The organism is Dermacoccus barathri, assembly GCF_015070805.1.
Classification (GTDB): domain Bacteria; phylum Actinomycetota; class Actinomycetes; order Actinomycetales; family Dermatophilaceae; genus Dermacoccus; species Dermacoccus abyssi.
In genome coordinates this window covers 169310-226554 of the sequence record NZ_JADCTK010000005.1, presented here as the reverse complement: position 1 = coordinate 226554, position 57245 = coordinate 169310, and the positions used below count along the sequence as shown (strand labels likewise).

Sequence of the window (57245 nt, the reverse complement as noted above, 5' to 3'; positions counted from 1 at the left end):
GCGTCCAGTAGGCCTGGTGCTCGGCGAACGTCGTGACCGTCAGTTTCGTCACCCACTTCGTCGAGCCGATCATGCCGTAGAGGCCGGGCACGACGAGTCGCGCCGGGAAACCATGGCGCCGCGGGAGCGGCTCGCCGTTCATACCGATGGCGAGCAGCGCGTCGCGGTCATCGAGCATCGCCGCCAACGGGGTGCCCGCCGTGAACCCGTCGGTGGACGTGCTGAGCACCTGCGCGTCCGCGCGATGAGGTTCCTTGATGCCCGCTTCGGCAAGCAGCCGGCGGACCGGGACGCCCAGCCACGTCGCGCCGCCGACGTACTCGCCGCCGACCTCGTTGCTCACGCACGTCATCGTGATGTTCTTCTCGACGAGCTTCATGGCAGCGACGTCGTCGTACGTGAACGTGACGCGGCGGTGCACGTCGCCGTCGATCGTAAGGGTCCAGCTCTCACGCTCGACCTGCGGCACCGTCAGTGCCGTGTCGACGCGGTAGAACGATTCGTTCGGTGTGCGCAGCGGCGTGATGGCGGGGTTTCGCCGCTCGAACCCCGCGGGAATCGGTGTGGCGCGACGCCACGCGCGCGGCAGTGACAGTTTCGCCGTGCTCGCCGCCTGCAGCAGCGTCTGCCCCGCCGCGACGGCGAGCCCACTGAGCGCCAGGCTTCCGAGCACGCCCCCGACGAAAACCCTCCGCCCGGGCTCGGTCATATCCGCCTCCTCGCTCGGCGTGGGCGAGGGACTGAGCCGCAACAGCAACAGCATCACGCCGATACCGACGACGAAGGCCACGAGCGTCGGCCCGAGATCGACGATCCGCGCGCTCGGCCGCGTCATGACGGCCCAGGCTGGCACCGCGGCCAGTGCGGCGAGGCCGACCGCACCCCACGCTTTGCGCCGCCCCGCGAGCAGCCCGATGAGCGCCGTGGCCACGACGACGACGAGCGCCACCGTGCCGAGGAGCAGTGGCTTGTCCTTGGTGCCGAAGTGGGCGATGGCCCAGTCCTTCACCGCCGTCGGCGTGTGATCGATGACCGCGTACCCGACCGCGAGCACCGGTGAGGACGACGCGTTCGAGGCAGCAGCGAGCAGATGGGCCACCGACAAACCGGCGGCTCCGCCTGCCACACCGGCCAGAGCGTGACGGCTGCGTCGGGCCAGGGCTGGGCGAGGTGTCATGCCCGGTGTTCGTAGCCACCGAGCCCGGGGATGGGAACGGGGCCGAGGTTCACGACCCCGGCCCCGCTCGTGTCACTCAGTCACGAGCTCGAACGAGTGGCCTCCTCGCGCTCGGCGCGACGCGTCACGACGAGGCTCGAGATCGTCACGGCGAGCAGCGACACGACGATGACCGACAACGAGACGGCCGTCGACGGCGTCCACACCCAGTGCCACACGTCGTGCGCCCAGTGCGCGATGAGCTTGTAGCCGATGAACGCGAGGATGACGGCGAGGCCGTACCCGAGGTGCACGAGCTTGCTCAGCACGCCCTCGACGAGGAAGTACAGCGCGCGCAGACCGAGCAGCGCGAACGCGTTCGTCACGAAGACGAGGTAGGGGTCGCCGGTGATGCCGTAGACGGCGGGCACCGAGTCGAGCGCGAACATCGCGTCGGCCGCGAGCACCGCCACCGTGACGACGGCCAGCGGCGTCAGTATGCGGCGCTTCTTGCCCGTCTCGTCGGCCTCGACGACGCTCATGCTCGTGCCGCGGTAGTCGTCGGTCACCGGGTAGAAGCGGCGCAGGAACTTCACCGAACCGAGCTCGCTCGGGTCGATCTCCTCCTCCTCGTCGCTGCGCGTGTCACGCCAGACCTTGACGGCCGTCCACAGCAGGAACAGGCCGAAGATGACGAACATCCATGAGAACTTGGTGAGCAGCGATGCACCGATAGCGATCATGATGGCGCGCATGACGAGCGCGCCCGCCACACCGATGAGCAGCACCCGCTGCTGATAGGCCTTCGGCACCGCGAACGCCGCGAGCAGCAGCATGAAGATGAACAGGTTGTCGACCGACAGCGACTTCTCGACGATGTAACCCGTGTAGTACTCGGTGCCGATCTGGCTGCCGTGCTGCGACCAGAGCCACCCACCGAACGCCACCGGCAGACCGATGTAGAACAGCGACCACCCGGTCGCTTCCTTCATCGAGACCTCGTGCGGCTTGCGCGTGACGATGAAGTCGAGGACGAACAGAACAAGAACACCGACGATCGTGGTCGTCCAGAGCGCCGGTGTGGCAATGGTTTCCATGATGAGCACACCTCAGTTCGCATACGTGTTGAACTGAGGTCTCCTTCACGACGACGCTGTCGCCGCTTCCGCACGGGAGCGCGGCTGGGCGCGCTCGTACTGACCGAAATCGGAACGTGGGAAGTACTCCCCTCGCAGATAACCCTAACAGCGGTCGGCGACGATCGCATCCGAGCGCCTCGCCCACGGCCTGCGCCCGGGGCATCGGCCGGCGACATCGCACCGCCCCCTCGGGCCTGCCATCCGCGCGCCCGCGCAGGGCACCGTCGTCAGGGGCGAGCCGGGTCGCGCGTCGCGACGGGATCGAAGAAGTTCGAGAGCACCGAGGACTCCCCGTCCCGCGCCGCGTCGAGTGCGATGCCGTCGATGTTGATACGCCCCTGCCGCATCGACCCTTGCGAGAACTGGATCCAACTCGAGCGCGAGCCGTCGACGTTCGCGAAGTAGTCGAACCCCTCGACGTTGTGGAGGAACGCGTACTTCGGGTTGCGCATCGAGTACGGCGTGGTGTCCGAGATGTCCGCACCGAACGCGAAGATGATCTCCTTCGTCGGCCCGACGATCGGCTTGACGTCGGCATCCCAGCGCGCCGCGTCCGCCTTGATCGTCGCCAGCGACGCCTTGGTGATGTTGATGTGACCGTACGAGTGCGACGCGAAGTTCCACCCCGTGGCCTTCATCGCGTTCGCCACCGTCTTGGCCTTGGCGCGCTCGGCGTCGGTCTTCGCACTGTGGCCGTACGCGGCGTACGACGAGCGGTAACCCAGCACCCCGTTGTAGCCCGTGAGCGCGATCGTGCCCTTGTCCCCGCGGTAGGAGAAATCCGGGTGATCGCGCACGAAGTCGTCGACGATCGGCACGACGTCATCGGCCCCCTTGCGCACCTTTCCACCCTTCTCCGGGTAGGTGGTGCGCACGCCCTTCGAGCCGTCAACGACGAGGCTCGTCGCGAACCCGTCGCCGGCCATGTACTCGTAGTAGCTGACGTCGTCAACCGAAAGGACGAGCGGTTTCTTGCCCGCCGGCAGCACGATCGGCACCGGGTGCATCTGCCCGTCCGCGCCCCGCTTGGCAACCCGCTGTGGATGGACGAGCACGTACCCCTTGGCGTACATCGAGTTCAGCTGCGCCACGAACTCGCGCTTGGTGACCATGTAGTCCTTGTACCCCTGCGCCTTGCCCTGCCCGGCGTGGAACGCGAGCGCCGGGTCGACGACGAGCGAGTGGTAGAAGACGTGCGAGATCTGCGTGTTGTCGGCGAACGGTTTCGCCTTCGCCTTGGCGTCGTCGATGGCGCGACGCTCGGCGTCGGCTTCCTTCGAGGTCTGACCCTTCAGCGCGGCCGTCGCCGCGGCGTAGTCGTACATGCGACGCAACTCGCGGGCTCGTGCCACGGGGTCGTCGGCGCGAGGTGACGACGTCTTCGTCGACGCCGACGCAGACGACGAGGCGCCGGGAGACACTGGCCGAGAGGATCTGCTCGCCCCGCCATCACCGTCACCCGAGGAGCAGCCACCCGAAGCGGTGACGATGACGAGGGCCGCGACGGCGGTGCGTGCGGCGGACGTGAACATGCGCGAATGCGGCATCAAGGCTGTCATCTCTGCTCGGCCCCCTCCGGGCGCTGGGGTAACAATCTCTGCTGAGACCAACTATGCCCCCTCCACCTCAGCCGGCGGGCAGCGGGACGCCGCAGGTTCGCGCGCGTTGGCACACAGCACGCCCGCGGCGCGGGAACGCGGCGGGAGCACCCACGCCGTACGCGAGAATGTGTCCATGCCACTTCCTGTGTCGGTGATCCAGCGCGCCTCCTCCGTCCTCACGCCGGCCTCCCCCTGGCAGAGCGACGTCTTCACCGCCCGCCTGCGCGCCCAGTGGCCCGCCCTGCGTGACGGCCTGAACGTCGTCCACCCCGACCGCGTCGAGGAGATCGCCGGTGACCTCGTCGAGATCGCGGCGCGCCGCTTCCTCGAGCGCCCCGAGGAACTCCACGACCTCGACCGTCGTCGCGAAGCCGACCCGCACTGGCTCTCGTCGCCGCGCATGATCGGCTACGCCGCCTACACCGAACGCTTCGGCGGCACCCTCGCCGGCGTCGCCGAACGCACCGCCTACCTCGACGAACTCGGTGTCACCTACCTGCACCTCATGCCGTTGCTGCGCACCCGCGCCGGTGACAGCGACGGTGGCTACGCCGTCGTCGACTACCGCGAGGTCCGCGACGACCTCGGCACGATGATCGACCTCGAAGCCCTCGCGACGACGCTGCGCCACCGCGGCATCAGCCTCGTGCTCGACTTCGTCCTCAACCACGTCGCCGAGGAGCACGAGTGGGCGACGAAGGCGCGCGCCGGCATCCCGAAGTACCGCGACTACTTCCACATGTTCCCCGACCGCTCCGTGCCCGACGCCTACGAGCGCACGCTGCCCGAGGTCTTCCCCGACTTCGCGCCGGGCAACTTCACCTGGGACGAGAAGGCCCAGGCGTGGGTGTGGACGACGTTCAACGCATTCCAGTGGGATCTCAACTGGTCCAACCCCGACGTGCTGGCCGAGTTCACCGACATCATGCTGTTCCTCGCGAACAAGGGCGTCGAGGTGCTGCGTCTGGACGCCATCGCGTTCATGTGGAAGCGCATGGGCACGAACTGCCAGAACCAGCCCGAGGTGCACGCGCTGACGTCGATCCTGCGTGCCGTCGCGCGGATGGCGGCACCCGGCCTCGCATTCAAGGCCGAGGCCATCGTCGGGCCGCACGACCTCGTGCAGTACCTCGGCCTCGGCGAGTACGAGGAGCGCCTGTCGGATCTGGCGTACCACAACACCTGGATGGTGCAGCTGTGGTCGATGATCGCCGCCCAGGACACGCGTCTCGCGGTGCACACGCTCCGCGGACTGCCGCCGACGCCCGAGGGCGCCACCTGGATCTCCTACATCCGCTGCCACGACGACATCGGCTGGGCCATCGACGACGGCGACGCCGCCGCCGTCGGCCTCTCCGGCCCGCTGCACCGCGCGTTCCTCTCCGACTTCTACGCGGGCGAATCGTTCGATTCGTTCTCGGACGGCCTTGTCTTCCAGGCGAATCCGCAGACAGGCGACCGACGCATCTCCGGCACGACGGCGTCGCTGACCGGCGCGAGCGAGTCGTACAACCCCCACCTGACGGCAACCGGCATGGCGCGGATGAAGCTTCTCGTCGCCGCCACGTACGGCACCGACGGCCTGCCCGTCATCTGGTCGGGCGACGAACTCGCCCTGCCCAACGACCCCGAGTGGGCAAGCGACCCGACCCACGCCGACGACAACCGCTGGGCTCACCGCCCGGCTCTGCCCGACACTGCGCTCGCCCAGCGTCACGATCACGGCAGCGTCACCGGCGCGATCTTCGAATGGCACTGCTCCGTCGGGCAGGTGCGCGCGCGGCTGCCTCAGCTCGACGGGCAGATCGCCTCCGAGGTGCTGCCTGTCGCGAATCCGGGCGTGCTGGCCGTCGGGCGCCGCCACACCGCGGGCGACATGGTCCAGCTCTACAACGTGACCGACGAGGAGCAGACGTGGCCCGCGCAGTGGTTGGGCAGCTTCACCCTCGGCGCAGTGCACGACGCTGCGAAGGTCGCCTCGGCAGGGGAACGGACGAAGCCGGCCGTCGGGCTCGTCGACGCCCTCACCGCGCGACCCGTGCACTCAGATGCGGACGGCGACATCCACCTTCTGCCGTGGGGTGTGCTGTGGCTCGTCGCGGGTGACTAGTTGACATTGGTCCGGCGCTTATCTTGATTCATTCCAGAAAGAGCGTCACCATAGAGGCATGACCACGACCCAGACCTCGCCGCCGGACCCGCGCACCATGCTGCGCGAGGCCAACCTGCGCGTCACGGGTCCGCGCCTGGCCATCCTCGAAGCGCTCGAGAACCGGCCGCACTCCGACGCCGACACCGTCCTCAAGGCGGTGCGCGAGGGGTACGGCGCCGTCTCGATGCAGACGGTCTACGACGCGCTGCACGCCATGACGGCTCACGGCATCATCCGCCGTATCGAACCGGCGGGGCAGTCCGCGCTGTACGAACGCCGCATCGGCGACAACCACCACCACCTCGTGTGTCGCCGTTGCGCGACGATCGTCGACATCCCGTGCGCCGTGGGCGAAACCCCCTGCCTCACAGCGGCACACGAGAGCGATCTGAGCGCCGGTTTCGAGATCGACGAAGCCGAGGTCACCTACTGGGGCGTCTGCGCCGAATGCCGCGCGAAGACTCCGCCGGGCTGACGTCCGGACGAACCCGCTTCACCCTGTCCGTTGTCAGTGGCAGCGCCTAGGGTGAGAACCGAAGCACCTCCCTCCTGACCGATCACACCCGACCAACCGAAGGAGCACCTCATGGTCGACAACGAGCAGGGCCGCAACCAGGAGCACCCCCCGCTGACGACGGCTGCGGGAGCGCCCGTCGCCAACAACCAGGACTCGATGACGGCCGGCCCGCGTGGCCCGATCCTTCTTCAGGACCTGTGGCTCATCGAGAAGCTCGCCCACTTCGACCGTGAGGTCATCCCGGAGCGTCGTATGCACGCCAAGGGTTCGGGCGCGCACGGCACGTTCACGGTGACGAGCCCCGAGATCCAGAAGTACTCGAAGGCCAAGATCTTCTCCGAGGTCGGCAAGCAGACGCCGATGATGGCCCGCTTCTCCACCGTCGCCGGTGAGCGCGGTGCGGCCGACGCCGAGCGCGACATCCGCGGTTTCTCCCTGAAGTTCTATACCGAAGAGGGAAACTGGGACATGGTCGGCAACAACACGCCGGTCTTCTTCTTCCGCGACCCGATGAAGTTCCCCGACCTCAACCACGCCGTCAAGCGTGACCCGCGCACCAACCTGCGCAGCCCGGAGAACAACTGGGATTTCTGGTCGTCGCTGCCCGAGGCGCTGCACCAGGTCACCATCGTCATGAGTGACCGCGGCATCCCCAAGACGTTCCGCCACATGCACGGCTTCAGCTCGCACACCTACTCGTTCATCAACGAGGCCGGCGAGCGCTTCTGGTGCAAGATGCACTTCCGCACCCAGCAGGGCATCGAGAACCTCTCGGACGCCGAGGCGGCCGAGGTCATCTCCGGCGACCGCGAGTCGAGTGGCCGCGACCTGTACGAGGCCATCGAGCGCGGTGACTTCCCCAAGTGGACGATGTACGTGCAGATCATGCCGGAGGAAGACGCGAAGACGTACCGCTTCCACCCGTTCGACCTGACAAAGGTGTGGAGCAAGAAGGACTACCCGCTCATCGAGGTCGGCGAGTTCGAGCTCAACCGCAACGCGGACAACTTCTTCGCCGACATCGAGCAGGCCGCGTTCGCGCCGTCGCACCTCGTGCCGGGCATCTCCGTCTCGCCCGACCGCATGCTGCAGGCCCGCCTGTTCAGCTACACGGACGCGCAGCGCTACCGCCTCGGCGTCAACCACCACCAGATCCCGGTCAACGCGCCGAAGTGCCCCGTGCACACCTTCCACCGCGACGGCCAGATGCGCGTTGACGGCAACAAGGGCAGCGAGACGCACTACGAGCCGAACAGCTACGGCGCGATGCAGGAGCAGCCCTCCTACGCAGAGCCGGCGTCCGACATGGCGAAGTACCAGGAGATGGCGCACGTCGCCGACCACTGGGACTACCGCGCGGACGACGACAACTACTACGAGCAGCCGGGCAACCTGTTCCGCCTCATGTCGCCCGAGCAGCAGCACGCGCTGTTCGCCAACACGGCCGCCGCCATCAAGGGCGCGACCGCGCAGACGATCGAGCGTCACATCGAGAACTGCACGAAGGCCGACCCGGCCTACGGCGAGGGCGTCCGCAAGGCGTGCATCGCCAACGGCGCGCTCGAGGTCTGACCCTCAGGCCACCAGCACGAAAGGGGCCGGGCCCGAAACCACATCTCGTGGTTTCGGGCCCGGCCCCTTTGCGACCTCCGCGAGCGTCTTGCCGCCCCGCGTGACGGCGGACGTGTCAGCCGCCGCTCACCATGTGCAGCACGTCCGGTGAGGCGCTCTCGCAGCTGTCGAAGTGGTTACCCGAACCACGTGCCTTCTGCTTGGAGCTGTCACGGATCTCCAGCATGCCGTTGTAGGCGTTGACGCCGTACGAGCTCGGCGATCCACCGCTCGGCGACATGCTGCCGCTCGAGCTACCCACGTACGCCTGGTAGCCCGAACCGTCGTAGCCGTACGCAGCCGACCCGCTCGCGCTCGCTGCGTTCCACGCGACGACCGGCGCGCTGCAGCCGGGCAGGTTGATGAAGTCCAGTCCGTTGCTTCCTCCGCCGCCACGCAGGGTGAAGGAGCCGATTCGGCTGGCGCCGCCGCTTCCGGCCCGCCAGACCGTGACCGTGTTGCCCTCACGGGTCATCGCGTAGTCCGAACCGCCCATGCTCGTCGTCTTGACGAGGCCGGGAAGCTCGCTGACACCCGTCGTGCTCGGGCTCGGTGCAGGGGCAGGTTCCTCGGTGTTCTGCGACGGTGCAGGCGCTGGCGCTCCCCCGCCGCCGTTGTTGCCACCGTTCGAGTTGCCCTGTGTCGTGGAGGGGTCAGGGCTGCTCGTCGAACTCTGTGTCGTGCTCGACGACGTCGAGGACGACGTCGAGGACGACGTGCTCTTCGTCGGTGCGCTGGTGGAGGAGTCGCTCACCAGCGGCGGATCGGCCTTGTCGTCTCCGCGACCGTTCGTGAAGAGGTAGCCGAGCATTCCGACGACGGCGAGCGCGACAACGGCGATGAGCGCCACGAGCATCTGGTTCGTCTTGGCGGGCCGGGCGGACGACGTCGCCGCGGGCTCCACCGGGGGCACGCCGCCCCCGTACTCGTCCGCGTCGTCGGAGGCGTAACCGTTGTACGGCTGATCCGCGGCGCGGTCAGCACCGAGACGGGTGGGTTCCTCGTCGAAGAACGCCCCGCTCGTGTTCGCGCCGGCCGTGGCCCCCACGGCCGTGCGCGTGCCGCAGTTGCTGCAGAACGGCCCCGAGACCTGCTCCCCACATTCGGCGCAGTGCCGCTTGTCGTGCTGCATTCCGCTCCCCTCGTTGCTCGTGTCGAGCGAACTCACATCGACTCTGCCATGTCTGACGCACGAAGGAGGCACGTGGTTCACACGTGAGAACACGATTCGACAACAATGCTTTTTCGCCGAGGGTTCCCAGTGGTGACACAGGTCGGGATGACACGGTGGCCCGGTGAACAACGATCCCGTCGGCGTCGTCGTCATGGCAGCGCTGTTCGGTGCCGTGTGCGGGCTCCTGCTCGTGGGAGTCATCGCCCTGACGCTCCGCCTCGACCGCTCGCGGCACGCGAAGGTGCAACAGGCCCGCGAGGCGCGTTATCCGTCATCCGAGTAGGCCACGCGGCTCTCGCGCGGCGCATGAGAGTCTGGACGCCGTGACCAGCACGACCACCCCCACCCCCGGCGTCGACGCAGCAGCAGTAGACGCCGCCGCAGCGCGCCTCGAGGGCCTGCTCGCTCCGACGCCCGTCACCGAGAGCGGCCGCCTGAGCGCGAAGTACGGCGCCACCGTCGTCCTCAAGCGTGAGGACCAGCAGCCGGTGCGCTCCTACAAGATTCGCGGTGCGAGCAACCTCATCGCGCAGCTCGACGAGGACGCCCGCGCGGCCGGTGTCGTGTGCGCCTCCGCCGGCAACCACGCCCAGGGCGTCGCCTATGCGTGTGCGCGCCTCGGGGTGAAGGCGACGATCTTCCTGCCGCGCACGACGCCACGTCAGAAGCGTGAGCGCGTGCGCGTGCTCGGCGGCCCGTGGGTGACAACGGTCGTCGAGGGCGACACCTATGACGTGGCGGCCGCAGCCGCCGGTGAGTTCGCCACCACGACCGGGGCAACGCTCGTGCCCGCTTTCGACGACGTGCGCACGATCGCCGGTCAAGGCACGGTGGCGCGCGAGGCGTTCGCCCAGTGCGAGATCCAGCACGGCCGGGTGCCCGACGTCGTCGTCGTGCCCGTCGGAGGTGGCGGGTTGCTCGCCGGCACCACGGCGTGGGTGCGTGAACGCCACCCGAACACGCGCATCGTCGGTGTCGAGCCGGTGGGCGCCCCCTCCCTGCAGGCCGCGCTCGCGGCGGGTCGCCCCGTCTCGGTGCCGGTCACCGACCCCTTCGTCGACGGCGCCACCGTCGGCCTCCTCGGCGCGCACACCTACCCGGTCATCGCGGCGGGTGGGGTGCCCTGCTTCAGCGTCGCCGAGGGGCGCATCTGCACCGAGATGCTCGACCTGTACCAGAGCGACGGCATCATCGCCGAGCCTGCGGGCGCGCTCGCGTCAGCAGCCCTCGACGACGTCGAGATCGCCCACGGCGACCTCGTCCTCGCCATCCTCTCGGGCGGCAACAACGACGTGTCGCGGTACGCGGAGGTCGTCGAGCGTTCGCTCGTGTACGAAGGGCGCAAGCACTACTTCCTCGTCGAGTTCCCGCAGGAACCCGGTCAGCTGCGCCGGTTCCTCGACGAGATCCTCGGCCCCGACGACGACATCACCCTCTTCGAGTACACGAAGCGCTCCAACCGCGAGACGGGCCCGGCCCTCGTCGGCCTCGAACTCGGCGAGCCCGCCGGTCTCGAGCCGCTGCTCGAGCGCATGGCGGAGTCGGCGATGCGCACCGAGCGCGTCGACCCGGACTCGCCGCTTTTCCGCATGGTTTTGTGACTGTTCAGGGCTCCGACCGGGCAGGATGGCGGTAGTTCAGCCACCCGCCTCGAGGAGAACCCGTGCAGCCCCAGCCCTTCGACCTCACTGCCCCTGACGGCACGACGCTGCGCGGCCGCCGCTGGGTGGCCGACGAAACGTCGACGCGCGCGGTCGTCGTCATCGCGCACGGCATGGCCGAGCACGGCGAGAGGTACGCCCGCTTCGCGGACGCCCTCACCGGTGCCGGGTTCGCCGTCTATGCGGCCGACCACCGCGGCCACGGACGCACAGCTGAAGGCGGAACCCTCGGGTACTTCGCCGAGTCCGACGGCTGGAACCGCGTCACGGACGACATCGACACCGTCGTCACGCACGCGAGCGCCGAGCACCCGAACGCGCCGATCGTCCTGTTCGGCCACAGCATGGGCTCGCTGCTCGCCCGCACGTACGCGGTGCGTCATGGTGAACGCCTCACGGCCCTCGTCCTGTCGGGCACGCCCGCCGACGCAGGAACGCTGGGGCTCGTGGGGTCGAAGGTGGCCGCCGCCGAGGCGCGCCTGCGCGGCGCGAAGCACCCGAGCAAGCTTCTCGACAAACTCTCGTTCGGTGCGTTCAACAAGGCGTTCAAGCCGGCGCGCACGGACTTCGACTGGCTGAGCCGGGACGACGCCGAGGTCGACGCCTACGTCGCCGACGACAAGTGCGGGTTCATCGCCACCGCAGGGTTCTACGTCGACATGCTCGGCGGCCTGCGCCTCGTCAACACCCCGTCCTTCGTCGCGGCCACACCAGCGAAGCTGCCCATCCTCGTCGTGTCCGGCGACGCCGATCCGGCGGGCGGGGACGGTCGCGGTGTCGAGGCGGCCGCGGCCATGTTGCGCGACGGCGGCGTGGAGGACGTGACGCTCATGCTCTACCCCGGCGCGCGCCACGAACTGCTCAACGAGACCAACCGCGACGACGTGACGGCCCACGTTCTCGCGTGGATCGAGGGGCGCCTTCCGCACGACGCGTGACGCGTGTCACTTCGGCGCCCTCTAACCTGCCACAACGGGTCTACTGACGCGTAGCGTTGGAGAGAAGGAGCCCTCTGCATGCGACGAAAGGAAGCACATGACTGACACCACGCCGCGCACCGAGGTGCACGGACTCCAGGTCGCCACCGTCCTGTACGACTTCATCAACGACTTGGTCCTGCCGGGCACGGACGTCGACCAGGAGACGTACTGGAAGGGTTTCGCCGAGGTCATCACCGACCTCGGACCCAAGAACAAGGCTCTCCTCGCCGAGCGTGACGAGCTCCAGGCGAAGATCGACGCCTACCACCGCGACAACCCGGGCAAGCCCGACTTCGACGCGTACAAGGCCTTCCTCACCGAGATCGGCTACCTCGTCGACGCACCCGCCGACTTCTCCATCACGACGGAGAACGTCGACCGCGAGATCACCGACACCGCCGGTCCGCAGCTCGTCGTGCCGATCCTCAACGCCCGCTTCGCGCTCAACGCGTCGAACGCCCGCTGGGGTTCGCTCTACGACGCGCTCTACGGCACCGACGCGATCGACGAGGCCGACGGCAAGGAGAAGGGCACCTCGTACAACACGGTGCGCGGCGACGCCGTCATCGCGTTCGCGAAGAACTCCCTCGACACTGCCGTCCCGCTCGCCGAGGGTTCCTACACCGACGTCACCGGCTTCGGCGTCGACGGCGGCGAGCTCGTCGTCCACCTCGACGGTGAGCGCACGACGTCGCTGAAGAACGCCGACGAGTTCGCCGGCTACGTCGGGCTGCCTGCGCAGCCGGAGGCAATCCTGCTGAAGCACAACGGTCTTCACCTGGAGATCCAGATCGACGCCGAGTCCCCGATCGGCGCGACCGACCCGGCCGGCATCAAGGACGTCCTCGTCGAGTCGGCTGTCACGACGATCATGGACCTCGAGGATTCCGTCGCCGCCGTCGATGCCGAGGACAAGGTGCTCGGTTATACGAACTGGCTCGGCCTCAACAAGGGTGACCTCGCCGAGGAGATCACGAAGAACGGCAAGACGTTCAAGCGCGAGCTCAATCCCGACCGCGACTACGTCTCCCCCGGCGGCGACACGTTCACCCTGCCGGGCCGCTCGTTGCTGTTCGTCCGCAACGTCGGCCACCTCATGACGAGCGACGCCGTCCTCGATGCCGACGGCAACGAGGTCGGCGAGGGGATCCTCGACGCGCTCGTCACGTCGCTGGCGGCGCTGCACGGCTTCGTCGGCAAGGAGGGCGTGAGCAACACGCGCACCGGCTCGATCTACATCGTGAAGCCGAAGATGCACGGGCCCAAGGAGGTCGCGTTCACGAACGAGCTGTTCGGCCGCGTCGAGAAGGTGCTCGCCCTGCCGGAGAACACGATCAAGGTCGGCATCATGGACGAGGAGCGCCGCACGACGGTCAACCTCTCCGCCTGCATCTACGCCGCGAAGGAGCGCGTCGTGTTCATCAACACGGGCTTCCTCGACCGCACCGGCGATGAGATCCACACGTCGATGCTCGCGGGCCCGATGATCCGCAAGGGCGAGATGAAGGGTTCCACGTGGATCAAGGCGTACGAGGACAACAACGTCGACGTCGGCCTCGCTGACGGTCTCGCGCACAAGGCGCAGATCGGCAAGGGCATGTGGGCGATGCCCGACCTGATGAAGGACATGCTCGAGCAGAAGATCGGCCAGCCGAAGGCCGGCGCGACGACGGCCTGGGTGCCGTCACCGACCGCCGCGACGCTGCACGCGCTGCACTACCACCAGGTCGACGTGTTCGCCGTACAGGAGGAGCTCGCGAAGCGCAAGGCCGCGTCGGTCGACGACATCCTGCAGATCCCGCTCGCGGAGAACACGGACTGGTCGGACGCCGACAAGCGCGAGGAACTCGACAACAACTGCCAGTCGATCCTCGGCTACGTCGTACGCTGGATCGACCAGGGCGTGGGCTGCTCGAAGGTGCCCGACATCCATGACGTCGCGCTCATGGAGGACCGGGCGACGCTGCGCATCTCCAGCCAGCTGCTCGCGAACTGGCTGCAGCACGGCATCGTGAGCGAGGACGACGTCGTCGCGTCGCTCAAGCGCATGGCGCCGATCGTCGACAAGCAGAACGAGGGCGATAAGGCTTACGAGCCGATGGCCCCGGGTTTCGACGGCATCGCGTTCAACGCCGCGAAGGAACTCATCCTCGAGGGCGCGAAGCAGCCGAACGGCTACACCGAGCCGATCCTGCACCGTCGTCGGCGAGACAAGAAAGCTCAGTGACGATCAAGCCCGACCGAGGTAGGTTCGCGCCGGAGCGTGCGAAGGCCCGGCCCTGCCGAATCGGGCGCTGAGGAACTGAGCCAATGAGTAGTCCGCGCGCTGAGGATCAAGCGAACGGAGTCGAGGGTCGCCTGACCCTCACGATGGCGCGTAACTCACAGGTAGGCACGCAACTGCACACCTACGTGTGAGTTACGCGCTGGGGTCGGCGCGGGGCGCCCGAGGGCTGTGGGCGACCTGGGTTCCGTTGGAACGCCTAGCATTCGGACATGAAGCGCATCGACGTCCATGCTGACGGGCCCGCGAGTGTCGACGCGGCGTGGCAGGCCTACGTGCACGTCGATCGGTGGCGTGACTGGTCGCCGCACATGCCGCCGGTCGAGGCGGATGCCGTGGTGATCAGTCCCGGCGCGGAAGGACGGTGGCGTCTCGGGCCGGTGACGGTGGGGCGGTTCGTCATCACCGACGTCGATGCGGTGGCGAGGACGTGGAACTGGCGCGTCAGCGTCCTGGGGCTGACGACGACGGGCGAGCACCGCGTCGAGGTTTGTCGGAGCGGGTGCCGCTGTCACATGGCGATGGATCTGCCGCCTCTCGTCGGGCACGCCTATCGACCCGTCGCATGGTGGGCTCTTCATCGCCTTGCTCGCAGCTCGTGAGGCACCGGTCCACACCCCTGGTGGCTTCTCTTTGCGCCCACATGCACCCGGGTGCATCTGGGCGCAAAGAGAGAGGACGTCAGACGGCGACGTTCTCCTCGAGTTCCTCCTCGGTCTCGGGGTCGAGCTCGTCGCGCTCGTCCTGATGCGCGTGCTCGGCGTGACGTCCGACGGGGCGGGACGCAGCTTCCTCGAGCTCACGGGCTCGCACAACACGTCGCTGTTCGACCGCGCATCCGGCTGCGAGACAGAGCAACCCGACGACCAGCCAGCCGAACAAGATAGTGAGCGGGCCGGCGATCGAGGCGTCCGGGAAGTAGATGATGCGACGCAGCGCCTCGACGAAGCCGGAGCCGATCCAGAAGTCGTGCAGCCAACCGAAGAAGCTCGGCTGCATGACGGGCGCGAACACGCCGCCGGACGAGGTGAAGTTGAGCGCGACGAAGATCGCCGAGTACAGCAGCGTCGCGAACCGTCCGACGATCGGGTGCAGGCCGACACCGACCGTCAGCACGCCGGCCGTGTAGAGCAGTGACAGCGCCCACGTTGCGAGCGCGTGCCCACCGAACATGTCGTAACCCCACGCCGCGATCGCGAGTTCGATCGTCGAGATGACGACGGCGGCGCCGGCGGCGAGGGCGATGCGCTGGGCGAACGGGCGGCTCGCAGCCGCCGCGCCGATGGCGATCGACGTGGCGTACGCGGCGACCGTCAGGGCGACGAGGAAGAAGAAACCGTTCTGGCCGGCGGGGTCGTCCTCGGTGAGGGGCGCGACGTCCTTGACGGTCAGCGCATCGTGCTGCTTCTCCGCGACGGGGCGGAACATCTTCTCGACGACGGACTTCGTCGTGTCGGACGCGCCACCGGCGGTGAGCAGTTCGGCCTTGCCGTCACCGGGGACGTAGGCCGCGGAGATCTTCAGGTGCTTCAGCTGATCCGTCGCCTGCTCGGGCGTCGCGATCGTGCGGACGTCCGCCTCGTCGCCGAACGCGTCCTGCACCTTGGCCGCCAGCGGGCCCGCCTGTTGAGCCTGACCGACGACGGCGACGGGCACGTGGTGGGGCGACGGCTTGTGGAAACCACCGAGGTAGGCGGCGCACATGATGAGACCCATGAGGATCGGAACGATGACGTGCGACAAGACCGTCCTCATCGGGGCCTGCGCGGTTGGCGGATGCGCGGTGGACATCTCTTCCCTTCGTTTAGTTAGGTTATCTATGTTTAACGGTACACCTAACTGCGAAGTGTGCGCGAGCTGTGGGGCCAGCGTCACATCGGATCGTTCCGAGGGCCTACCCGGTCAACCCGTTCTGCGTTTTCGCCGATCGCGGCCTGAGCCATCCGCGACAATGGCACGGTGACTTCACGCTTCACCTCGGTCGACGATGTCCTCACCCGCCTCGCGGATGCCGGTTATCTCGCGAGCGACGCCATCGCGACGACGGTCTTCCTCGCCGACGCACTCGGTAAGCCGCTGCTCGTCGAGGGCCCCGCCGGCGTCGGCAAGACCGAGCTCGCCAAGGCCGTCACGAGCGCGCTCACCGCGACCACCGGCGAAGACGCCGACCTCGTGCGCCTGCAGTGCTACGAGGGCATCGACGAGGCCCGCGCCCTCTACGAGTGGAACCACGCGAAGCAGCTCCTGCGCATCACCGCCAACACTGCGCTGGCACAGACGAACGCGACAGGGACCACCGCGCAGGCGACCGACGACGAGGTCGCTCACGACTGGCAGGCCCTCGCCACCGACATCTTCACGGACGAGTTCCTCCTCACCCGGCCGCTGCTGCGCGCCATCCGCAACGAGCAGCCCACCGTCCTGCTCGTCGACGAGCTGGACAAGGCCGACGTCGAGGTCGAAGGCCTCCTCCTCGAGGTGCTGAGCGACTTCCAGGTCACCGTGCCCGAACTCGGCACCCTTGCCGCGACGCAGCGCCCGTTCGTCGTCCTCACCTCCAACGCCGCGCGCGACCTGTCGGAGGCTCTGCGCCGACGCTGCCTCTTCCTCCACATCGACTACCCCAACGCCGAACTCGAACAGCGCATCGTCGCCCTCAAGGTGCCGGGCCTCGACGCGGCGCTCGCCGAGTCCGTGGTCCGGCTCGTGCAGCGCCTGCGCGAGATGCCGCTGCGCAAGGCGCCCAGCATCGCGGAAACCGTCGACTGGGCGCGCACCCTCGTCGCACTCGGGGCCGACAGCTCCGACGACCTCGACCCCACCGTGCTGCGCGCCAACCTCGGCGTCCTGCTCAAGCACCAGGACGACATCGAGCGCGCCTCCACGCTGCTCAAGCTCGATGCCTGACGAGCACCACTTCCCGGGGGCGTTCCACAACCGCCCCTCGGCCGGGCAGCCCGAACGTCACGAACCGCTCGACGACGCTGCGCCGCGTGGCGAGGACACGCAGACACCCGCGGTGATCGGCCCCCTCGGACGCCGCCTCGTTGCCCTCGCCGACGCGATGCGCCGCCACGGCGTCGTCGTCGGAACGAGTGACGTCGTGGATGCCGGGCACGTCGCGGGCGCCCTCGGTCTCGAGAACCGCGAGCGCCTGCGTGAGGGGCTCGCAGCGGCTCTGGTGCGCCGGGGCGAGCAGCGCGGCGTCTTCGACGATCTGTTCGACATCTTCTTCCCCGCTGCGCTCGGACGACGCACTGCGGCAGGCCATCTCGGCGCCGACGACCTGCTCGCCCAGCTACCGGAGTTCGACGCGGAGAACGCCGATGCCGCCGAGCTGCGCGAACGCGCCACGGCCCTCACCGAACTGCTTGCGAGGGCTCTCGCCGAGAACGACGAGCAGGCCCTCGAGACGCTCGCGGGCGTCGTCGTCGACGAGTTCGGGCGCCTGCGTCGCGCGGGTGACGAGGGGTTCTCTGCGAACCAGGCCATCGACCAGTTCCAACCGAACCTCGCGGTTGCGCGGGCCACGGAGCTCCTGCGCGAGCACGACGAGTACCTGCGTCGCCTGCGGGCCGAGCAGGAGGCGGACGCCCTCGAGGGCAGCGGCGGCTCCCCCGGTCTCGCCGACGAGGGCGTCGGCACGTCCGAGGGCGGCGGTGGCGCCGGGAGTGGCGGTCAGGCCGCAGCCCCACTCGAGGGCTGGCAGCCCGACCCGTTCGTCCAGCGCTTCGACCGCGACGAGATCCGTACGCGCGTCGCGGGGTTCCGGCGTCGCATCGAGACCGAGTCCCGCCGTCGCAACGCCGAGATCCGTGGCAGGGCGAGCCAGGCGACGTACGCCGTCACGACGCCGATCGAGCGGCGCGACTTCAGCCAGACCTACGCCATCGACGCCGCCCAGATGCGTCGCGTCGTCGAGCCTCTCGCACGCAAGCTCGCGGCCCGCTTGGCGGCGAAGCGACGCCGCGCGAGCCACGGGCGCATCGACATCCGCAAGACGCTTCGTGCGTCGATGTCCACCGGCGGAGTTCCTATCGCGCCCGTTTACGACCGCCGGACGCCGAACCGCTCCGAGCTCGTCATCCTCGCCGACATGAGCAGCAGCGTCTCCGGCTTCAGCCGCTTCACGATCCTGCTCATGCAGGCGATGCAGGCGCAGTTCGCGCGCGTACGCGTCTTCGGGTTCGTCAACACCGTCGACGAACTCACCGAGACCGTGCGCTCCGTGGGCGCGGAGGGCGACCTCATCGAGGCGCTTCGCGGCAACACCCGGATGCAGCGCGGGCACCGCAACTCCGATTACGGCATGACGTTCGTCGACTTCGTCGCCCACCACCTCGACGCCGTCACGCCGCGTGCCACCCTGCTCATCCTCGGCGACGCTCGCACCAACTCGACGAACCCGCGCTACGACGCGCTGCGCACCATCGTGGACGAGGCGCGTCACGCGTTCTGGCTCAACCCGGAGGCCGAATCGCAGTGGGGTACGGGCGACTCGGTCGCCACGAAGTACGCCGAGATCATCGACATGCACGAGTGCCGCACGATCACCGACCTACGCGACTTCGTCACGAAGGCCCTCTGACGCCCTGAGGGTCGGCTATCAGGTCGGCGACGAGGGCGCGCACACGCGCGTCGATATCGTCGCGCACGAGACGCATCCGCTCCACGCCCTCGATGCCGCGCAGCGACGGTTCGTCGGTGGTCCAGCGCTCGATGTCGGTTCGCATTCCCTCCACCGGTTCGACCTGCGCTTCGCCACCGATGACGACGACGCGGTCCGCGCGGCGCAGCAGATCGACGTCGATCGCCTTGGGGTGTTCGCCCTCGCACGTGGCGCCCACCTCCTCGACGGCCGCTCGCGACTCCTCGTTGAGCTTCGATCCCGGGTGCGTGCCGGCCGAGTGCACCTCGACGGAGTCGCCGGCGTGCAGGCGCGTCAGGGCAGCCGCCATTTGCGACTTTCCGGCGTTCTTGACGCAGACGAACAGGGCACTCGGGCGGGGCTCGCTCATGCTCGGGTCTCCTTCGGCACCTGGGGGAAGCGCCCGCGCAGCGCGAGCGAGACGTAGACGAGGCCGACGAGCACGGGCACCTCGATGAGGGGCCCGACGACGCCCGCGAGCGCCTGGCCGGACGTTGCCCCGAAGGTCGCGATGGCGACGGCGATGGCAAGCTCGAAGTTGTTGCCGGCCGCAGTGAAGGCGAGCGTCGTCGTCCGCTCGTAGCTCATGCCGAGCGCCTTGCCGAGAACGTAGCCGCCGCCCCACATGAGGGCGAAGTAGACGAGCAGAGGCAGGGCGATGCGGGCGACGTCGAGCGGGTTGCGCGTGATGGCGTCGCCTTGGAGCGCGAAGAGCAGGACGATGGTGAACAGCAGCCCGTAGAGGGCCCACGGCCCGACGCGAGGCAGGAACGACCCCTCGTACGCGTCGCGGCCCCAGCGCATCTCGCCGACACGGCGTGAAAGGAAACCGGCCAGCAGCGGCAGGCCGAGGAAGACGAGCACGGACGCGGCGATGTGCCACGGCGACACGTCGAGGTTCGTCTGCTCGAGGCCGAGCCACCCGGGCAGCACCGACAGGTAGAACCACCCGAGGCCGGCGAAGGCGATGACCTGGAAGACCGAGTTGAGCGCGACGAGCACGGCCGCGGCCTCGCGGTCACCGCAGGCGAGGTCGTTCCAGATGATGACCATCGCGATGCACCGGGCGAGCCCGACGATGATGAGGCCCGTGCGGTAGGCAGGCAGGTGGGCCAGGAAGATCCACGCGAGCGCGAACATCACGGCGGGCCCGACGAGCCAGTTCAGGACGAGCGACGCGCCGAGCATCCGCTTGTCGGCCGTCACGCTGTCGAGGCGGTCGTAGCGAACCTTCGCGAGCACCGGGTACATCATGACGAGCAGGCCGATGGCGATCGGCAGCGAGACACCCTCGACCTCGACGGCGGAGAGCGCGTCGTCGAGACCCGGCACGAGCCGTCCGAGAAGGAGACCGACGGCCATCGCAGCGACGATCCAGACCGGCAGGAACCGATCGAGCGTCGAAAGGCGCGCGGCAACAGGGGCTTGCGTGGGCTCGGCGGAGCCAGTGGCATCGGTCTTCATCGTCATGAACTCTGGCCAACGTATTGATGTTTGTCAATGTGTCGGTAGGGTGAGCCACATGTCCACCCCCGCAGAGTTCACCTGCGCTCCCGCCGCCGACGCGGCGCTGCTGCCGCTCGACGACGCGAATCGCCGGGCCGAGCTCCTCAAGGCGATCGCCGATCCGGTGCGGCTGCGTCTGCTCACCTACCTCGCAGCCACCCCCGACGGCACGGTGTGCGCCTGCCACCTGCCGAGCCAACTGGGCATCACCCAGCCGACCCTGAGCCATCACCTCAAGAAGCTGACGGACGCCGGGCTCCTCATGCGCGAACAGCGCGGACGGTGGGCGCACTACACCGTCGTCCGGTCGCGGCTCGACGAAGCTCGGTCAGCGCTCGAGCTCTGACCCAGCCGGTGCAGATGTGTCGATGTGGCCGCGATATGCCGCCACCAGATCGACAGAAGTTCCCCGGATACGCGAACGCCCGGCCTCTCGCGCTTCGAGGGGCCGGGCGTCACGTCAGGGGGCTACTTGATGAAGCCTTCCTTCTTGAGCCAGTCGAACGCCACGTCGGACGGGTTCTCACCGTCGACGTCGACCTTGGCGTTGAGCTGGATCATCGTCTCGTTCGTCAGCTTCTTCGACACAGGGCCGAACAGGTCCGACAACTGCGGGTTCTTCTCCAACGTCTTGGTGGCGAACACCGGGGCGACGTTGTAGAGCGGGAAGAACTTCTTGTCGTCGGCGAGCACCTGCAGCTTCAGCACCTTGATGCGGCCATCGGTCGTGAAGACCTCACCGAAGTTGCACAGCCCGTTGTTCGTAGCCGCGTAGATCGCACCCGAATCGAGCTTCTTGATCTGGTTACGCGGAATCTCGCTGCCGAGCGGAATGCCGTAGGCCTTGAGCATCGGCTCGAGGCCGTCGTCACGGTTGGCGAACTCGGTGTCGACGCACAGCGTGCGCTGCGCCTTCGGCACCTTCTTGAGGTCGGACAACGACTTCACGTTGAACTTCTTCGCCGTGGCTTCCTTCGCCGCGAACCCGTAGGTGTTGTTCATCGGCGCGTACTGCAGCCACGTCAGACCGTTCTTCGCGTCCTCTGCCTTGACGGCGTCGAACTGCTTGCGCGGGTCCGGAATCGGCTTCGTGTGCCCCATGTACGTGATCCACGCCGTGCCCGTGTACTCCCACGAGAACGTCGTCTGGCCCTGGATCTGCGCCTCACGAGCCGCCGCAGAACCGGGGATCGTCGTGAAGTCCTTCACGTTTCCCCCGGCCGACTGCAGCAGGATGACGGCGATCTTTCCGAGGATCTGCTGCTCCGTGAACTGCTTGGAACCGACGGCGATCTCGGCGCCGTCGAGCTTCTTCACGGAGGCGAGCTTCGGCCCCAGTTCACCCGAGGGCGAGATGCCGGCCGAGGTACCGAGGCCACAGGAGCTGAGCAGCAGCGAACCCGCTGCCGCCGCTCCGGCGACGCCGGCGAGCCTGGCCCGCGGAGTACGAATCAACTTGTGCGTCATGCGATCACAGCCCCTTCGGGGTGACGATGGCCTCGAGCACACGCCCGGCCCACTCGAAGACGAGCGCGAGCAGGGCGATGAGGATCGCGCCACTGACGAGGATCGGGTAGCGGAACAGGTTGATGCCCGCCTGGATGAGCGCGCCCAGACCGCCGGCGTTGATGAACGTCGCGAACGACGCCGTACCGACGAGGAGGACGAGCGCGGTGCGCACACCGGCCATGATGACCGGCGCCGCGAGCGGCAGCTCGACCGTCGCGAGCGTCTTCATCTGGCTCATGCCCATGCCGCGGGCCGCCTCGACGAGCGTCGGGTCGACCTGCTGCAGACCGACGATCGTGTTGCGCAGCACCGGCAGGAACGCGTAGATCGCGAGAGCGAGAACGGCCACCCAGAAGGTGAAGCCGATCCACAGCGCGAGCAGCACGATGAGGCCGATGACCGGCGTCGCCTGGCCCGCGTTGGCGAACGCGACGACGGGCCCGGAGAAGCGGCGCAGCTTGGGACGGGTCAGGGCGACACCGATGGGCAGCGCCGTGGCGAGCACGAAGAAGGTGGCGACGAACGTCACCTTGATGTGCTCCCACCCGAGCTTGCGCAGCGCGGACCAGTCGAGCTGACGCGCCTCGATGGGGTCGAGATCGGCGGTCTGACGCCAGATGACCCAGGCGCCGAAGATGACGAGGATGAGGACGGGCAGCCCGAAGATCAGACCGAGTTGCTCGCGTCCGATACGGCCCTTCACTGTTCCTCACCCTCCTCGGCCTGCTCGCGGAAGTCGGTGTGGCTCGAGGTGTTCGCCACAGCCACCGAATCGGGCGTGGCCTCGGCGTCGGCACCGTGACGGCGCGACTCGGCCGCCTCGTGGGTGTCCTGGATGTGCGTCATGATCTGCTGGAACGACGCGACACCGCGGTACTCGCCGCGCCCACCGGTGACGACGACGGCGCCGTGGCTCGAGCTGAGCATGGCGTCGAGGGCGTCGTTGAGCGTGGCGCGGTGGTCGACCGTCTGCAGTGCCTCGCGGCGACGGTTCTCGACGCGCTCGCCGCGCAGCTTGGCGGCGGTGACGAAGTCGACCGGACGACCACGCTCGTCGAGCACGACGACGTTGCGCACACCGGACGCGGTGGCGTTGCGCTGCACGTCGACGATGGAGTCACCCACGCGAGCCGTCGGCGCGTCGGCGATCTCGACATCGTCGAGGCGCGAGAGGGCGAGGGACTTGAGGGCCGAACCGGCACCCACGAAGTCCTCGACGAACTCGTTGGCCGGGGCCGCGAGGATGTTCTCGGGGGTGTCGTACTGCTCGATCTTGCCGCCCTCGGAAAGGATGAGGATGCGGTCGCCGAGCTTGAGAGCCTCGTCGATGTCGTGCGTGACGCAGATGATCGTCTTGCGCAGCTGGCGCTGGATGCTGAGCATCTCGTCCTGCAGGCGCGTACGCGTGATTGGGTCGACGGCGCCGAAGGGCTCGTCCATGAGGATGACGGGCGGGTCGGCGGCGAGGCCGCGGGCCACACCGACACGCTGCTGCTGACCGCCGGAGAGCTCACGCGGGAAGCGGTCGCGGTAACGCTCCGGGTCGAGGCCGACCATGTCGAGCAGCTCGTCGACGCGCTTGGTCGTCTTGGCCTTGTCCCAGCCGAGCAGGCCGGGGACGACGGCGATGTTGTCGGCCACCGTCATGTGCGGGAAGAGTGAACCACCCTGGATGACGTAACCGATGCGCCGGCGCAGGTCGTCGGCCTTCGACTCGGAGATCGGCTTGCCGTCGATCGTGATGGTGCCGCTCGTCGGGTCGATGAGACGGTTGATCATCTTGAGCGACGTCGTCTTGCCGCAGCCCGACGGGCCGACGAACATGACGGTCTCACCGGCAGGGATGCGCAGCGACATGCCGCCGACGGCAGCCTTCGCCTGGCCGGGGTACTTCTTGACGACGTTGTCGAAGACGATCTCGGCGCCCGTGACTTCGCTGCGCTGAGAGCTCGTGGCGTCAACGTCGGTGTTGACGTCCGTGTTGACGTCGTCAGCGCGCTCGACCGGCGTGGCGCCCTGGGCTTCGGTGGTGTTGTCAGGCACGGATCCCCCTGGGAATCGTCAGTCGGCCGACGCCGACAAGAATGAGGTCGAGAAGGAGCGCGAGGACGACGACACCGATGGTGCCGACCAGCGCGTAGTTGAGCGCGTTGGCGCCGCCCACCTGGGCGAGGCCGGTGAAGATGTAGCCACCGAGGCCGGGGCCGAGGGCGTAGGCGGCGATGGCGCCGACGCCGAACGACATCTGGGTGGACGTGCGCACGCCGGCGAGGATGACCGGCCACGCCATGGGCAGGCGCACCTTGAGCAGCGTCGCTGCCTTGCTCATGCCCATGCCCTGCGCGCTTTCGAGCAGGTTCTTGTCGACCGACTCGAGGCCGACGACCGCGTTGCGCAGGATCGGCAGAACGGCGTAGAAGCAGACTGCGAGCACCGACGGCAGGGCACCGATGCCCACGAGCGGCAGCAGCACGCCGAGGAGCGCGAATGACGGGATGGTCAGACCGACCGCCGAGACGATGTTGGCCAAGCCCTTGAGCCTGTTGTTCCGAATGACGATGACCGCAAGGACGAGCGCGATGATCGTGGCGAGCAAGACGGCCTGGACGACGAGCGAGGTGTGCTGGTAACTGCGATAGGCGATGTCCTGCCATCGCTCAGCGATGAATTCCCACACGAGGCGTCATCCCCCTTTCCACAATGTGCCCGCCGACGCCCCGTGCGGCACACGGGAGTAGGCGGGCTTCGTTTGACTCATCCTAGGTGCGCAGCCGCGTCAGACCGCGGCTTCCCGGGGCGCGCGGGCCCCGCCGGCGCTCGATGGCCGACGGTCGCGCGCGCCGTTCTCCTTGCCATGACAGAGGGAATTCACAGTTGATAACGAATGGCTCACGAATCCCTGAATATTGCGACTGTGCGGGCAAATCGGTCGATTGTGCCCCTAGGGATCGGGAGGATGACGTCATGAGTGTGCACCCCGCGTCGCAGCTTCCGTGGCAGACCTACCGTGACGTGCGTCTGCGTGCGTTGGGGACCAATCCGGAGGCGTTCGGTTCGTCGTTCGAGCGCGAGGTGGCCTTCCCCGACGAGCGGTGGGTCGAGCGCGCGTCGAACCCCGGGACGCTGCTGTGGGTGGCTGACGACGAGCCGGATGCCTCGAGCGGCGTCGCGCCGCGTGGTGACGGTTTGGCGGGCCTCTTTCCCGCCTCCGGTTATCTCGACGACGTGGAGAGCGCTCGGACGCTGACGGACGACCCGGAGCGTCTCGCCTTCGTCGTCCAGGTGTGGGTGGAGCCGGGTCGGCGCGGCACCGGCGTCGTCGACGACCTTGTCGAAGCACTCGTCTTGCGGGCACGCGAGTTGGGTTACCGGGTGCTGGCGCTGCACGTGTTCCGCGCGAACGAGCGGGCCGCGGCGGCGTACGTGCGGCACGGGTTCACGCAGGTGAACCCGCCGTCGCCGGCGTGCCCGGCCGACGAGGACGAGTACGTCCTGACGCTCTGAGCTCGCGACGGGGCGACTACCTGTTCAGGACACAACGTGCCCCGGTGGCACGTCGGCATCTCAAACCGGGAACATCAGGACACAACGCGGCCTGACGGCACTCGCGCACCCACCGGCATGGCCGGAGCGAGCGGGCCGACCGAGCGTCAGCGGCTCAGAAGAACCAGCCGTCGGGCAGGGGCTGGCTCTCGGGGCGCGCGCCGTGGCCGCGGCCGTCCGTCGCGGGAAGGCCGCCGGCCTGCATGGCAGCGACGTCGATGTAGTGCTCGGTGCCGAAACCGGCGTTGAACGCCTCGGCGGGCATCGCGAGGATGCCTGCGGCGTCGGGCTGCGACGCGTGCGCGCCGAGCGCGGCGCGCTTCTTGTCGAGGTAGGCGCTGACGTCGACGCGGAAACTGATGTCGCGCTCGGCCATGCCGAGGGGGTTGCCGTCGTCGCCGCCGGCGTCGGGGTCGAAGCTCTCGCCCTCGGGGATGAGCCCGGCCTCGCGGGCCTGACGCATCTGCTCGCGCAGGGCGTCACGGTTCATCGTCGACTCGAACACGCGCGGCGAACTCTTCGCCAGCGAGACCGCGCGGTGGAGCACGTTGTGCACCTTGACGTGGTCGGGGTGGCCGTAGCTGCCGTGCCAGTCGTAGCCGACGACGACGTCGGCGTTCTCCTCGTCGAGAATGTCGGCGAGCGCCTGCCCAGCGATGACGGGGTCGGCGCCGTGGAAGGATCCGTCGACGTCGTTCTGCTCCCAGCCCGTCATGCCCGAGTCGGCGTAGCCGAGCCACGCGACGCGCGCCGTGCCGAGCACCCGAGCGGATTCGGCCGCTTCCTTGCGGCGCCGCTCGACGACGGTCTCCCCCTCAGCCATGTCTTCGGCGGGCGAACCGTGGTCACCGTTCGTGGCGTAGACGAGCACGACGCGGTGGCCCTCCTCGACGGCGCGCGCCATGGCGCCGGAGGTCTGGCTGGCTTCGTCGTCGGGGTGGGCGTGGAAGAAGACGATGGTCGACACGGGCGACAGTTTCCCACGACCGCCGTGGACCTCGACAACGATGAACAGGGTTCGGACGCGTACCACCGGTGGCCATCCCGAAGGGCGCATCATGAACCCATGACGACGAACATCACGCCCTGCATCTGGCTCGACGGCACCGCTCAGCCGCGGCCGACCTGTACCTGTCGCTCTTTCCCAACGCGCAGCGCACGAGCACCGTCCAGTATCCCACCGACGAGGCTGCCCTCGGCCCGAACGCGCACATGGCCGGGCAGGTGCTCATGGAGGAGGTCGCGCTCGACGGCAACCCCTTCACCCTCCTCAACGGTGGGCCGCAGTTCCCGCAGACGGAGGCCGTCAGCTTCCAGGTCATGTGCGCCGACCAGGCCGAGGTCGACCACTACTGGAACGGCTTCACCGCGAACGGCGGCTCCGAGAGCCAGTGCGGCTGGTGCCAGGACCCGTTCGGCGTGAGCTGGCAGGTCATCCCCCGCCGCCTCTACGAGCTGATGAGCGACCCGGACCCGCAGGTCGTCACGCGGGTGTCGCAGGCGATGTACTCGATGCGGAAGCTGGACGTCGAGCAACTCGAGCGCGCTGCACGAGGAGCATGACGGCCCGCACCGTCAACCACACGAGCAGCATGTTGCGCACGAGGATGACGACGCGCGTCGTCAGCGCGAACAGCGTGTGATCGGAGAAGATCCCGTCGAACAGGAACGGGAACTCCAGCTGCGTCAGCACGAGCGTCACCGCGCCGAGCAGGCGCAGGCGGGCGTCGTCGACGAGCACGAGCGCCGGAATGAGCCAGATGAGGTACTGCGGGCTCAGCACCGGACTCGACAGGATGAGCACCGAGATGACGCACGTCATCGTCAGCGCGAGGGTGGTGACGCGCTCGTCACGCCCGGCCCGCCAGCCGAGGGCGAGCAGGGACAGCGCGAGGACGTAGCCGACGTACTGCGTCGGCTTCACCATCCACATGAGGGAGTTCGCGAGTTCGCCCGTGTACTCCCACGAGCCCTGACGCTTCTCCAGCGAGACGGGCGTGGAACCGAAGATCCGTGCGAAACCGAGCCAGGCACCCCACAGCGACTCCACCTCGAAGCCGCGCTGACCCTGCCAGGACAACGGTGACGTGACGCGCTGCGGCCCGGCCAACAGCGCCGTCGCCCCGACCCAGGCGATGCCACCCGCCATCGCCGCGGCCATGTGCGTGACGCGGCGGCGCGTGGGGCCGAGCAGGCCGAGGCCGAAGACAGCTGGCCACAGCTTGACGGCCGAGCCCATCGCGACCGCGAGCCCGGAGAGCACCGAGCGGCTGCGCGAATGAGCCGCGCCGTCGTTGAAGATGAGCAGCAGGACGAGCGCGAACGCGGCATACAGGTCGAAGCGCATGTAGAGCAACGGTCCGAGGAGACCGACGAACAACGTCCACCGCAGCGCGGCCTCGCGCCCGAAGTGACGGTCGAACAGCCGCGTCGCCACGGCGTCACACGCGATGGCGGTGACGACGAAGAGCGCGACGAAGCCCGCGTACGGCAGGGTGCGCGCGGCGGCCATGATCCACAGCGCCACAGGGAAGGGGTACTCGGCCATCGACGACATCACGTCGGAACGGCCCGCCTGCGCGTAGTAGTAGCGCAGGTCGCCACGCATGCCCGAGTAGAGGGCGCACAGCGCGAGCATGATGACGCGCGTGAGCGGCCAGAGCACGTTGAGGCGGCGGTAGAACGGAAGGGACGCGCCGTCGCGGGACACCGGGACGGCGAGCTCGATCACGCGCTCACCTTAGCGGTTGCTCCCTCGGTGTCTCCGGCGGCAGGCCGGGGGGTTTCGCTCGTGTCGCGCTCGCTGCCGCGCGGGGTGCGGGCAGCGGCGTCAGCGGGCAAAGACCCCAGAAACGTTGGATCCCCCGACTGCCTGGTGCTCTGGGGTCATCAGGTAGCCGGGGGCTAAGAGCAATTATTAGCGGAGACTTCACCTTCTGGAAAGACTTCCAGCAACATTTCTCGCCGGGTGTGACCGAGGACGCATCGGACGTCCGACCCAGAGCGCACGAAACCCGCCACGAGGACGGTTCGTGGCGGGTTTCGCGCCGGCGCCCGCGAGTGTCGGGAGCTCGCGGCACCGGGTGAACCGCGCGAGGAGATGAGCGCGCAGGTCACGTGAGCCTGCAACCGGCCCGCTGGGCGCGGATGGCGCGCCGAACACCACGAACGTCGCGCGGCGTGAGGCGCCCAGCTCGGCGTCACGATTTGCGTGGACGGCCGGCCGCAGGAGTCTTCGGGGTGGGTCTACAGGCGCACGAGCTTGCCGTCGCGCACGGCGTAGCGGGCGTTCGACTCGACGGCCAGGTTCGTCGGGGCGGGCTTCACGACCTCGGCGGTGTTGCCGGCGTACCGGATGCCGGTGGCCACACCGGCTGCCGAGGCGTCGGCGGCGCTCATCGTCGAGACGCCCATGAGGGCAACCGCGGAGCTGACGACGATGCCGCGGCCGAGGTTCCTGAGCGAGCCGAAGCGGGAGGTGGCGGCCTGGGACGAGGTGTTCTGTGTGGTGTTCATGGCCCTGACTCAACGCCGCGTTGCTATGGGGTTCCTGTGCGACGCGTGTGACACCCCTACGGGGTTTGCGTGCTGCTCGCCGACCGCTGCGCCCACGCCCCGTGACAGCCCGATTGCGCGGTGCTCGTTACGCTCGTCGGGTGAAGAGTGGATTCGTGCCCGTTGCTGCCGCCGTCGTCATACTCGTCTTCGGCCTCGCGCTCGCAGCCGCCCTGCTCAAGGGCATCGTGGGTGCTGTGCGCCGCCGCAGCTGGCCGGTCGTCGACGGTGTCGTCCAGCTCGCCACCGGCGAGGACGGTCGCAAGAACTCCCTCGCACGCATTCGTTACACGGCCCCCGACGGTGGGCGTCACGTCCTGGAGACGAAGACCGGCGGCATGAGCACGAACGGGCGCGACGGCCAGCGGCTGCCGCTGTCGGTCGACCCGAGCGACCCGGCCAACGCTGTGCCCAAGGCCGCCAACGGCACCCTCGCGACCATGGGCTGCATGGTCGTCACGTTGCTGCTCTTCGTCGTCTTCGCGGTGTTCGTGCTCGTGCGCGTGCTCGGCTGATGACGCAGCCCTCCGCCGCCGCGCCGAGCGACGGCGCCTCCCCCAACGCACCGGGGGCCGGCGAGGGCGACCGGCTGCGCACGACACGGCTCTTCCTCCTCGCTGCGGGGCTTTCCGTCTTCCTCACCGCCGAGATGTACCCGGTCGGCGCCATGCCCGACATGACGCGCGACCTCGGCGAATCCGAATCCGCCGTCGGGCGCCTCGTCACCTGGTACGCCATCGGCGTCGGAGTGGCGACCATCCCCGTCGTCATGGCCACACGGGCCCTCTCGCGGCGGCTCGTCATCGTCGGGTCACTGCTCGCACTGTTCGTCTCGATGGCTCTCTCGGCGATTGCCCCGAATCTCCTCGTCGTGACGATCGCGCGACTCATCGGCGCGATCGCACATGGTGGCATCTTCGCCGTCGTGCCGGTCGCTGCCGCGAGCCTGGCCCGCAAGGGCGCGGAGGCGAAAGCCGTCGGTGGCGCGTTCCTCGGCGCGAGCGTCGGCGTCGTGGCCGGTCCGCCGGTCGTCGCCGCCGTGAGCGAGCACGTCGGGTGGCGGTTCGCGAGCGGCGTCATCGCCGTCATCGCGTTGCTCGTCGCGATGGCCAGCCAGCTCAAGCTGCCGCCGCTCGAAGCGCGTTCCGGCGGCGCGTTCTCGCTCCGCATCCCGGCGTCGATGCGCGTGCCGTTCTACACGCTCTGCGGCGTGACGGCCCTCATCGTCACGGCACACAACGCGGCCTGGGCGTTCATCGCCCCGATCCTCGAAGCGCGCGGCATCTCCGGCACCGCGTACGCCGTCGAACTGTTCTGTTACGGGCTGGCCGGCGCTCTCACGACGGCGTTCGCGAGCCGTCACCTCGACTCCCACCCGCGCCGCGTGACGACCATCGCGCTCACCTGCATGATCCTCGCGCTGCTCGCCCTGACGTTCCTGCCCGGCACCGCGACGGGCGCCGTCGCCGCCGTGGTCTGGGGAGGATCGTTCGGCGTCCTGCCCGTCGCCATGCAGACCCGCGTGCTCGCCACGACACCCGGTCACAACGACGCGGCCACGCCGATCTACGTCGTCGCGTTCCAGATCGGCATCAGCCTCGGCGCGTACATCGGCAGCGTGCTCATCCTGACGATGGCCGCCACGGGGCTGCCGCTGTTCGCCGCCGTCGTCACCGCGTTCGGGCTGCCGTTGCTCGCGTGGGGTATGCGTGATCGTCACGGCTCCGAGGCGAGTACGACCCGACCCGAGTGACGAAGCTCGTTCACGGGACGAAGGACCCTATGCGCCCCGAGAAAAGTTCAGGGAAGTCGCGCTAGGCTCGCCGCAGGACCGTTCGGCGCACCCGCGCCCCGTCGAGGAGATGGAATGAAGGACAACACCGGTTTGAGCATCGGCTACCGCATGGGCTGGCGCCTCGAGTACATCGGTGTCTCCGTCTTCGGCCCCGCCCAGCACGTGCCCGCGAGCGACCCGAAGCGTCGCCTGCGCCGCGAGCGCGCCCGCCGCGTCATCGCCGCGCACGAGGCGCGCGGCACCACCGCCCCCGAGTGGGTGCACGAGGTGCTCGCCTCCGGCGGCGACAAGCCGAAGCGCTGACCAACCTGGGACACTGAGGGCATGTTCTCGTTCGAAAGTCTTGAACTGCCCGTCGTGTCAGCGCCCATGGCAGGCGGCCCCACGACCACGGAACTCGTCATCGACGCCTCGAAGGCCGGTGGCTGGGGCGTGCTCGCCGGGGGCAACAAGGACGTCGACACGATGGCCCGCGAGGTGCGCGACGTGCAGGACGCCGGCGTCGCTGCGGGCGTCAACCTCTTCATCCCCGGCCCGCAGAGCACGGACGCCGAGGCGCTCGCCGGGTTGCGCGAGAAGCTCGGCCCCATCGCCAAGAAGTTCGACGTCGAACTCGGCGAACCCTCCTGGGACGACGACGATTACGGTGCCAAGCTCGACTGGCTCGTCACCCACCCCGTCGACGTCGTCACCTTCACCTTCGGCCTGCCGTCGGCCGAGGACGTCACGGCGCTGCGCGGCGTCGGCACGAGCCTCGGCGCGATGGTCACCTCCCCCGAGGACGCCCGCGCCGCCGTCGAGCGCGGCATGGACTTCCTCATCGTTCAGGGCCCCGACGCCGGCGGCCACCAGAGCACGTTCGACCTCTACGCCGAGCCGAGCGACGTCGCCCTGCCGCAGCTCTTCGACGACGTGCGCGGCGCCGTCGACGTACCGCTGCTCGCAGCCGGTGGCATCGCCACGCCCGCCGACACGCAGGCCGCGCTCGATGCCGGCGCCGTCGCCGTCCAGGCCGGAACGGCCTACCTGCGCTCCTCGTCAGCCGGTTCGTCGCTGACGCACCGTTTGGCCCTCGCCTCCGACGATTTCTCCGAGACCGGCCTGACGCGCGCCTTCTCCGGCCGCTACGCCCGCGGCCTCGCCAACGAGTTCATGGCGATGTTCGACGGCATCACCGCCGTCACGCCGGCCGCCTACCCCGAGGTGAACCGCCTGCTCGCCCCGCTGCGCAAGAAGGCCGCGGAGACCGGCGACCCGCAGTGGACGCACCTGTGGGCCGGCGAGGGCTGGCGCCGCAGCGCCGCCGCTATGCCGGGGCGAGTCATCGAAGGCGACGCCGGGCGCATCACGCGCTGGCTGGCCGGTCGCGAGAGCTGACACAGGCGAAGGCCGCGTCCGGTTCGAGGTGGCAACCTCCGGACGCGGCCTCGGCGCGTGTGCTTGGCAACGAATCGACTCAGAGCAGACGGCTCCCCTTCCTCACGGGAGAATGTTCGTGATGAGGTAAGCCTAACCTTTGCTTCTGGGCTTTTGGCAATTAGGGCACGCCGAAGTGTCGTAAATGAGATTCCTCGTGCGCGGTCGGGTCATCGCAGAGCGTGGGCGGCGGACGTCACCTCGTCGCTGAGGCGCGCCAGCGACGGAGCGTCGAGGCGCCAGCACTGCCAGTACAAGGGGACGTCGAGCGGTTCGACGCCGGGCACCGGAATCAGCTCGTCGCGCCCGCCGCCCCTCCCAGCGGGGCCTTCCAGACCCTCGGGGATCATGCTCCACCCGAGGCCCGCACGAACGGCGGCCGAGAGGCCCTCCGCCGACGGCACGACGTGTTCCAACGGAGGCTCGCCGAGCCCGAGGCGCCGCAACACGCCGCGCTGCAGGTCGTCACGATCGTTGAAGCGCACCGTCGGTACTCGCTCCAGTGAGCACCCGCACGCCTCCCACTGCGAGCGCCGCACCCGCGCGACGTAGCGCATGACGCCCAGCTCTTGAACCGAACACCCCTGCACCGCCAGGTCGCTCGCCGTCACGGCGCCGATGACCGAACCGTCGCGCAACAGTTGGGCGGAGTGGTCCTGATCCTCGACGAAGACCCGCAGCCGAGCGTCACCCCATTCGCCGACCGTCTCGAGCACCTCGACGAACCACGTGGCGAGCGAGTCGGCGTTGACGGCGACGGGCAGGTCCACGATGGGCACAATGCCGCCACGCTCGCTGCCGCCGCCCCCGAGCGCCCGGACGAGGTCGGCGTCGAGCAGCGCGCGCTGACGCCCGGTGCGCAGCACGATCTCGCCCACGGGCGTCGGGCGCACCGGCACCGACCGGACGAGAACGATCTGCCCGAGTTCCTGTTCGAGGGCCTTGACCCGCTGCGACACCGCCGACGGCGTGATGCGCAGCGCCGCGGCCGCGCCGTCGAAGGTGCCCTCGTCGACGCAGGCGACAAGGGCCTTGAAGTGGTCGTCGCGCACCCGCATGGCCCCACCCTAGATGAAGCACTGCTTAGGTATCTGTAGAAACATGTACTGTTCTACAGAGGGCGCGATTCCTACGCTCGAGCCATGACGCACCTGCTCACCGGCTTCCTCACGGGCCTCGGCCTCATCGTCGCCATCGGCTCCCAGAACGCCTTCGTCCTGCGCCAGGGCCTGCTGCGTCAGCACGTCACGCTCATCGTCGTCGTCTGCGCACTCGGTGACATCGCGCTCGAACTGGCCGGCGTGCTCGGCATGGGCGCCGTCGTCGAAGCTCACCCGACGGCGATCAAGGCGCTCAAGTGGTTCGGCGCCGCCTACCTCGTCTGGTTCGGCCTCAACGCCCTGCGCAGCGCCCGCCGGGCCAGCTCGCTCAGCCCGGCCGACGCGCCGCCGGTGAGCCGGCGCACCGCGATCCTCACCGTGCTCGGCCTGACGTTCCTCAACCCGCACGTCTACCTCGACACCGTCGTCATGATCGGCTCGCTCGCCAATTCGCGTGGCCCCGAAGGACGTTGGTGGTTCTACGCCGGCTCGGTGGCGGCCAGCATCCTGTGGTTCGCGGCCCTCGGGTACGGCGCCCGCGCGCTCACCCCGCTCGTGCGCAAGGCACGCACCTGGCAGGTCATCGACACCGTTGTCGGCGTCATGATGTTCGGCTTCGCCGGGATGCTCGTCACCACCTGAACACGCACATCCCCTCGGGCGGGAGCCGCGCTTCACCCCTGAGGGCCAGATTCCGCGGCTCGACTAGGAGAATCACACCTCCATCTGTCACGCTGATCAGGTGACCATTTCTGTCTGGTTCGATGGCGACGAAACCCTGTGGGATCGACGGGGATACATGTTGACCGGTTTGCTCGAGCAGGGGGCTCGGGCTGGGGGGCGCTCCGGGGAGCGCGAGCCGGAACTCTTTGCCGATGTCCTGCCCACGATGGTGGGCCTCAGCGAGACGGGCACGGTGAACCTCATCGACTACGCCCCGATGCCCGAGGGGCACGAGTGCCTCCTGCCTCCGTTCAAGGCACGCGTCGACGGTCCGCACGCTCCGAGCAACGCCGCACCCGAACTCCACACCACCGAGAACCACCTCAACTGGATCGAGACGCTCGATCGCATCGAGTCCGTGGTCGCCGAGACCGGCAAGCCCGTCGACCACATCGTGCTCATCAGCAACAACGTCGCAGCCTTCGATCTCGCTGCTGAGCGCGGCTGGCTCACGGTGTGGCTCAACCGTGACCGGGTGGCCAACCTCTCCGACGTCATGCCGAGCGCCGAGATCCACTCGCTGCTCGACCTGCCCGAGGTGCTCGAGGCCATCGAGGAAGCCCGCGCCGCCGTGGCCGACCTGGACCCGGAACCGACGGCGCCCGCCTAAGCATCGCAAGACTATGATTGACGGCCGCACCTGCCAGGTGCGGCCGTTGTCATCACCCCGACGACGGTGTCCCCCTACCGAAGGGCGACCCCCTCATGGTCGATTCCTCACGACCACACCAGGACTCACCGGTCGGTGACTCCCCGGCGAACGTCACCGACGTCGACCTCGACGATCCCGCAACGCGGGAGGTCATCTCCGGCGGCCGCACCGAGCCGTCGCTGCCCGACCGCGGATTCCTCGGACATCCTGCCGGGCTCGGGACGCTGTTCAACGCCGAGCTGTGGGAGCGCTTCAGCTACTACGGCATGCGCGCGATCCTCGCGTACTACCTCTACGACACCGCCACGAACGGCGGGCTCGGCGTCGAGCAGTCGATCGCCCTCGCCATCGTCGCGACGTACGGCGCCTCCGTGTACCTGCTCAGCGTGCTCGGCGGCTGGCTCGCCGACCGCGTCATCGGAGCGTTCAAGGCGACCCTGTTCGGCGGCATCGTCATCATGGCGGGCCACATCTTCCTCTCCGTGCCCGCCGAAGCGTTCTCGTGGCTCGGCATCGCCGTCGTCGCGCTCGGAACGGGTCTGCAGAAGGCGTCCGTCTCGTCCGTCGTCGGGCAGCTGTACGACCCGCAGGACGGGCGACGGGACTCCGGCTTCTCGATCTTCTACATGTCGATCAACATCGGCTCCTTCTTCTCTCCGTTCGTCGTCACCTTCCTCAAGGACCGATGGGGTTACCACGCCGGCTTCTCCGCCGCGGCCATCGGCATGGCGCTCGGCCTCATCGGCATGTTCCTCTTCCGCAAGAAGCTGCGCGGCGCCGGTTCGCGCCCGACGAACCCGCTGACGCGCGAGGAGATCCCCGGCGTCGTGCGCCTCGTCGGCGGCTCGGCCGTCGTCATCGCCGCCGTGTTCGGCATCAGCTTCGCCGTCTCGGCGGACAACCCGACCGCCATCATCAACGGCGTGACGGCGCTGTCGGTCATCACCGCGCTCGGCGTCTTCGTCACGATGTTCAAGAGCCCCAAGGTGAAGGCGCGCGAGCGTTCGCACCTGCAGGCGTACGTGCCCCTGTGGATCGGTGCGGTGCTGTTCTGGATGATCTTCGAGCAGGCCGCGAGCAAGATGGCGGCCTTCGCCGCCGATCGCACCGACCTCGGCGAGGTGTTCGGCATCGGTGTGAGCGCCGAGTTCTTCCAGAGCGTCAACCCGCTCTTCATCGTCCTGCTCGCGCCGGTCACGGCCGCGCTGTGGATGAAGCGCGCCGGACGCTTCCCGGGCACCGGCGCGAAGTTCTCCATCGGCGTGCTCCTCGCCGGCCTGTCGTTCGTCCTCCTCGCCTACTACTCGCACCTGTGGCCGAGCGGCCCGACGGCGCCGATGTGGGCGTTGGCGAGCGTCTTCGTCATCCAGACGATCGGTGAGCTGTGCCTGTCGCCCGTCGGCATCTCTGCGACGTCGAAGCTCGCACCCGCGGCGTTCACGACGCAGAGCATGGCGCTGTGGTTCCTCGCGTCCGCGGTCGGCCAGTCGGCCGCCGCGCAGGCGATTCGCCTCATGGAGGGCATGGGCGACACGACGTTCTTCCTCACCCTCGGCCTCATCACGGCCGGGTTCTCGCTCGTTCTCATGTCCCTGACGCCGTGGATCGCGCGACACATCAAGGACGTCGACGAGCGTGTCACCACGGCATGACGTGACACGTCCCGTGACGGCACGAACGCCCGGCTCCCTCCTCGGAGTCGGGCGTTCGCGCGTTCACCACCAGGCGTGGAAGTGGTGGACGGGCCCGTGCCCCGTGCCGGCTCCGACATCGAGACGCTCGCTCGCGGCGAGGGCCTGCGTCAGGTAGTCCTTGGCGTCACGGGTCGCTTCCGCCCATCCGTCACGCTGGGGACGCAACGCGGCCATGGCGGCGCTCAGCGTGCAGCCGGTGCCGTGGGTGTTCCGCGTCGCGATGCGCGGCGCCGACAGGTGGGTGACGTCGCCGCCGACGAGGAGGATGTCCTCACTCGAATCGCCCGTCCCGTGACCGCCCTTGAGCATGACGCCCGCCCCCAGTTGCGCCAGCCGTGCGGCGAGATCTTCGGTCGGCTCCGGCGGGGGCTCGGGCAGATCGAGCAGGACCGCGGCCTCGGCGAGGTTCGGCGTGATGACGTCCGCCGTCGGCACGAGACGCGAACGCAGCGCGTCGACGGCGTCCTCGTCGAGCAATCGGTCCCCGCTCGAGGCGACCATGACGGGATCGAGCACGCGCCACGGCACCTCGGGGTGTGCTTCGAGCGCGTCGGCGACGGTCTCGATGACGGCGGCGGAGCCGAGCATCCCGATCTTGACCGCGTCGATGCGCACGTCGGCCAGGAGGTTCTCGATCTGGGTGCGCACCTGGTCGGGCGTCAGCAGACCGACGGCCTCCACACCCTGGGTGTTCTGCGCGACGACCGCCGTGACGACGCCGCAGCCGTAGGCGCCCAGGGCGCCGAAGGTCTTGAGGTCGGCCATGATGCCGGCCCCGCCACTCGGGTCGGTGCCGGCGATCGACAGCACGTTGGGGATGCGCGTCGTCATGCCGGCTCACCCCCGTCGTGCGAGTACGACGCGTCGAGCGCCGCCCGTAGCTCGCGGGTGGCCGAGGCGGGATCGGGCTGGCCGCAGATCGCCGAGACGACAGCAACACCTCGCGCACCTTCCCGGACGAGGCCGCCGACGTCTGCCTGCTTGACGCCACCGATGACGACAGCCGGAACACCGCCCGCACGGGCCACTGAGACCAGAGCGCCGACGCCGTCGGCGCCGAGCGGCTCCGGAGCGTTCGGCTTGGTCGGCGTGGCCCGGTAGGGGCCGATGCCGATCAGGTCGAGCGTGCCGGGCGGCATCGCGTCCGCCGCCCTGATCTCGTCGGCGCTAGAGACCGACCATCCGATGTGGAAGTCGTGGCGCCCGAGGGCCTCGGCGATTCGCCGTGCGGCGACGGGATCGAGATCGCTCTGACCGAGGTGCACGCCCGCGGCACCCGCCGCGAGCGCCACGTCGAGGCGGTCGTCGATGACGAGCGGTACGCCGGTCGGCTCGAGCGCCTCGACCAGTTCGGCTGCCAGTGCGGCCAGTTCGCGTGTCGTGGCGTCGTGGTCACGCAGTTGGACGATGTCCGCGCCGTGCTTCGCGGCGGCGAGTGCCGTCTCGACGACGCCCCGTGGGCCGCCACACAGGTGTGTGTCGGTGACGAGGTAGAGGCGCGGACGCAGGGAGCGCCGCGGGCTGCGCGTCTGGCTCGGGGTCGTGGCGCGCGTCGTCATCGCAGGTCCAGGTTCGCCGCGACGGTCTCGGACTCGACGCGGGCGAGGGCGTCGAGCAGTTCGACGGCGAAGCTGCCGGGCCCGCCCGCTCGGCGTGCGGCCTCCTCGGCCGCGACCGTGAGGGCAGCCGTGGCAGCGGCTGCCGCGAGGTGTGGAGTCCGTGCCACGGGCACGTAGGCGGCAACGATCGCTCCGAGCGCGCACCCGACTCCGGTCACCTTCGTCATCAGCTGGTGGCCGTTCGCGATCCGCAGCGTCGGCGACTCGGCGCTGACGACGGCATCGATCTCACCGCTGACCGCGACGGCTCCCCCGGTGCGCTCGGCCAGGCGGGCGGCCACGTCGAGGGCGGAATCGACCTCGTCCCCGGCGTCCACGCCGCGACCCGCCCCGGTCTCGCCGAAGAGACCGAGCACCTCGGAGGCATTGCCCCGCACCGCGTCGGGGCGGTACTCGAGGAGGTCGCGAGCGAGCTTCGTACGCACCGGCAGGGTGCCCACGGCAACGGGATCGAGGCACCAGGATCGTCCCGCCGCTGCACGCGAGGCGGCCGTCGCGAGCATGGCCTCCACGGTCGCGGCATTGACCGTGCCGACGTTGATGAGCAGGCCGTCGGCGATGCCCGCGAAGATCGGACCTTCCTCGAGCGAATCGACCATGGCGGGCGACGCTCCGACCGCGAGGAGCACGTTCGCCGTGAAACCGGTGACGACCGAGTTCGTCAGGCACTGCGTGAGTGGTGTGGCCACGCGGACGGCGTCGACCACGGCTGCGATCTCGTCGACTTCGGCGCGAGGTCGTGTGGGGGCAGGGGTGTTTCGGGGCGCGATCATCGCGCGTCTCCTTCCTACGCCGGCATTACCCGGATCAGGTGTGCCCACCGATGACGGTGGATCTGGCGGTCGACGCGCACTTGGCGTCTCTCAGCTCGAAGGCTCCCGCGGGACGCTCACCAATCTACCGATTCCCCTGGCGCCGCGGGGCGAGGGGGTCTATAGCCTGGAGGCAGACAGGTACACCCCTTCCCAAGGAGTTTGTTGAGCATGCCCCAGGCCCAGACCGGCATCTTCGTCGAAGGTGCGACGTCGAGCGAGTACATCGAGTTCGAGGTCGCGCCCGGTTCGCTCACCTCGCTCTCGCAGCTGCTGCCGCTCTTCGAGGCCGAGCAGGACGACGTGGGCGTCAACTTCGTCGTCGGTGTGCGCCCCTCGCTCATGAAGGAGATCTCGCCGAAGCACACGCCCGAGAACGTGCACGACTTCGCCGATGACGTCGTCGGAGCCGACGGTTACGTCATCCCCGCGACGCAGCGCGACCTCGTCTTCTGGGTGTTCGGCGGTGCGCGCGACAAGGTGTTCGACGCGACGCGTCAGCTGCTTGCCATCGCGCGCGAGGTGGTGCCGGGTATCCGCGTCGTCGACGAGACGGAGGGCTGGGTCTACCAGACGAACCGTGACCTCACGGGGTTCGTCGACGGCACCGAGAACCCCACGACGATCGAGCAGTACAACGAGGCCGTCGTCGCGGACGGCAAGCCCGGTGAGGGCTCGAGCGTGCTGCTGCTGCAGAAGTGGCCGCACAAGCAGAAGGCCTGGGAGTCGCTCTCCACCGAGGAGCAGGAGGGCGTCATCGGCCGTACGAAGGTCGACTCCGTCGAGCTCGAGGACAAGCCGGAGACGAGCCACGCAGAGCGCACCGACCAGGACGACTTCGGCCACATCGTGCGCCGCAACATGCCCTACGGCGACGTCAGCTCGCACGGCACGATGTTCGTCGGGTTCGCGTGCGAGCAGAAGCGTCTGCACGACATGCTCGAGTCGATGGCCGGCGTCGGCGACTACCCGCGCGACGCCCTGACGAAGTACTCGAACGCCGAGACCGGTTCGTACTACGTCATCCCCCCGGTGGACGCGTTCAAGGGCTGACGCTCCGCCGCCACGCATGCCGAGCGGCCGTAGCCAACTTTGACGTTGGCTACGGCCGTTGCGGTTGGTGACGTTGCACCGTCACCAACCGCAGCAAACGTCACCGGCTGGGGACGTGCCTCGGCGTCAGACGGCCCTCGTCAGGGCGGGACGGACGACGGGCTGGAAGCGCGTCAGGCCGTACTCGCGGTCGACGAAGCGGCTCATCCAGACGGTGAGGACGAGCGTGGTGACGGCCGACAAGACGACGGACCACAGCTCCGTCTCACCCTGCGCGAGGGCGTCCGGGACGAACGGCGTGATGAGCCCGATGAACAGGTTGTTCGACACGTGGAGCAGCACGGGCAGCTCAAGTCCGCCGGACTTCCACGCCAGGTAGGCGGTACACACGGCGAAGAGGGCGATGTCGACGAGACCGACTGCGTCGTACCCGTGCAGCACGGTGAACAGGGGCGCCGCCACGAGCACGCCCCACACCGGCGAACGCAGCCAGGTTCCGATCATCTGCGGCAACAGTCCGCGGAAGACGTACTCCTCCGCGGCGGCCTGCAACGGCACGAGAACGACGGCGAAGAGGAGGATCCACAGCGTCGTCGACCGCGTGGTCGTCGTGAGGGTGTCCGCGTCGAAGAGGAAGATCGGCGCGAGGACGGCAACTGCGGAGACGGGCACGACGACGCGGGCTGCGCGCGCCATGAACTCCCAGCGGTAATGGCCGAACACCGAGTGGATCGTGCCGCGTCGACCACCGACGCGGACAGCCACCCACACGACCGGCAGGAAGAGCGCGACGGAGAGGAACCCGTAGAAGAAGTCAGCCGGATTGCGTGAGTCCCCGAGGTCTTCGGTGGGTCGACGCAGTTCCGGGAAGATCGCGTGGACCGCGAAGGCAAGGCCCGTGGCCACGGCTGCGACGACGAGCGTCGTGACGACGAACATGAGCAGCATGACGAGCGGCCGCCACCACCGCCCCGAACTCGGTGTGACATGGGCGAGCCGGTGGTAAGGCAGGTTCGCCCAGCGAGGCTCTGTGCTGAAAGCCGCCATGGCCTCGTCGGGAGCCTGGGTCGTCGGCAGAACCGGCTGCGCCGGAGCCCCCGCATCGAGGCCGACCGGGCGGACCGGCAGGGTGTTCGTGTGCGGCTCGTCGTGCCCGCCGCCCACCGGCGTCGTGTGCTGCGGCTGTGGCCGCGTCTCGTCTCGTTCCATGCCTCAACCCTCGTCGTTCGAGCATGCCCGGCGCATCGGCCCAGGGCATGGTCGTCGAGGTTCATTCTTTCGGCTGACGTACCGCGCCAGGCAGCGACCTTCGGCCGATACCGTCATCCCTTCGCGCGTTCCTACGATGGCGGTATGCCACTTTCCGCCGGCACGTCGCTGGCCACCTCGAACAACGAACGCCTCGCCGGCCCGCGGCGCTGGCGTCCGTTCGCGGTGAGCGCGGCCTGTTTCGTCCTCGGTGTCGTGATCTTCGGCATCCAGATCGAAACGCTCGAGGAGGACGGTCTTTCCTCCTACGAGAACGGGCTGCTCCTCTGGGATTTCCTCGTCGGCTTCGTCGCGGTGATCGCTGTGGGCCCGATGTCTCGCGCGGGGCGGTGGAACTACCTGCTCCTGCTCGCCTCCGCCGTCAGCGCGTTCGCGACACCCGCAGCGATGGTCGCCGTCGTCCGACTCGGTGGGCTGCGCCGTCGCCGGGACGACGTCGCGGTGCTCGCTCTTCTCGTCGTGACGGGTCTTGTCCAGACGGCACTGACCGAGCAGCGGCTGTCCCTCGACTGGTCGACCCTCCTGTGGTCGCTCATCATGGTGCCGATCGGCTACGCCTTCCTCGCCTGGGGACGTTCGCGGGCCGAGCGGGCGGAGTTGCTCGCGTCGTGGCAGGCGCAGGCCATCGCCGCCCAGCGCGAGCGTGCGGCCATCGAACGCGAACACGCTGCCCTGGCCCGGTCGAAGCAGATCGACGCGGAGCGTGCCCGTTCGGAGGAACGCACCGCCATCGCGCGCGACATGCACGACAGCCTTTCGCACCACCTCTCCCTCATCGCGATGCACGCCGGCGCGCTCGCCTACCGTGAGGACCTCTCGCCGGAGCAGATGCGCGCCACCGCCCGCACCCTGCGCGACGCTGCGGGAACCGCGAACGCCGAACTGCGCGAGGTGCTCTCCGCGTTGCGCAGCCCCACACCCGATGCGCGGCCCCTCCCGTCGGCGCGTGATGTCCTCACGCTCGTCGAGGACGCTCGTGCGCAGGGCCGCCTCGTCACCGTCAGCTTCGAGGGCCTGGAGGAGAGCGACCTCGGGACGCTGACCGGTACCAACGGCGCGGCAGTGCACCGCATCGTCAGTGAACTCATCGTCAACGCGGGCAAGCACGCTCCCGACGCTCCGCTCGCACTCACGTTCCGACGCGACGAGGACACGCTGGTCGTCGTGAGCACCAACCCCACGGCCGCGTCGTCGGAGGCCCTGAGCACCGGTCTCGGACTCGTCGGGGTGGGCGAGCGGGTGCGTCTGATCGGTGGCACGATGAACCGACGCGAGACACCCGGCTACTTCACTGTGGAGGTGCGCATTCCGTGGCGCAGCTGACCGACCCCGACGCCCGCGTTCGCGTGCTCGTCGCCGACGACGAGAACCTCATGCGCGCCGGGCTGCGGCTCATGATCGACGGTGCTCGCGGCATCGAGGTCGTGGGCGAAGCCGCCGACGGTGCCGAAGCCGTCACGCTCACGCGTGAACTCGACCCGGACGTCGTCCTCATGGACGTCCGCATGCCGCGCATGAACGGGCTCGACGCCACCAGGGCGCTCGCCGACGAAGGGGCACGGGCGCGCGTCGTCGTCCTCACCGCGTTCGACACCGACGACTACCTGCTCGACGCGCTGCGCGGCGGGGCGGTGTCGTTCCTGCTCAAGGACTCTCCCCCGGAAGCCGTCGTCGAAGCCGTGCTCGACGCGGCCCGCGGCGGCGCACGGTTCTCGCCGTCGGTGCTGGCGCGGCTCGTGCGCTTGGCTGCGGGCCGGGCCGCGGGTGCTGCTTCTGCGCCGACTGACGACATCGGGCTCGGTGGCGGTTCGGTCGGGGAATCAGCCCCCGGCGCGCCGTCAGCGAAGCGATCACCCGCCCCCGCGCCGTCCGGCGTCACGGAGCGCGAGTGGGAGGTGGCCCAGCTCATCGCTCAGGGCCTGACGAACGCCGAGATCGCTCAGCAGCTGTACCTCAGTATGCCGACGATCAAGACCCACACGAGCCGACTGTTCGACAAGCTCGGCGTGACGAACCGCGTCCAGTTGGCCATCCGGGTGCTCGAGCTGTCCGAAACGTAGCCAACCTCGACGTTGGCCACGTTTCTTGCGGTTGGTGACGGTGCAATGTAGCCAACCGCAACGAACGTTACCGGCTGGGTCCACCGCTGGGGTGGCCCCTCACCACCCCGCCTACACTTGCCGGGTGGATTCGGACGACATGGCAGCCCCTGAGCACGTGCACGAAGAGGCGCTGACGCCCGAGCAGGAGCAGCTGTTCGCCGAGACCGCGATCGACGCCGACGAGATGGCGACGACGTTGCGCGTCCTCGGCATGCTGCACGAACTGCCGGCGGGCCACCCCGACATCCAGCGCGTCAAGCGCGCCACCGGCACGATGTACAAGCGGGTACGCAAGGCGCGGCGCAACGAGGCGCGCGAGGCCGAGCTCGGGCCCTTGCGCGCCCACGACACGAAGGTGCTCGAGTCCACGGCTACCGGTTCGCCGCTTCGGATCGACGACGAGACGAAGGGCATCCCCCTGACGTCGATCACGGTCGGGGACGTCGCGGGCGAACTGCACACGCCGCGCGGTTGCTACATCTGCCACGAGAAGTACACGACCGTTGACGCGTTCTACCACTGGCTCTGCCCGAAGTGCGCGGCGATGAGCCACGCCAAGCGTCACCAACGCGTCGACCTCACGGGCAAGCGCGCGCTACTGACGGGCGGGCGCGCGAAGATCGGCATGTACATCGCGCTCATGCTGTTGCGCGACGGCGCGCACCTCACGATCACGACGCGCTTCCCGCGTGACGCGGCCCGCCGGTTCGCGGAACTCGCCGACTCGCCGGAGTGGATCGACCGGCTCAAGATCGTCGGCATCGACCTGCGTGACCCGACGCAGGTCATCGCCCTGGCCGACGAGGTGGCCGAGGCAGGGCCGCTCGACATTCTCATCAACAATGCGGCGCAGACGGTGCGGCGCACGCCCGGGGCGTATTCGAACCTCGTCGCGGGTGAGGAGTTGCCGCTGCCGCGCGACATCGCGTTGCCGCAGATCGTGCAGTTCGATCGCATCAGCGACGCGCACCCGGCCAACCTCGCGGGCACGCTCGCGGCGCACAAGCACACGCATGCCGCGGACGACGAGAACCATGACGAGGCGGGAGCCCGGGCGTCCGAGCTTGAGGCGCAGTCGGCGGCGGCGATGACGTCGCTCGCCCTGTCGGCCGGGCACGCGAGTCTCGATGCGTACCAGGCGGGTACGGCCGTCGACGCGGGCGGGTTGTTGCCGGACACGCAACGCGTCAACAGCTGGAAGCAGAAGGTCGAGGAGGTCGACCCGCTCGAGCTTCTCGAGGTGCAGCTGTGCAACTCGACGGCGCCCTTCCTGCTCGTGAGCCGGCTGCGGCCGTCGATGCGTCAGGCGGTGAAGAACGGCGCGCGACGGGCGTACGTCGTCAACGTCTCGGCGATGGAGGGCCAGTTCTCGCGCCGCTACAAGGGACCCGGCCACCCGCACACGAACATGGCGAAGGCGGCGCTCAACATGATGACGCGCACATCGGCGGGCGAGATGTTCACGACCGACAAGATCCTCATGACGGCGGTCGACACGGGCTGGATCACCGACGAGCGCCCGCACCACGAGAAGCTGCGCATCGCCGAGGAGGGCTGGCACGCGCCCCTCGACCTCGTCGACGGCGCCGCCCGCGTCTACGACCCGATCGTCATGGGCGAGAACGGCGTCGACCAGTACGGCATCTTCCTCAAGGACTTCGCCGAGCACCCTTGGTGACGCCGACGTGCGGCCGGACTCCATCGGCTGGCTTCGTGACGCTGCCATCGGCTCATGGGGCGATCTGTGTCAGATCAGACGGTCGCCAGATCATTTCTGAGTGAGCGGTCCCAAGCAGTCTTTGAAACTTTAGGGCCCTAAAGTCACAAAGACTGGCGGCGGTTCGCGTCGCAGAGCCCCCTAGCCCGGGCAACGTCGCCGCGACGCGTGCGCGGCACTCATCGGGTGAGGTAGCCCACCCCCAGGTCACAGCGACCTAACGGTTCGGTGAACGGATCGCGTCGGCGTGGCGTCGCCCGCGTGAAATCGGCAACCATGGGCGCCATGCGAGACCTCTCCGCCGAACGCCGCTCGTCCGGGCTCGCCCGCACGATCCGACGCGCACGCGAACGGGCCTCCTCCCCCGCCCCCGGCTCTTCGTTGCCGACGATGCTCCTGCGCGCGCCGGTGCTCTACGTCCAGGGCCGCGCGGCCAAGCGCGACATCGCGCGTCTGCCCGGCGCCACCGCCCGCGAAGGCGTGGCGAGCACGGTGCCCGACGCGGCGCACACCGAGGAGCACGACGAACATCACCTCGTCGTCCTCGGCGACAGCGTGGCCGACGGCGTGGGCATCGAACATCACCGCGACAGCATCGCGGGCCGCCTCGCCTGCCGCATGTCGGAGCGCTTCGAGCACCCCGTCGCCTGGCACGTCATCGCCCGCTCCGGCGCCGACGCCCACGACGTCGCGCTCCTCGCCGGCACCGACGCCGCCCGTAGCGAACTCACGCGCGCGGACGCCGTCGTCATCAGCGTCGGCGTCAACGACGTCAAGAACCTGCGCACCGAGGACGCCTGGCGCACGAGCCTGAGCTCGCTGCTCGACACGATCACCGAGGTGAACCCGCTCGTGCAGGTCGTCGTGCTCGGCGTGCCGCCGATCCAGGAGTTCCCCTCGATGCCGACGTTCCTCGGCCACACCCTCGGCGAACGCGCGCTGCGCTTCGACGCCGTCGCTGCCGACGTCATCGACACGTACCCCAACGTGCAGCACTACCTGCTCACCGACTCGGGACTGCTCGAGAAGGGCAAGGCCTTCGCCGAGGACGGTTTCCACCCCTCCACGTGGCTGCACAAGAAGCTGGCCAAACGCCTCGACACGCTCATCGCCGAGCCCAAGCGTCCCTCCGAGACACACCTGCTGTCCGACGAGAACTGAGCCGCGGCGGGAATGCCCGCCCCGGCAAGCGGTGTTACCCCGAGCGTGAGTGACAACGGCGCAGCCCACCAGACCGACCCGACGAACCGCGCGAGCGCGTCGCCGGACGACACCACGATCGAGACGGTCTCGTTCGCCAAGAAGGCCGCGGACATCCCCCTGTCGATCCTCGACCTCGCCCAGGTGGGCGGCGGCCAGAGCGTCGGTGAGGCGATCAACGCGAGCGTCGAACTGGCCCAGGCCGCCGAGGCGACCGGCCGCTTCGAACGCATCTGGTTCGCCGAGCACCACAACATGAAGCACATCGCGTCCGCGGCGACGTCGGTGCTACTCGCGCACGTCGCGGCGCGCACGAACACGATCCGCGTCGGCTCCGGCGGCGTCATGCTGCCCAACCACTCACCGCTCGTCATCGCCGAGCAGTTCGGCACCCTCGCCGAGCTGCACCCCGGCCGCATCGACCTCGGCCTCGGACGCGCGCCCGGCACCGACCAGCGCACCTGGCAGGCCCTGCGCCGCGACCCGCACGCGAGCGAGCGCTTCCCCCAGGACGTCGTCGAACTGCAGGGTCTTCTCTCCGACGAGAGCCCCCTCGCCGGCATCGAGGCCGTGCCCGGAAAGGGCACGAACGTGCCGCTTTACATCCTCGGCTCCAGCATGTTCGGAGCGAAGCTCGCCGCCGCTCTCGGCCTGCCGTACGCCTTCGCGAGTCACTTCGCGCCCGACGCGCTGCAGGCCGCGGTTCACGCCTACCGCACCGAGTTCCGCCCCTCCGAGCAACTGGCCGAGCCGCACGTCATCGCGGCCCTCAACGTCGTGGCGGCCGAGACCGACGACGCCGCGGCGACGATGTACGAGGAGGTCCTGCGCGCCCGCGTTCGCTCCCTCGCCACCCGCTTCGGCGCTGCCGACCGCCGCCTCAGCGACGACGAGATCGAGATGCTTCTCGACTCCCCCGCCGGCCAGCAGGCCAAGCACATGCTCACGTACACCGCCATCGGCGGGCCCGAGCGCGTCGGCGCCTACCTCGAGCAGTTCGCCGAGCACGCCATGGCCGACGAGCTCATGATGACGAACGCGGCCCGCGGCATCGAAGCCCAGAAGCGCGCCCTCAAGATCGTCGCTGCCATCCGCTGACGCCCCCTCGAGCACCCGCTTCGGGGGCTCGAGCCGGTCCGATAGCGCACGGGCCGCGCTTACCGGCACAATCGCCGGAAGACGGCCGAGGCTCCCGGCCCGGCCGGCCGCTGGAACACGAGAGGAACGCAAGAATGACGTCTGTGGTGTTCGTCTGCTGGGGCAACATCTGCCGCTCGCCCATGGCCGAGCGCGTCGCAGCGAAGTACTTCGTCGAGCACGGCCTCGGCGACGTCATGCTGACGAGCGCCGGCACCTCCACCGAGGAGATCGGCAACCCGATCGACCCGCGCGCCGTCACGGAACTGCGCAAGGCCGGGTACGACACCGAGAATCACGCCGCGCACCAGATCACGCGTGACGAGATCGACGAGAACGACCTCGTCGTCGCGATGGAGACCCTCCACATCGACCGGATGCGCGACATCCACGGCGGCGACCTGCCCGACCACGTCGTGCTGCTCACCGACTACGACCCCGAGGCCCAGCCCGGCGACGGCGTCCCCGACCCCTGGTACGGCGGCCAGGACGGCTTCGTCACGACGCTCGCGACGATGGAACGAGCCATGCCGGCCCTCGCCGACGCCGTGCGCGAACTCGGCTGACGCCACCGGCGCCGCGGGTCCGTCGGGTAGCGCGACCCCGCGAATTGCCTCTGGTGCCCGGAACATCCGCGTGGCAGGGTTCGTTGTGAAGGGTAGATCCGTTCCATCGAAACCCCAGGGAGACGACCATGGGATTCACCGACAAGCTCAAGGCCAAGGCAGCCGAGCTCGGACTCGACGAGAAGGCTCAGCTCGCCAAGAAGAAGGCGGCCGCAGCCGCTGACGGCAACCGCGGCAAGATCGCCGACGCCGTGCAGAAGGCCGGCGCCACCGTCAACGACAAGACCGGCGGCAAGTACGCCGACAAGGTCGCCAAGGCACAGGGCGCGGCGATGACCGGTGTCGACAAGGTGGCCGCCACGGGTACCGCTGCCGGGGCAAGGGGCACCACGACGGGTGACTTCGGCGACACGACGGTCGGCAGCGAAGAGGCCATCGACCGCGCCATCGGTCAGGACGGCACGAAGACGGCCGACGACCAGTTCGGCGGCGAGAGCGCCGTCGACCGCGCCGTCGGCGCTGACGCCCCGACCAGTTCGCTCGACCCGAACACCGCCTTCGACGTCGACAACGAGCCGGTCACCGATCCGGAGATCAACTCCGTCCACGGCGAAGCCGACGGCCTGGGCGAGAACCGCACCACCACTGACGGATTCGGTGGCGACGCCGGTGCCCACGACGTCCGCAACGCAGACGTGGACAACGCAGCCGTGACCGATCCCGAGATCAATTCCGTGAACGGCGACTTCGGTGACGATGCCGACACGGGCGAGGCCATGACCGACCCGGAGATCACCGCACTGAGCGGCGAGGCCGAGCAGGAGAACGCGGTCCGCCGCGTGGGTGACGGCCTCCCGGAGGACGGTCCCCACGGCGACACGCTGCGCTGACCGCACGCACGACGACTGACGCTGCGCGCGTCCCGGGTTCGCCTGGGACGCGCGCAGTTTTGGTTCTTCGCACCTGGTAGCCGCGAGCCGGGGGCCGTTCTCTGACCGATGCCGGAGCCCACCGGGATCCACCGCGTGGGACGCGGGTCTTCGCACCGAAATCGGCGTGCGAAAATGCCTGCCATGGAAGCAGTTCGGGGTGGTGCTGCGTCCCTGTGGGGTGATCAGGGCGAGCTTCGGTGGTCGATGGAACGACTCGCCGACGAAGCGCTCGACCGCGCCGGCGTCGAACTCGACCCACGTGGCTTCCTCATCGGCTTCCCCGTCGACGGCAGCGACGCCGTCCTCATCGAGCCCGAGCGCAACGCGTTCGACGTCGAACCGCTCGCCGGACTCCTCGGCCGCGCCGACGCGCTCTTCGAGGAGCAGCGCCGAACAACCTGCCCGGCCTCCTGCCCCGAGGCCCGTTCGGTGGCGGCCGGGGTGCCCCACGCCGCCGACGAGGAATGGCATCCCGAGCACTACCTCACCGCGCTGCGGGAGGGCTGCCGCCGTCAGGTGCTCCTCGAAGCACTCGAGGCCGCAGCGCGATTCGACGACCGCAGGCTCTTCGTCGGGTTGAGCGTCGTCGTCGACGACCACCGCGTCTTCCCCGTGCTCGCCGTGCTGAGCGAACCGTGGGCCGAACTGCCGAAACTGTCGACCACGACGATCGACGGCTTCGCGGCCGCGGCCTGTTTTCCCGAAGCCGTCATCGACGACGTCCTACGCGCGGCCAGCCACGAACTCGACCGCAAGCACCCCGTCTCCCTCATCGGTATCGACGCCGGCGCCGTGCTCCGTTCCGCGGCCGACACTTTCGTCAACGGATGCGCTTCGCGCGCCGGACAGGAGTTCGCGCTCGGCCTGCGTGACGCCCTCGACGCCGTGTCGGCACAGACCTACGAGGGGCGCGCCAGCCTCGGCACCCTCGTGCTCGCCCAACCCGGCCACGGGGCCGTTCGCTGCGATGTCGCGTTCGAGCACGAGGTGGCCGTGTCCGTGCCCCGCGCCTTCCGCAAGGCCCTCGAAATGACGGGCCCGGGACTCGAGCTCCTGTGCGACGGGCGCAACGTGTACGGCCTCGGCACCCTCGTAGACTCCTACGACCCGGCAGACGAGCGCTGCTTCACCGTGCGTGTCGTCGGTAACGGCTCGTGGGAGTTGTGGCACGCGACGACGCCGTTCCTTCGCGTCGACAACGGCCAGCCCACGCTGCCTCGCGACCTCGTCGACGCCGACACGTTCGTGCACACCGTGCGGCGCGTCTTCCCCGAGGCCACCGACCAGCACGCGAACATCCTGTGGGACATGGCCCAGGCCTGCATCCGTCAGCAGCACGGCACGATGCTCGTCGTCCACCCCGATGCTCGCGCCGAGGGCGAACGCCTTCTCCCGCAGGCGTACACCGTCGAGCCGACCCGCCTCGGGCCGAACGCGTTCCACGCCCTGACGAAGATCGACGGCGCGGTGCTCGTCAGCCCGGAGGGTCACTGCCACGCCGTCGGCGTCATTCTCGACGGCGCCGCCACGGGCACCGGCGACATCTCGCGCGGCGCTCGGTACAACTCGGCGATCCGCTACCTCGCGGGGCGCGGCAAGGGTTCGATGGTCATCATCGTGAGCGAGGACGGGCGCATCGACATCCTGCCGCAGCTGGCTCGTCGAATGCGCCGCTCGACGATCGAGCGTGTCGTCCAACAGCTCGTCAAGGCTGCGCACGAGGGGCACGACTACGAGAAGTTCGCGCGCCTCGACGCCCGCGCCACGCAGTTCGAGTTCTACCTCGACGCCGAGCAGTGCGAGGCCGTCAACGACGCACGCGAGACCGTCGAGCAGCGACGGTGGGCCGAGGAGCGCGTGCGCATGCAGGTCGTTCCCATCGCGCCGCACCCTGCGATGGACGACTCCTACTTCGTCACCCCGGAGCAGTAGCCCGCGAGCGCGAGCCCACCGTGAGGAACCTTCCCATCGGCACCGCGCTAGAGGGCGGACCGGTCGACGCCGTACGCTTTCAGGCATGAACCTCGAAAAAGTCGTCTTCGGCTTCTTCGTGCTGCTGGCCGCCACGATGAACTTCGGTTTCTTCATCGGCGACATGAGCGACCCGAAGCTGCACAACGTCAACGAGCTGTACGTCGCGATCTTCGTCAACCTCATCGCGCTCGTACTGAAATTTGGCGACCGCACGCAGATCGGCGCCATCCACCTCGCCACGTCGCTCGTCGCCGTCCTCCAGCTCGCTTCTGCCGCAGCGTTCTACGTCCTCGCCGGCGGTTACGAGAACGACCCCGGCACGACGGCCAGCATCGTCTCGCTCTCCGGTGGCGCGCTCCTGGCGAACGTCGTCAGCGTCGTGCTGCTCGTGTCCGAGACCATCTCCTACCGCCGACGCTGAATCCCTGCGCCCCATGAGCGCGATGCTCGCTTTCTTCGCCCGTCACAGCCACCGGCACCGCACCCGGCTGCGGCGGCCCGTGCGCATCCCCGACGAGGCACCGTCGACCGACGCGATCTTCATCGTCATCCGCCGGATGCGTTCGCCGCTCGTGTTCATCACGACGGTGTTCGCCATCTCCGTGCTGGGGCTGTCGATCATCCCGGGCAAGGACGCGAACGGAAACGCGACCCACCTGTCGCCGTTCGAGGCGTTCTACTTCATCTCCTACACCGCCTCGACGATCGGCTTCGGCGAGATCGTGCCCTTCACCACCGCCCAGCGGATGTGGGTGACGGTCTGTATCTTCATGACGGTCGTCGGCTGGGCGTACGCCATCGGTACGTTGCTGTCGCTGCTTCAATCGGCGAGCTTCCAGGACGCCGTCGCGATGCAGCGTTTCCGCCGCAAGGTCAAGCGCATCCGCGAGCCGTTCCTCATCGTCTGCGGGTACGGTCAGGCCGGGCGTCAGGTCTGCCGCGAACTCGACGAGGCGGGGCGGCGCTTCGTCGTCATCGACCGCAGCGAGGACCGCATCCAGCGGATCGCCACGGACGAGTTGCAGAGCGACGTCCCTGCGCTCGAGGCCGACGCGAGCCTGCCCAGCGTGCTCGGCATGGCCGGGCTCGCCAATCTGCACTGCGAGGGCGTGCTGGCCCTCACCGACGACGACACCGACAACCTCGCCGTCGTCATGGCGACGACGTTGCTGCGCCCCGGCACCAGCGTCATCGCACGCTGCATGGACCGCGTCGTCGAGGAACGCATGGATGACTTCGCGCCGAATGCCGTCATCAACCCGAGCGACCGGTACGGCGCCTACCTCGTTCTCGCGCTGCAGCGCCCTGCCACCTACGCCCTCGTGAAGTGGCTCATGGACCCGCGCGACGACGAGATGCCTAAGCCGTTCCTGCCCAAACCCGGCGGCAGCTGGGTGGTGTGCGCCGACGGTGAGTTCTCCGAGGAAGTGACGAACGACCTCACGCGCGCCGGCATGAAGGTGACCGTGGTCGACCCCAAGGACGGCCACCCTGACGTGTCGAACGCGAACGGCTTCGTCGTCGGCACGAACAACGACACGACGAACCTCGCACTCGCCGAGCGCGCCAAGATTGAGCGCTCCGACCTCTTCGTCGCCGTGCTGCAGCAGTCGGACGCCCGCGCCTCGCTCGTGAGTGCGCTCGACATCGACTCCGTCTTCACGCCCACGGAGCTCGTCGCCCAGGAGAGCCTCGCCCGCGTCATCACGCCGCTGTTCTGGAGCTTCGTCGAGTACGCCGTTCAGCAGCCCAACGAGTTCGCCGAGGGCATCATGGCCCGCCTCACCGCGCACTGCGGCCACACAGGCAAGGAGCGCCTGCTCGTCGACCTGTCCGCGCAGGGTTCACCCGCGCTTCACCGCTGGCTGCTGCACGACGAACTCACCGTCGGGCAGATCCTCAAGAGCCCCGACGGCCGCGACGAGCACCTCCCGCTCGTACCGCTCGTCCTCGTGCGCAACGGTGAACACATCTTCGCGCCCGACGAGTCGACGACCGTGACGACCGACGACCACCTGCTCGTCGTCGGGCACCGTTCGGGGCTGCTCGCGCTGCACGAAACGCAGTACTCGGACGCTGCGGCGGAGTACATCGCGACCGGCGCCCACGTGCCGGAGACGTGGCTGTGGCGCAAGCTCAAGCGTCACCGCCCCGCGGCCTGACCGCCTTACCACTCACGGCGCAGAAGCGAGTAGAGGCACGCGTCGACGAACTTGCCGTCGATGATGCCGTCGTCGACGAAGTAGCCCTCCTGACGAAAACCGTTGCGTTCGAGCACGGTGCGCGACGCGACGTTGTCGGCGAACACGTCGGCCTGAATGCGGTGCACGTGCGGCTCGGCGAACAGGTGGGTGACCAGCGCTCCGACGAGTTCCGTGCCCAGACCGCGCCCTGCCACGAGGGGTGACATCGCGTAGTGGATGCGCGCAACGAGGCTCTCGGTAGGTGCGTCGTTCTGCGTCCAGGCGCGTGCCACCTTGAAGCCGCAGTCGCCGACGACGACGGCCGCGTCGCCTTCCTCACCGAGCGCCTCGACGACGAGTTGCACCTCGGACTCGGTGTCGTTGGCCAGGTTCGTGCGGGCCATCCGGAGACGCAGCCTGGCCTCGAGCTGGGCGGGCGTGAGCGCACCGTGGCTCAGGTAGGCGTAGACCTCCGGCTGGACGCGAATTGCCGCAGCCGCCGCGACGTCGTCGCTCGTCATCGGGCGCAGACGCAGGCGCGGCGTCTCGACGGGTGTGCTCGACACGAAACTCGGCAGCGTGCTCATGGCGTCACTGTGCCACGAGCGGCCCAAGCGTTTCAGCCCTGAGCTACGCCACAGCGCTCCGCGTCCGCGGTGAGGACGCAGAACTCGTTGCCCTCCGGGTCGGCGAGCACTGCCCAGCCCTCGTCAGGCTGACGTAGATCGTTGACCATCGTGGCGCCGTGGGCGAGCAGACGCTCAACCTCCTCGTCACGCGTGGTGTCGACCGGGCGAACGCACACGTGCATGCGGTTCTTGACCTGCTTCGGTTCGGGCACCTTGAGAAACACGAGGTCTCGCCCCACGGGGCCGGCCAACCAGGCCTCCTCGTCGGTCCACTCGTCCTGCTCGTCGGCCCCGAAGTCGTCGACCACGTCGGCCCACCACAGGGCCAAGGCCCGCGGGTCGGCACAGTCAATGCAGAAGTTCGCTGTTCTCGTCGTCATGAATCCAGACTGCCACGGCCCGGTGACAACCGCGGCGTTCCGCCGAGCCGCGTTCGACCGCGCGCCTCACCCGCGACGGCGCTGTCACCCGCGGCGGCTATGGTGAGCGCAGTATTTACCCCGTCAGAAAGGCACCCCATGTCTCTGTCCGAGAAGCTCCTCGCCCCCGCCGTGCGCCCCGCTGTCTCCGCCGACCTCGCAGCCACGATCGACACCGAGGTCTCGAACAAGCGCGGCCTCTCCGGTGCCGCCATCAAGACGGGCTACGCGGCCGCCAAGAAGAAGGCCGACGTGCCGAAGGTGCTCAACGAGAACCTCGAGCAGATCACCGCCATCTTCGACCCGTACTGGGAGCAGTTCGGCGGCCAGGGCGACTTCGGCGCCTACCTCGCCGGCCGCGGCGACGAGGTGACCGCCGACATCCTCAAGGTTGCCGACGCCCGCGCTCAGGCCACGAGCCGCGACCAGATCTCGAAGGTCTACGGCAGCATGCGCGGCAAGGCCGCCGACCTCATCAAGGAATCGCTGCCGGCCATCGGAGCCACGCTGCAGAAGCACGCCGGCTGACCTCCCCCGTCAGCGTCACTCGAGCGTCCCCCGTACCCAGGGGGGCGCTCGAGTGCGTTCCGGGTGGCGGCGCGCCGACGCAGGAAGGCCGCGATGGCGCGTCTTATACTGCGGTGTGTGTCCGTGAAAACCCCTGGCTCGCGCCGACTTTCTCGCCGTCCCGACGCCGCCGATGCTGTGGGCGCCCTCACGTTTCTCGCCGGGGCGTACATCGTCAACCGGGCGGGTGTTTCCTGGCCCGACATCGCACGTCTCGTCCTCGCCTACGGCCTCACCGTTCTCGGTCCCGGTCTCGTCATCACACGCCGCTTCACCGCGCTCACGCGCGTCGGACGGTGGAGCGTCGCCTTCACCACCGGCCTGGCCGCGCAGCTTCTCGGTTGGGCTGTCGGCGTCGCAACCGGGCAGACGTGGCTCGTCCTCGCGACGCCCCTGGCGTTCGCGGCGCTGTGGGAGGTCATCTTCCGGCGCTTCGACCCCCTGTCCGATGACGTGCCGGCCGCGCCGCTGCCCCGCACCCGTTGGTGGGCCATCGGCGCTCTCCTCGTGAGCAGCGCCGTGGCCGTGCGCTCCCTGGCGGTCTCCCTCTGGCGCATCACGCCCCTCGATCATCACCTGCGCTGGTACCAGGACATGGAGTGGCACGTCGCGATCTCTGCGGCCGCCATGAACCAGGTTCCACCCACCGACCCGCAGTCTGCGGCCGAGGGGATGCTCTCCTACCACTGGTTCAGTAACGCCCACGGAGCCGCCCTGAGCCTCGCCGGCGGCGTCGACGTCGACGCCGTCTCCGTCGTGGTCTGGTTCATCCCCGTCGCTCTTGCGACGCTGGGCCTGGCCTACGAGATGGGTCTCGCCCTCTCCCGTTCGGCGCTCGTCGCCGCCCTCGCACCCGTGCTCATCGCCGTCCCTCCCGTGGCGCTGTTCAGCAAGGCCATCAACACCGGTGCGACGACCGCGCTCCTCTGGGCCAGTCCATCGCACGTGTTCAGCCTGCCGTTGTGCCTGCTGCTCACCTGGGTCGTCATCGTCATCCTGCGAGCGCCTCGCGTTCCGGTGCCCCTCGCGGGGCTCGGCCTGCTGCTGGCGCTCATGGGGCCAGGCACAAAGGTCTCGATCCTGCCGACGCTCATGGGCGGCTTGGGCGTCGTCACCCTCCACGCCATATGGCGACGCCGCGGTGTCGTCCGGCCGGTCGTCCTGGGGGCAGTCGGCGGCGCCGTCGTCGTCGGCACGGCGCCTCTCTTCGCGGGCGGCGGCGGTGGGTCGATCTTTTTGCTCGGAGCTACCGCCCGTCAACTCCAACCGTGGCGGGCGCTCCAGAGGGCTGGGCGCGAACCTGGTTTCGACGTGCTCGCCCTGTTCGTCGTGGCGCTCCTGGCGACGTACGCGGTCGTCCTTCTCGTGGGTGCGATCGACGACGTCGTGGCCCGTGCGATGTTCATCGGCATGTTCCTCGTTGCGGTCGCGGCCATGTTCGCCCTGGCCCACCCCTCACTGTCACAGATCTACTTCATGCGCGGGATGCAGCCGGTCAGGGCCGTCTTCATCGCCTGGGGCTTCGTCGCGCTGTTCAACGGTGCTCGCAGACGCTCAGGCACGTGGCCGACGGTGATCCTCATGGCGATCGCCGGCGCGGGCGCGTTCGCTCTCGGAACGGTGTGGCTGCGCACGGATCTCTACAGGCACCTCGCACCGCTGCGGATGTCGCGCATCGCCCCCATCGCTGTCGTCCTGCTGGCGCTCGCCGTCGTGGGGATCGTGCTCCTCGCTCGCCGCACCCGGCACCCGCGAGCCGCTTTCACTCTCGCAGCCCTCGTTCTGGGATACAGCCTCGCCGCACCCGGTCTCTCCGCTGCGCACACCATGAGCCCGAAGCGCGCGCCCGTGGCCAAACCCGCCAATCCTCCGCGCAACACGTCGCCGCTCACCCAGGATGAACTCGCCGCCGGTCGCGCGCTCGCCGAGGCGAACCCCGACGGGACGCTCGTCGCCACCAACGTGCACTGCCTCGCCGTCGTCACCGTCGATCACTGTGACGCTCGTGGGTTCTGGGTCTCAGCCATCAGCCGCTCACCGGTCGACATCGGGGCGTGGGGCTACAGCTCGAGCGCCCGCACCCGCAACGGCGTGGGCGGCTATCGCTACATGCGTCAGCCCTACTACGACACGAAGGCCTTCGCGCAGAACGAACGGGCCTTCTCGGCACCGAACCGTCAGGTGCTCGATGCGCTCGCCGCACGGGGAGTGCGATACCTCTACGCCGACTCCCGCGCGTCGAGGGTCTCGCCGGAGTTGGCCGACCTCACGACCACGATCTTCAGTTCGCCCACGGTCTCCGTCTACGAACTGCGCCCGCCCTCGAAGGCCGCCAGTAGCGCGAGCTGAGCCACCGAAGGGCCCGAAGGGTCGGCCGAGGTGCCTGGCCACCCATTCGGTCTGCCTACCGACTGTCGCGCTACGGTCTCGATCACATCGCGCCTCGATGACGATTCAAACCGTTGACGGCATCATCCGCGGTGCCTACCACTTCGCGAATCCCTCGTCCGCCACCGGAGCGCAGCAGGCCGACTTCTTCGTGTCGAACGGCGGCGGGTGGTCGAACGACGGCAAGACCCTGCCCGGGGCCCTCGACAGGGAGTGGAACCCCTACGGCTCCATGTGTTTCGACATGACCCAGACGCAGATG

Annotated in this window: 55 protein-coding genes (2 of these 55 running past the window's edge); 34 read left to right on the top strand and 21 right to left on the bottom strand. The window is 68.8% G+C overall.

The annotated features are described in order from the left end of the window. The 3 genes from IM689_RS11285 to IM689_RS11275 all read right to left on the bottom strand — a co-directional run. Positions 1-1177, bottom strand: the 5' portion of a protein-coding gene (locus IM689_RS11285) for a molybdopterin-dependent oxidoreductase (protein ID WP_193644045.1). The gene continues 371 nt to the left of window position 1, outside the view; the window shows 1177 of its 1548 coding nt (coding positions 1-1177); it begins with the start codon at positions 1175-1177; its stop codon lies beyond the left edge, outside the window. 80 nt (positions 1178-1257) lie between these two features. Continuing rightward, positions 1258-2253: a TerC/Alx family metal homeostasis membrane protein gene (locus IM689_RS11280; protein WP_193644044.1), complete on the bottom strand. Its 996-nt coding sequence runs from the start codon at positions 2251-2253 to the stop codon at positions 1258-1260. Between the two features lie 269 nt (positions 2254-2522). Next, positions 2523-3827, bottom strand: coding sequence for a polysaccharide deacetylase family protein (locus IM689_RS11275; protein WP_193644043.1), 1305 nt, complete (start codon positions 3825-3827; stop codon positions 2523-2525). Between the two features lie 202 nt (positions 3828-4029). On the opposite strand from IM689_RS11275, the gene IM689_RS11270 reads away from it, so the two are divergent. From IM689_RS11270 to IM689_RS11260, 3 genes are all read left to right on the top strand, one after another. Next, the gene (locus IM689_RS11270) at positions 4030-6006 is read left to right on the top strand and encodes an alpha-amylase family protein (protein WP_193644042.1); all 1977 of its coding nucleotides are present in this window, start codon (positions 4030-4032) and stop codon (positions 6004-6006) included. Positions 6007-6064: 58 nt separating this feature from the next. Then, a complete protein-coding gene (locus tag IM689_RS11265; protein ID WP_129665992.1) occupies positions 6065-6523 on the top strand; it encodes a Fur family transcriptional regulator in 459 nt (152 codons plus the stop codon). Between the two features lie 111 nt (positions 6524-6634). Beyond that, positions 6635-8137: a catalase gene (locus IM689_RS11260; protein WP_193644041.1), complete on the top strand. Its 1503-nt coding sequence runs from the start codon at positions 6635-6637 to the stop codon at positions 8135-8137. 115 nt (positions 8138-8252) lie between these two features. On the opposite strand, the gene IM689_RS11255 is transcribed toward IM689_RS11260, so the two are convergent. Further along, entirely contained in the window at positions 8253-9308 is a 1056-nt protein-coding gene (locus IM689_RS11255; RefSeq protein ID WP_193644040.1) for a hypothetical protein, read from the bottom strand. A gap of 163 nt (positions 9309-9471) precedes the next feature. Between IM689_RS11255 and IM689_RS11250 the strand changes: the two genes are divergently transcribed. The 5 genes from IM689_RS11250 to IM689_RS11230 all read left to right on the top strand — a co-directional run bounded on the left by IM689_RS11250 (position 9472) and on the right by IM689_RS11230 (position 14877). Next, entirely contained in the window at positions 9472-9633 is a 162-nt protein-coding gene (locus tag IM689_RS11250; RefSeq protein WP_182434808.1) for a hypothetical protein, read from the top strand. A 31-nt stretch (positions 9634-9664) separates the two neighbouring features. Further along, positions 9665-10951: a threonine ammonia-lyase IlvA gene (gene ilvA / locus IM689_RS11245; RefSeq protein ID WP_193644100.1), complete on the top strand. Its 1287-nt coding sequence runs from the start codon at positions 9665-9667 to the stop codon at positions 10949-10951. A 62-nt stretch (positions 10952-11013) separates the two neighbouring features. Further along, positions 11014-11949, top strand: coding sequence for an alpha/beta hydrolase (locus tag IM689_RS11240; protein ID WP_193644039.1), 936 nt, complete (start codon positions 11014-11016; stop codon positions 11947-11949). Positions 11950-12046: 97 nt separating this feature from the next. After that, positions 12047-14218 carry a malate synthase G gene (locus tag IM689_RS11235; RefSeq protein ID WP_193644038.1) on the top strand — a complete coding sequence of 724 codons (2172 nt, stop codon included), beginning with the start codon at positions 12047-12049 and terminating at the stop codon, positions 14216-14218. A gap of 269 nt (positions 14219-14487) precedes the next feature. Beyond that, the gene (locus IM689_RS11230) at positions 14488-14877 is read left to right on the top strand and encodes a hypothetical protein (protein ID WP_193644037.1); all 390 of its coding nucleotides are present in this window, start codon (positions 14488-14490) and stop codon (positions 14875-14877) included. 79 nt (positions 14878-14956) lie between these two features. Here the strand turns inward: IM689_RS11230 and IM689_RS11225 are convergent, their stop codons facing one another. After that, positions 14957-16018, bottom strand: coding sequence for a hypothetical protein (locus IM689_RS11225; RefSeq protein ID WP_227484750.1), 1062 nt, complete (start codon positions 16016-16018; stop codon positions 14957-14959). A gap of 216 nt (positions 16019-16234) precedes the next feature. On the opposite strand from IM689_RS11225, the gene IM689_RS11220 reads away from it, so the two are divergent. Together IM689_RS11220 and IM689_RS11215 are read left to right on the top strand one after the other, a co-directional pair. Continuing rightward, complete coding sequence (locus tag IM689_RS11220) at positions 16235-17182, top strand: AAA family ATPase (protein WP_193644036.1); 948 nt, start codon at positions 16235-16237, stop codon at positions 17180-17182. After that, entirely contained in the window at positions 17175-18863 is a 1689-nt protein-coding gene (locus IM689_RS11215; RefSeq protein ID WP_193644035.1) for a VWA domain-containing protein, read from the top strand. Before IM689_RS11220 ends, IM689_RS11215 begins: the two co-directional genes overlap by 8 nt. On the opposite strand, the gene IM689_RS11210 is transcribed toward IM689_RS11215, so the two are convergent. Next, a complete protein-coding gene (locus IM689_RS11210) occupies positions 18847-19293 on the bottom strand; it encodes an arsenate-mycothiol transferase ArsC (protein ID WP_193644034.1) in 447 nt (148 codons plus the stop codon). The two genes, IM689_RS11215 and IM689_RS11210, sit on opposite strands and share 17 nt — an antisense overlap. Then, on the bottom strand, positions 19290-20393 hold the full coding sequence (gene arsB, locus IM689_RS11205) for an ACR3 family arsenite efflux transporter (protein ID WP_319803866.1): 1104 nt from the start codon (positions 20391-20393) through the stop codon (positions 19290-19292). The genes IM689_RS11210 and arsB overlap by 4 nt, the downstream gene beginning before the upstream one ends. Before the next feature lie 52 nt (positions 20394-20445). Here arsB and IM689_RS11200 point away from each other — a divergent pair, with 52 nt between their 5' ends. Continuing rightward, the gene (locus IM689_RS11200) at positions 20446-20775 is read left to right on the top strand and encodes an ArsR/SmtB family transcription factor (protein ID WP_118914941.1); all 330 of its coding nucleotides are present in this window, start codon (positions 20446-20448) and stop codon (positions 20773-20775) included. A gap of 122 nt (positions 20776-20897) precedes the next feature. Here IM689_RS11200 and IM689_RS11195 read toward each other — a convergent pair whose 3' ends face one another. The 4 genes from IM689_RS11195 to IM689_RS11180 are packed head-to-tail and all read right to left on the bottom strand — an operon-like array spanning position 20898 to position 24615. Further along, entirely contained in the window at positions 20898-21896 is a 999-nt protein-coding gene (locus IM689_RS11195) for a glycine betaine ABC transporter substrate-binding protein (RefSeq protein WP_193644033.1), read from the bottom strand. A 4-nt stretch (positions 21897-21900) separates the two neighbouring features. Beyond that, positions 21901-22641 (bottom strand): ABC transporter permease, encoded by a 741-nt coding sequence (locus IM689_RS11190; RefSeq protein ID WP_047310973.1) that lies wholly within the window; start codon positions 22639-22641, stop codon positions 21901-21903. Continuing rightward, on the bottom strand, positions 22638-23981 hold the full coding sequence (locus IM689_RS11185; protein ID WP_319803865.1) for an ABC transporter ATP-binding protein: 1344 nt from the start codon (positions 23979-23981) through the stop codon (positions 22638-22640). Before IM689_RS11185 ends, IM689_RS11190 begins: the two co-directional genes overlap by 4 nt. After that, complete coding sequence (locus IM689_RS11180; protein ID WP_193644032.1) at positions 23974-24615, bottom strand: ABC transporter permease; 642 nt, start codon at positions 24613-24615, stop codon at positions 23974-23976. Before IM689_RS11180 ends, IM689_RS11185 begins: the two co-directional genes overlap by 8 nt. Before the next feature lie 287 nt (positions 24616-24902). Here IM689_RS11180 and IM689_RS11175 point away from each other — a divergent pair, with 287 nt between their 5' ends. Then, positions 24903-25442, top strand: a complete 540-nt coding sequence (locus IM689_RS11175) for a GNAT family N-acetyltransferase (RefSeq protein WP_193644031.1) — start codon at positions 24903-24905, stop codon at positions 25440-25442. A 154-nt stretch (positions 25443-25596) separates the two neighbouring features. Here IM689_RS11175 and IM689_RS11170 read toward each other — a convergent pair whose 3' ends face one another. Next, the gene (locus IM689_RS11170) at positions 25597-26448 is read right to left on the bottom strand and encodes a PIG-L deacetylase family protein (protein WP_193644030.1); all 852 of its coding nucleotides are present in this window, start codon (positions 26446-26448) and stop codon (positions 25597-25599) included. A 119-nt stretch (positions 26449-26567) separates the two neighbouring features. Here IM689_RS11170 and IM689_RS11165 point away from each other — a divergent pair, with 119 nt between their 5' ends. Next, complete coding sequence (locus IM689_RS11165; protein ID WP_319803869.1) at positions 26568-27044, top strand: VOC family protein; 477 nt, start codon at positions 26568-26570, stop codon at positions 27042-27044. Here the strand turns inward: IM689_RS11165 and IM689_RS11160 are convergent. After that, positions 26965-28212 (bottom strand): glycosyltransferase 87 family protein, encoded by a 1248-nt coding sequence (locus IM689_RS11160; RefSeq protein WP_193644029.1) that lies wholly within the window; start codon positions 28210-28212, stop codon positions 26965-26967. The two genes, IM689_RS11165 and IM689_RS11160, sit on opposite strands and share 80 nt — an antisense overlap. Before the next feature lie 515 nt (positions 28213-28727). Next, entirely contained in the window at positions 28728-28997 is a 270-nt protein-coding gene (locus IM689_RS11155) for a hypothetical protein (RefSeq protein WP_047310969.1), read from the bottom strand. Between the two features lie 140 nt (positions 28998-29137). On the opposite strand from IM689_RS11155, the gene IM689_RS11150 reads away from it, so the two are divergent. From IM689_RS11150 to IM689_RS11135, 4 genes are all read left to right on the top strand, one after another. Then, complete coding sequence (locus tag IM689_RS11150) at positions 29138-29551, top strand: DUF3592 domain-containing protein (protein WP_165357951.1); 414 nt, start codon at positions 29138-29140, stop codon at positions 29549-29551. After that, the gene (locus IM689_RS11145; RefSeq protein ID WP_193644028.1) at positions 29551-30789 is read left to right on the top strand and encodes an MFS transporter; all 1239 of its coding nucleotides are present in this window, start codon (positions 29551-29553) and stop codon (positions 30787-30789) included. Before IM689_RS11150 ends, IM689_RS11145 begins: the two co-directional genes overlap by 1 nt. Positions 30790-30903: 114 nt before the next feature. Continuing rightward, entirely contained in the window at positions 30904-31134 is a 231-nt protein-coding gene (locus tag IM689_RS11140) for a hypothetical protein (RefSeq protein ID WP_047310965.1), read from the top strand. Between the two features lie 21 nt (positions 31135-31155). Continuing rightward, a complete protein-coding gene (locus IM689_RS11135; protein ID WP_193644027.1) occupies positions 31156-32208 on the top strand; it encodes a nitronate monooxygenase in 1053 nt (350 codons plus the stop codon). Positions 32209-32417: 209 nt separating this feature from the next. Here IM689_RS11135 and IM689_RS11130 read toward each other — a convergent pair whose 3' ends face one another. Then, positions 32418-33305 (bottom strand): ArgP/LysG family DNA-binding transcriptional regulator, encoded by an 888-nt coding sequence (locus tag IM689_RS11130; protein WP_193644026.1) that lies wholly within the window; start codon positions 33303-33305, stop codon positions 32418-32420. 84 nt (positions 33306-33389) lie between these two features. On the opposite strand from IM689_RS11130, the gene IM689_RS11125 reads away from it, so the two are divergent. The 3 genes from IM689_RS11125 (at position 33390) to IM689_RS11115 (ending at position 36374) form a co-directional block, all read left to right on the top strand. Further along, positions 33390-33989: a LysE/ArgO family amino acid transporter gene (locus IM689_RS11125; protein WP_193644025.1), complete on the top strand. Its 600-nt coding sequence runs from the start codon at positions 33390-33392 to the stop codon at positions 33987-33989. 100 nt (positions 33990-34089) lie between these two features. Beyond that, positions 34090-34680: an HAD family hydrolase gene (locus tag IM689_RS11120; protein WP_193644024.1), complete on the top strand. Its 591-nt coding sequence runs from the start codon at positions 34090-34092 to the stop codon at positions 34678-34680. A 95-nt stretch (positions 34681-34775) separates the two neighbouring features. Next, the gene (locus IM689_RS11115; protein WP_193644023.1) at positions 34776-36374 is read left to right on the top strand and encodes a peptide MFS transporter; all 1599 of its coding nucleotides are present in this window, start codon (positions 34776-34778) and stop codon (positions 36372-36374) included. 63 nt (positions 36375-36437) lie between these two features. Here IM689_RS11115 and thiD read toward each other — a convergent pair whose 3' ends face one another. Genes thiD through thiM form a run of 3 tightly spaced genes read right to left on the bottom strand, consistent with a single transcriptional unit; the run spans position 36438 to position 38808 of the window. After that, a complete protein-coding gene (thiD, locus tag IM689_RS11110; protein WP_193644022.1) occupies positions 36438-37247 on the bottom strand; it encodes a bifunctional hydroxymethylpyrimidine kinase/phosphomethylpyrimidine kinase in 810 nt (269 codons plus the stop codon). Beyond that, positions 37244-37975, bottom strand: a complete 732-nt coding sequence (gene thiE, locus IM689_RS11105) for a thiamine phosphate synthase (RefSeq protein WP_193644021.1) — start codon at positions 37973-37975, stop codon at positions 37244-37246. Before thiE ends, thiD begins: the two co-directional genes overlap by 4 nt. Continuing rightward, positions 37972-38808: a hydroxyethylthiazole kinase gene (gene thiM / locus IM689_RS11100; protein WP_193644020.1), complete on the bottom strand. Its 837-nt coding sequence runs from the start codon at positions 38806-38808 to the stop codon at positions 37972-37974. Before thiM ends, thiE begins: the two co-directional genes overlap by 4 nt. A 210-nt stretch (positions 38809-39018) precedes the next feature. On the opposite strand from thiM, the gene IM689_RS11095 reads away from it, so the two are divergent. Then, positions 39019-39900: a Dyp-type peroxidase gene (locus tag IM689_RS11095; RefSeq protein ID WP_193644019.1), complete on the top strand. Its 882-nt coding sequence runs from the start codon at positions 39019-39021 to the stop codon at positions 39898-39900. Positions 39901-40026: 126 nt separating this feature from the next. On the opposite strand, the gene IM689_RS11090 is transcribed toward IM689_RS11095, so the two are convergent. Then, a complete protein-coding gene (locus IM689_RS11090; protein ID WP_193644018.1) occupies positions 40027-41109 on the bottom strand; it encodes a CPBP family intramembrane glutamic endopeptidase in 1083 nt (360 codons plus the stop codon). Between the two features lie 144 nt (positions 41110-41253). Between IM689_RS11090 and IM689_RS11085 the strand changes: the two genes are divergently transcribed. The 10 genes from IM689_RS11085 (at position 41254) to IM689_RS11040 (ending at position 52959) form a co-directional block, all read left to right on the top strand. Continuing rightward, positions 41254-42492, top strand: a complete 1239-nt coding sequence (locus tag IM689_RS11085) for a sensor histidine kinase (RefSeq protein WP_193644017.1) — start codon at positions 41254-41256, stop codon at positions 42490-42492. Continuing rightward, on the top strand, positions 42480-43229 hold the full coding sequence (locus IM689_RS11080; RefSeq protein WP_319803864.1) for a response regulator transcription factor: 750 nt from the start codon (positions 42480-42482) through the stop codon (positions 43227-43229). Before IM689_RS11085 ends, IM689_RS11080 begins: the two co-directional genes overlap by 13 nt. A gap of 139 nt (positions 43230-43368) precedes the next feature. Then, positions 43369-44949 carry an SDR family NAD(P)-dependent oxidoreductase gene (locus IM689_RS11075; protein ID WP_193644096.1) on the top strand — a complete coding sequence of 527 codons (1581 nt, stop codon included), beginning with the start codon at positions 43369-43371 and terminating at the stop codon, positions 44947-44949. Between the two features lie 324 nt (positions 44950-45273). Next, the gene (locus IM689_RS11070) at positions 45274-46149 is read left to right on the top strand and encodes an SGNH/GDSL hydrolase family protein (protein WP_193644016.1); all 876 of its coding nucleotides are present in this window, start codon (positions 45274-45276) and stop codon (positions 46147-46149) included. Between the two features lie 45 nt (positions 46150-46194). After that, the gene (locus tag IM689_RS11065) at positions 46195-47286 is read left to right on the top strand and encodes an LLM class flavin-dependent oxidoreductase (RefSeq protein WP_406565496.1); all 1092 of its coding nucleotides are present in this window, start codon (positions 46195-46197) and stop codon (positions 47284-47286) included. A 134-nt stretch (positions 47287-47420) separates the two neighbouring features. Continuing rightward, positions 47421-47891, top strand: coding sequence for a low molecular weight protein-tyrosine-phosphatase (locus IM689_RS11060; protein WP_193644014.1), 471 nt, complete (start codon positions 47421-47423; stop codon positions 47889-47891). Between the two features lie 128 nt (positions 47892-48019). Further along, positions 48020-48781 (top strand): antitoxin, encoded by a 762-nt coding sequence (locus IM689_RS14740; protein WP_227484749.1) that lies wholly within the window; start codon positions 48020-48022, stop codon positions 48779-48781. A gap of 183 nt (positions 48782-48964) precedes the next feature. Beyond that, a complete protein-coding gene (locus IM689_RS11050; protein ID WP_193644013.1) occupies positions 48965-50755 on the top strand; it encodes a DNA integrity scanning protein DisA nucleotide-binding domain protein in 1791 nt (596 codons plus the stop codon). Between the two features lie 85 nt (positions 50756-50840). Then, positions 50841-51218 carry a DUF6394 family protein gene (locus IM689_RS11045; RefSeq protein WP_187036904.1) on the top strand — a complete coding sequence of 126 codons (378 nt, stop codon included), beginning with the start codon at positions 50841-50843 and terminating at the stop codon, positions 51216-51218. A gap of 13 nt (positions 51219-51231) precedes the next feature. Continuing rightward, positions 51232-52959, top strand: a complete 1728-nt coding sequence (locus tag IM689_RS11040; protein ID WP_193644012.1) for an NAD-binding protein — start codon at positions 51232-51234, stop codon at positions 52957-52959. A 5-nt stretch (positions 52960-52964) separates the two neighbouring features. Here IM689_RS11040 and IM689_RS11035 read toward each other — a convergent pair whose 3' ends face one another. Then, a complete protein-coding gene (locus tag IM689_RS11035; protein WP_193644011.1) occupies positions 52965-53567 on the bottom strand; it encodes a GNAT family N-acetyltransferase in 603 nt (200 codons plus the stop codon). Positions 53568-53599: 32 nt separating this feature from the next. After that, positions 53600-53989, bottom strand: a complete 390-nt coding sequence (locus IM689_RS11030; RefSeq protein ID WP_193644010.1) for a VOC family protein — start codon at positions 53987-53989, stop codon at positions 53600-53602. A 138-nt stretch (positions 53990-54127) separates the two neighbouring features. Between IM689_RS11030 and IM689_RS11025 the strand changes: the two genes are divergently transcribed. From IM689_RS11025 to IM689_RS11020, 3 genes are all read left to right on the top strand, one after another. After that, positions 54128-54556 carry a DUF6918 family protein gene (locus IM689_RS11025; RefSeq protein WP_129665917.1) on the top strand — a complete coding sequence of 143 codons (429 nt, stop codon included), beginning with the start codon at positions 54128-54130 and terminating at the stop codon, positions 54554-54556. A 117-nt stretch (positions 54557-54673) separates the two neighbouring features. After that, a complete protein-coding gene (locus IM689_RS14735; RefSeq protein ID WP_227484748.1) occupies positions 54674-56944 on the top strand; it encodes a hypothetical protein in 2271 nt (756 codons plus the stop codon). 97 nt (positions 56945-57041) lie between these two features. After that, positions 57042-57245: the start of a GH25 family lysozyme gene (locus tag IM689_RS11020; protein ID WP_227484747.1), read on the top strand. 465 nt of this gene lie beyond the right edge of the window; 204 of the gene's 669 nt are visible here — the first part of the coding sequence; the start codon lies at positions 57042-57044; its stop codon lies off the right edge, out of view.

Bases quoted from the DNA above. Each gene is read 5' to 3' on its own strand.
- IM689_RS11155 (WP_047310969.1), bottom strand. From the start codon at position 28,997: ATGAACACCACACAGAACACCTCGTCCCAGGCCGCCACCTCCCGCTTC.
- IM689_RS11260 (WP_193644041.1), top strand. From the start codon at position 6,635: ATGGTCGACAACGAGCAGGGCCGCAACCAGGAGCACCCCCCGCTGACG.
- IM689_RS11215 (WP_193644035.1), top strand. From the start codon at position 17,175: ATGCCTGACGAGCACCACTTCCCGGGGGCGTTCCACAACCGCCCCTCG.
- IM689_RS11235 (WP_193644038.1), top strand. From the start codon at position 12,047: ATGACTGACACCACGCCGCGCACCGAGGTGCACGGACTCCAGGTCGCC.
- IM689_RS11050 (WP_193644013.1), top strand. From the start codon at position 48,965: ATGGAAGCAGTTCGGGGTGGTGCTGCGTCCCTGTGGGGTGATCAGGGC.
- IM689_RS11135 (WP_193644027.1), top strand. From the start codon at position 31,156: ATGTTCTCGTTCGAAAGTCTTGAACTGCCCGTCGTGTCAGCGCCCATG.
- IM689_RS11030 (WP_193644010.1), bottom strand. From the start codon at position 53,989: ATGACGACGAGAACAGCGAACTTCTGCATTGACTGTGCCGACCCGCGG.
- IM689_RS11090 (WP_193644018.1), bottom strand. From the start codon at position 41,109: ATGGAACGAGACGAGACGCGGCCACAGCCGCAGCACACGACGCCGGTG.
- IM689_RS11275 (WP_193644043.1), bottom strand. From the start codon at position 3,827: ATGTTCACGTCCGCCGCACGCACCGCCGTCGCGGCCCTCGTCATCGTC.
- IM689_RS11060 (WP_193644014.1), top strand. From the start codon at position 47,421: ATGACGTCTGTGGTGTTCGTCTGCTGGGGCAACATCTGCCGCTCGCCC.
- IM689_RS11025 (WP_129665917.1), top strand. From the start codon at position 54,128: ATGTCTCTGTCCGAGAAGCTCCTCGCCCCCGCCGTGCGCCCCGCTGTC.
- IM689_RS11195 (WP_193644033.1), bottom strand. From the start codon at position 21,896: ATGACGCACAAGTTGATTCGTACTCCGCGGGCCAGGCTCGCCGGCGTC.
- IM689_RS11075 (WP_193644096.1), top strand. From the start codon at position 43,369: ATGGCAGCCCCTGAGCACGTGCACGAAGAGGCGCTGACGCCCGAGCAG.
- thiE (WP_193644021.1), bottom strand. From the start codon at position 37,975: ATGACGACGCGCGCCACGACCCCGAGCCAGACGCGCAGCCCGCGGCGC.
- IM689_RS11230 (WP_193644037.1), top strand. From the start codon at position 14,488: ATGAAGCGCATCGACGTCCATGCTGACGGGCCCGCGAGTGTCGACGCG.
- IM689_RS11175 (WP_193644031.1), top strand. From the start codon at position 24,903: ATGAGTGTGCACCCCGCGTCGCAGCTTCCGTGGCAGACCTACCGTGAC.
- IM689_RS11140 (WP_047310965.1), top strand. From the start codon at position 30,904: ATGAAGGACAACACCGGTTTGAGCATCGGCTACCGCATGGGCTGGCGC.
- IM689_RS11200 (WP_118914941.1), top strand. From the start codon at position 20,446: ATGTCCACCCCCGCAGAGTTCACCTGCGCTCCCGCCGCCGACGCGGCG.
- IM689_RS11045 (WP_187036904.1), top strand. From the start codon at position 50,841: ATGAACCTCGAAAAAGTCGTCTTCGGCTTCTTCGTGCTGCTGGCCGCC.
- IM689_RS11115 (WP_193644023.1), top strand. From the start codon at position 34,776: ATGGTCGATTCCTCACGACCACACCAGGACTCACCGGTCGGTGACTCC.
- thiD (WP_193644022.1), bottom strand. From the start codon at position 37,247: ATGACGACGCGCATCCCCAACGTGCTGTCGATCGCCGGCACCGACCCG.
- arsB (WP_319803866.1), bottom strand. From the start codon at position 20,393: ATGACGATGAAGACCGATGCCACTGGCTCCGCCGAGCCCACGCAAGCC.
- IM689_RS11070 (WP_193644016.1), top strand. From the start codon at position 45,274: ATGCGAGACCTCTCCGCCGAACGCCGCTCGTCCGGGCTCGCCCGCACG.
- IM689_RS11095 (WP_193644019.1), top strand. From the start codon at position 39,019: ATGCCCCAGGCCCAGACCGGCATCTTCGTCGAAGGTGCGACGTCGAGC.
- IM689_RS11145 (WP_193644028.1), top strand. From the start codon at position 29,551: ATGACGCAGCCCTCCGCCGCCGCGCCGAGCGACGGCGCCTCCCCCAAC.
- IM689_RS11130 (WP_193644026.1), bottom strand. From the start codon at position 33,305: ATGCGGGTGCGCGACGACCACTTCAAGGCCCTTGTCGCCTGCGTCGAC.
- IM689_RS11270 (WP_193644042.1), top strand. From the start codon at position 4,030: ATGCCACTTCCTGTGTCGGTGATCCAGCGCGCCTCCTCCGTCCTCACG.
- IM689_RS11035 (WP_193644011.1), bottom strand. From the start codon at position 53,567: ATGAGCACGCTGCCGAGTTTCGTGTCGAGCACACCCGTCGAGACGCCG.
- IM689_RS11210 (WP_193644034.1), bottom strand. From the start codon at position 19,293: ATGAGCGAGCCCCGCCCGAGTGCCCTGTTCGTCTGCGTCAAGAACGCC.
- IM689_RS11085 (WP_193644017.1), top strand. From the start codon at position 41,254: ATGCCACTTTCCGCCGGCACGTCGCTGGCCACCTCGAACAACGAACGC.
- IM689_RS11280 (WP_193644044.1), bottom strand. From the start codon at position 2,253: ATGGAAACCATTGCCACACCGGCGCTCTGGACGACCACGATCGTCGGT.
- IM689_RS11255 (WP_193644040.1), bottom strand. From the start codon at position 9,308: ATGCAGCACGACAAGCGGCACTGCGCCGAATGTGGGGAGCAGGTCTCG.
- IM689_RS11265 (WP_129665992.1), top strand. From the start codon at position 6,065: ATGACCACGACCCAGACCTCGCCGCCGGACCCGCGCACCATGCTGCGC.
- thiM (WP_193644020.1), bottom strand. From the start codon at position 38,808: ATGATCGCGCCCCGAAACACCCCTGCCCCCACACGACCTCGCGCCGAA.
- IM689_RS11125 (WP_193644025.1), top strand. From the start codon at position 33,390: ATGACGCACCTGCTCACCGGCTTCCTCACGGGCCTCGGCCTCATCGTC.
- IM689_RS14740 (WP_227484749.1), top strand. From the start codon at position 48,020: ATGGGATTCACCGACAAGCTCAAGGCCAAGGCAGCCGAGCTCGGACTC.
- IM689_RS11040 (WP_193644012.1), top strand. From the start codon at position 51,232: ATGAGCGCGATGCTCGCTTTCTTCGCCCGTCACAGCCACCGGCACCGC.